This window comes from Microbacterium sp. T2.11-28 (assembly GCF_950097975.1).
GTDB lineage: Bacteria > Actinomycetota > Actinomycetes > Actinomycetales > Microbacteriaceae > Microbacterium.
On the sequence record NZ_CATNHF010000033.1, the window covers coordinates 1 to 54,953 of the forward strand.

Below are 54,953 nucleotides of genomic sequence, written 5' to 3' on the forward strand. Positions count from 1 at the left end.
AGCTGATGCCCAGGGTGCGGGGCACGGGACGCAGCGACGCGAGGTACTCCCCCGCCGCCGCCGCGACGCGCTCCGACTGCTCGCCCTCGTCGGCGAGGGCGGGCACGACGATCGCGTCGCGCAGCCCGTACTCCTCGCGCAGCCGGCGCTCGAGCGGCAGCCGGCGCGCCCGCGGGTGGGCGATCTCGATGCGGACGATCCCCGTCTCCTTCGCGTAGGCGAGGAGCCGGCCGACCTTCCAGCGGTTGATCCCCAGCAGGGCGGCGGCCTCGGCCTGGCTCTTGCCGTCCTGGTAGCACAGCTCCGCCGCGCGCACGGCGAGGGTGTCGTCGGTGCTCATCGGGTCGCCACCGTCCCGCGGCCCGCTGCCGCGTCGGCGAGGCCGGCGCTGATCCCCGCGACCAGCGAGGTCGCCTCGAGGTAGCGCTCGTAGGCGGCACGCAGCGGGGCGACGGCGTCCGCCCGGGGTTCGATGAGCGTGTACGCGGGGGCGAACCTCGCGGCCACATCGGCGACCCGCTCGCCGGTCACCGCGGCGACGCCGAGGATGCCCAGTGCGCGGGTGGTCAGGTTCTCGCCGTCGATCAGCCCGACGGGTCGTCCGAGCGTGTCCGCCGTCGTCTGCATCCACAGCCGGTTGTGGCGGATGCCGCCGGTCACGTACACGTTCGCGGTGTCGACGCCGACGGCTTCGAACGACTCGAGCACCTGCCGGGTGCCGAAAGTCACAGCCTCGACCGTCGCCCGGTAGATGTGCTCCGGGGTGGTGCCCAGCGACAAGCCGAGCATGGCGCCGCGCAGCTGCGGGTCGCGCAGCGGCGTGCGGTTGCCCATGAAGTGGTCGAGCACGAGCAGCCCGTGCGAGGCGGGCGCCACGGCCTCGGCCCGGGCGATCAGGTCGCCGATCCGGTGTCGCGTCACGCCGAGGATCCGCTCGGACAGCCACGAGAGCGCCGCGCCGGCGGAGATCTGTCCGCCCTCCACGAGCCACCGCCCTTCGGTGAGGGCGCCCGGATACGGGCCCCAGATCGTGGGCGAGAAGACGGGCGCATCGAGCTCGGCGATGAAGGCGTTGGAGGTGCCCGCGACGACCGCCACGGGCTCCCCGGGCAGTCCCGCCATCGAGACCAGCGCGAGGTGCGCGTCGATGCCGCCGGCGAACACCGCTGCGCCGCGCGCGATCCCGAGTTCCGCGGCCGCCGCCGCCGACAGCTCGCCGGCGATCGCTCCGGTGCGACGGATGTCCGCCGGCAGCTTGTCGGCGAGATCCTCGATGCCGAGGGCGGCGTACAGGTCGACCGGGAGCACCCCGACGCGGTGGTCGTAGTTCCACTTGCAGGTCGCGTTCATCCGCGAGCCGACCCACTCGCCGGTGAGCCGCAGCGTCAGGTAGTCGACGGACTCTCCGATGCGGGCGGCCCGCCGGTACACCTCGGGCTCGTGACGTGCGAGCCACATGGCCTTCGGGATGAGCCATTCGGCGCTGTCGGAGCCGCCCGAGAACGCGAGCGCCGGATGATCGATCCTCGCCGTCTCGGCGGATTCGGCGACGGCACGGCTGTCCATCCAGAGGATCGCGGGGCGGAGGGCCTCGCCGTGCTCGTCGAGCACGACGACGGAGGATGCCGTCGTCGCGACGCCGACCGCGTCGATCTCGGTGACGTCGGCATCCGCGAGCGCGCGGCGGGCCGCCTGCACGGCGGAGCGCCACCAGTCGTTCGGATTCTGCTCTGCCCAGCCGGGGCGCGGATAGCTCGTCACGTACGCCGCCGAAGCGTCGCCGAGGCGCCGCCCGGCCGCGTCGAACACGCCGGCCCGCGCACCCTCGGTGCCGATGTCGATCGCGAGGAAGAACCCCATCGTTCCCGCCTTCTCTCAGTCCTGGTTCGGCAGAAACAGTACCTTCGAGCTGAAGATGGAGCGCTCGCCCAGCTGCTTCATCGTCTCGGGCAGGGCGTCGAGACCGAGCTCGTGGGTGATCATGAACTCCCACCGGAGGCGGCCGTCCGCCAGCGCCGCCGCCGACTCGACCCACTCGCGTCCCGGGAACGGCGCGGAGAAGGAGTTCCAGCTGCCGTGGAGCGACGCCTCCCTGCGGAGGAAGTGACTGAAGGTGCCCTTGTCCAGCTCGACCGGCGAATGCGGGATGCCGATGAACACCGCTTCGCCGTGGCGGGCGGTGAGCGTCGTGGCGAGCGCGACGGTGGCGGGGACGCCCGCCGACTCGATCACGACGTCGAAGCCGAGGCCGGCGTGCGCGCGGGCCTGCTCGTCGTCGTTGGCGGTGAGGTCGGCACCGGCCTCGACGGCCATCGCGGCCTTCTCGGCGCTCACGTCGACCGCGAGCACCTCGCGGGCGCCGAGGAGTTTCGCCCACTGCACGGCGAACAGGCCGATCGGTCCCGCCCCGATGACGGCGACGCGGGAGCCTTCGGTCAGACCCGTGCGGTAGATGGCGTGGAGGGCGATGGCCGAGGGATCCATCATCGCGGCGGCTCGCGGGTCGACGCCCTCGGGCATGACGAACGCGTTGCCCGCATTGACGGAGACGTACTGCGCGTAGGCGCCGTCCTGACGACTGCCGAAGTAGCCGTAGTTCTCGCAGAGCGAGAAGTGGCCCTCGCGGCAGCTGTCGCACTCGTAGCACGGGATGAGCGGCGGCACGGTGACCAGCTGCCCCACCTCGAGTCCCGCGACCTCCGCGCCGACCTCGACGATGTGGCCGGAGAACTCATGGCCGCACACGATCGGGTGATAGTAGGCGCCCGAGAAGTTCATCCGCGGGATGTCGGAGCCGCAGACACCGCACGCGGCCACCTTCACGAGCACGTCTCCGGCGCCGATCTCCGGGACGGGGATCCGCTCGACCCGGATGTCTCCGGGGGCGTGCATCACTGCGGCGGTCATGGTGTCGGACATGGGTCTCCTCCGTGATTCCTGCGCGTCTTCCCGCGCGGTTCCCGCGAGCGACGCGGGCGGTCTCTCCGCCCGCGTCGCCCCGGGGGCGATCGTGTTGCTGGGGTCGTGCTTACTTCGCCTGCGCGAACAGGGTGCTGCCGACGAGGTCTGCGGCGTTGGCCGCGGTGACCAGCTCGGTGCCGGCGTCGATCTCGGCGTCGACAGACTCGCCCGCGGCCACGGCGAGGGCCGTCTCGGCGGCCGTCGCGCCCAGGGCGATGGGATCGTTCAGCGCGGTCGCGACGTACTGGTCGCCGTCGGCGATCGCCTGCACCGCCTCCATGAGGCCGTCGACGCCCGCGACCAGCACGTCGGTGCGCCCGTTCTCGGCGAGCACCTGCAGCGCGCCGAGAGCCATGTCGTCGTTGTGGGCGTAGACCGCGCGCACGTCGGTGTTCGACTGCAGGAGGTCCTGCATGGCCGTCACCGCGTTGGAGCGGATGTACTCGGCGTACGGGCCCTCGACGATCGTGACCGCCTCGTCGCCCTCGAAGGCGTTGTGGAAGCCCTCCGAGCGGTCCATGGCGACCGTGCCGCCGGCGTCGCCCTGGATCTCGATGATCTTGCCGCCCTCGTCGCCGAGCGCCTCCTTGAGCGCCTCGCCGACGAGCTCGCCCATGGCGACGTTGTCGCGTCCGACGTGCGCGGCGGCGCCGTCGGCGGGACGGTCGACGGTGACGACGGGGATGCCCGCGGCCTTCGCGGACGCCAGGCTCGGCGCGATGCCCTGCGGATCGACCGGGTTGATGAGAAGGACGTCCACCCCGCGGGTGATGAGGTCCTCGATGTCGTTGTTCTGCTTGGTGATGTCGCCGTTCGCGTCGACGTACTCGAGCGACGCGCCTCCCGCCTCCGCCGCCTGCTCGACGCCCTCGCCCAGTTCGACGTAGAACGGGGACTGCTGCGTGGCCTGGCTGAAGCCGACGACGATGTCGCCCGAATCGCCGGGAGCGCTGGCGTCACCGCCGGGCGTGGTGCTCACCGAGCACGCGCTCAGCGCGAGTGCGAGCGTCGCCAGTCCGGCGACGGCGATAGGTGCCTTCTTCATGGAATCTGAACCTCCTTGGTCAGTGGTGCCGGACCCGACGCTAGAGAGTCGCGGACGATGATCTCAACTTCTGAGCAGTCGTTTGCTCATATGAGCAGACAGATGCGCACGGCGTGCGCATCTGAGCATTCCGGCGGCCGACGCCCCGCGAGCGCCCGGTACGGAGCCGGCGCCGTCGCGGGGCCCGGCCGTCAGACGTCGAGCGGGAACTCGCGGCGGTCGTCCCAGGGCTCGGTCCACCCGAGACGGGTGAAGAGCGTGTCGAGCACGATGCCCGTGAAACCCCAGACGAGGTGCGCGGCGGCCCCTGCCGGCGCCGGCAGCAGGAACGCCGGGCCGCGCCACTCCCGGCCGTCGCGTCGCACGACCGTGACGCCCCGGTTCGCCGGATCCAGCAGGTCGGCCACCGGGGCGCGGAAGACGTCGGCCGACTCGGCCACGTCGACCACGCGCACGGGAGAGGGCTGACGCCACCACGCCAGGACGGGGGTGACGAGATGGCGGGAGTAGTCGAGCGGGATCTCGGCGAGCGTGCCGAGCACATCGACGCCCGCCGGGTCGAGGCCGGTCTCCTCGCGGGCCTCGCGCAGCGCAGCCGCCACGGGACCCTCGTCGCCGTCGTCGACCCGCCCGCCCGGGAACGCCACCTGTCCGGGGTGGGAGCGGAGTGTGGCCGCACGAGAGAGCAGGAGCACGTCGAGGTCTCGCGAGACGACCTCCGCCGTCGCGGCCCGGTCGCTCGGGAGGGCATCGAGCACACCGAACAGGATCAGGACCGCGGCGGCGCGGGAGCCGGGCTCCACCGGCGGGATGTCACGGGCGAAGACGGACCCTCCGGCTGCGGCGAGCGCGGCGAGCTGCGCGCGCGCACCGGCATCGGCACCGGCGTCCGCACCGGCGTCGGCTGAGCCGTGCGCAGACGACGACAGGGGTTCGGTGGTCACCCGTCCAGGCTACGCGGCACCGAGGACCCCGGCTCCGTCGCGCCGCCGCGCGGGGCGGCGTCGCGGCCTACGATCGAACGGTGACCGCTTCCTCCCTGCTTCTCGTCGCGAACGCCGCCGACGGCACCCTCAGCACCTTCCGCTTCGAGGACGGCCGCCTCGAGCGGCTGACCGTGACCGAGGGGGTGACGGGCTGCTCGACCTTCGCGATCGACCCCCGGCGCGACCTCGTCTACGCGGCCGTGAAGGGGGCCGAGCCCGGGCAGCCGGCGGGCATCCTGACCCTGGCGCTCGACCGGGCGACCGGCGAGCTCACGCCGCGCACGCGCCTCGACCTGCCCGAGGGCGGCATGAACTACCTCGCTCTCACCCGCAGCGGCACCGGACTGCTCGGCGCCTCGTACGGCGGCGGCTACGGCATCACCAGCGAGGTCGCCGACGGTGTCGTGGGGGCGCCCGTGTCCACGATCCACTACCCGAACCTGCACTCCGTGCTGCCGAGCGCCGACGGTCGTTTCGCGTACTTCGTGTCGCTGGGCGCCGACCTCGTGGCGCAGTACGCACTGGGACCCGACCTCGTCCTCACGCCCCTCGACGAGCCCACGGCCGCGGCACCGGACGGCAGCGGGCCGCGTCATCTGGTGCTGAACGAGGCGCAGGATGCGGTGTACGTCATCACCGAGTTCTCGGGTGACCTGCTCCACTACGCGCGCGACACCGGCACCGGGCTGCTCACCCTGCGCGGCGCCGCCTCCTTCGTGGATCCCACCAAGGGGCTCGGGCACAGCGTGTTCGGCGCGGACCCGCTCGCCGAGCACTACATCTGGGGCGCCGACCTCCATCCCGCCGGCGGGTACCTGTGGGCGTCGGAGCGCACCGAGAGCACCTTGGGCGCCCTCGCGGTGGCGCCCGACGGGTCGCTCACGCCCCCCGAGGCCTTCACCGTCACCGAGACCCAGCCCCGGGGGTTCGCGACGAGCCCCGACGGCGCCTACCTCGTCGCGGCGGGCGAGAAGTCGACCACGGTGTCGCTCTACGCCGTCGACGGCGCCGAGCTCACCCTTCTGCAGCGGGCCGAGACCGGGCGCGGCGCCAACTGGCTGCGCTTCGTCTGACACTTGCGCCATATCCCTCACAGGGATATCTATATATCTCAGAGATATATAGATCGGAGGCGTCGTGCCGTTTGTCATCCTCGGCCTGCTGCTGGCCGGACCGCTGTCGCTGTACGACCTGCACAAGCGGTTCACGGCGGGCATCTCGCTGTTCTACAGCGCCAGCTACGGGAGCCTGCAGCGCAGCCTGACCCAGCTGGTCGCCGACGGCGCCGTGACCGTCTCCGACGACCCCGCCAGCGCGCGGCGACGGAAGCTCCACACGATCACTCCCGCCGGCCGCGCGCAGTGGCGCGACTGGATGCTGGCCCCCCTCCCCGGCGGCGCCGACGCCGAGACGATCCTCCTGGCGAAGGTCTTCCTCCTCGGGCGCCTGGACGACCCGGCCGACCGGCGCCGGGTGCTCGCGGCCGCGCAGGAGCAGGCCGCCGCCACCCTGGCCGAGCTCGACGCGGTGCGCCGCGAGCTCGACGCGCAGTCGCCGACGCTGCCGGAGGAGCATCGCGCCGTGTTCGCCTACCAGCGCGCCGTGCTGGAGTACGGACTGCGGACCGCACGGCTCGCCGCCGACTGGATCGCCGAGCTCGACGGGAGCACGCGATGAGCGCCGCGGACGGCCCGCGGCCGCCCCGGGGCGCCGGATCCCGCCGGCCGTGGTTCCTCGCGGCCACGGCGGCGGCGACGGCCGTGACCGTCGTCTTCGCGACCGTCGGCGACGGCGTCGAGGTTCCGGGCGCCACGGGACTGCGCGCACTCGTCGTGGACGTCGGCCACACCGCGGTGTGGGCGCTCCTGGCCGGCGCCTTCGCGATCGCCGCGGCGCGCGGCCGATGGTCGCCGCCGTCGAATCGTCTCGCCCTGACCGCCGCGGTGGTCTACGCGGTGTTCCTCGTCGCGGTGTTCGTGTGGCGGTGACCCGATGGCGATGATCGCGGCGGCCGTGGCGGTCGCACTGCTGTCCGCACTGGCGGTGCTGCAGATCTGCGTCGCCGCGGGGGCCCCGTGGGGGCGGCTCGTCTGGGGCGGGGCGCACCGGGTGCTGCCGGCGCGGCTGCGGATCGGAAGTGCGGTGTCGGTCCTCCTCTACGCCGCGTTCGCGTGGCTGCTGCTCGCGCGCGCGGGCGTCCTGCCCGGCTCCGACCTGCCGCTTGTGACCGCCGCGACGTGGGTGCTGTTCGCCTACTTCACCGTCGGCATCCTGATGAACCTGGTCTCGCGGAGCGTTCCCGAGCGCCTCGCGATGACCCCCGTCTGCGTCGTGCTCGCCGCGGCGACGCTGCTCGTCGCGCTGGATTGAGCGCGGATCGAGTCAGCGCAGGAGATCGTCGAATTCGCCCAGGGGCACCCCGATGCGCTCCGCGGCGGCGCGGAGGGTGGGATCGTCGGTGATCAGGACATCGGCCTGCAGCGTCGCCACGGCGAGGTACTCGGCCTGTCGCGTGTCGTCCGCATCGAGCCGCCCGGCGATCCGCCACGCGGTCGCCCGGGAGACGCGGTCACCGAGGAGGCGGATCTTCAGGGTCGCGACGCCGTCGAGCAGGCGACGTCCCTCGGCGTCGGCGAGACGGCCGGCGCGCACGCCGCGATACAGGCTCTCCAGCGCGTCGGTGCGCAGGACCGCCGGGCCGACGAGCGTGTGCGGCGGGGACGGCACCCGGCCGCCCGAGACCAGGCGCAGCGCGGTGGCGGAATCGATGGCGAAGCGCGTCATGGCCGCAAGTCTGACATCGGGCCCCGACATCCTCGTTCCGTTTTCTTACATCCTGTAACTATGAGGTAGGGTACGCATATGCCCGATCCTCTTCTCCTCGATCGCCTCCTGCTGGTGTCCCACCTGTTCCAGCAGGACATGGCACGGGAGTACGACGGCACCCCCCTGTCCGAAGCGCGCATGGCGGTGCTGTGGACCGTGCACCACGCCGGCCCGGTCACGCAGCAGGCGATCGCCGAGAGCCTCGCCCTCACTCCCCGGACGATCAGCGCCCACGTCGACGCCCTCGAGACCTCGGGACACCTCCGGCGCACGGCGCATCCGGGCGACCGCCGCGCCCATCTGGTCGCCCTCACCCCCGACGGCGCCGCGCTCATGGAGCGCACCGTCGTCCGCCACGCCGACCTCAGCGCGCAGCTTCGCGCCGCCGTCGCGCCCGCCGACCGCGACGCCCTGGAACGCGGGCTCGACGCGGTGGCCGCCCGGCTCGCCGAGCTGATCGCCGACGAAGCGGCCGGCGCCGCGGCACGGAGCACGCGATGACGGAGGTCGACCGCACCCCCGCACCCACGATGCGACCGCCCCGCCGCGCGCGTGCGGCCTCCTGGGCACGCCGGGCGCTGCACATGGAGCGGGGGATCTATGCCGCGATCGGCCGGGCGCTCGCACGACGCCCCGCCCTGCCGCCCGGGGCGAGCGGCTTCCGCTACGACGCGCCCGTCCGGACGATCCTCGTCGTCTTCATCGTGCTGTCGGCCGTCGAGATCCCCATCATCGATCTCATCGTCCATCCCTGGCCCCCGGTGCGCATCGGTCTGCTCGTACTGGGGATCTGGGGCCTGACATGGATGGTCGGGCTCCTCTGCGCCTACCGGATGCGCCCGCACACCGTGGGACCGGGCGGCATCCGAGTGCGCGAGGGGCTGGAGATCGACATCGACCTCCCCTGGGACGTCATCGCGTCCGTCGCCCGCGCTCCCCGCACCGATCAGCCGAAGTCGCCGCGCATCGACGGCCCGGAGGGAGCCCGCGTGCTGTCGCTGCGGATGCAGGACGCCACCAGTGTCGAGATCGCGCTCGAGCAGCCGACGACAGTGCGCCTCCCCGGGCTCGCGCCGCGGGGAGGCGATCAGACCGTGTCGACGGTGCGTCTGTGGGTCGACGACACCGACGGCTTCCTGCAGGCGGTGCGCCGCCACATCCCGTGACGGCGCGGCCGCCTCGTCAGTTGAGCGCGCGCGTCGACGCGGGGATCGCGCCGTCGGCGTAGAGTTCCTTCGCGACGTCCTGCAGCGCCGTGAGGGCGACCCGCTGCGTCATCGGGCCGTAGGAGATCCGGGCCACGCCCAGGGCCTCGTACTCCGCCGCCGTCAGCGCGCCGGGCAGGCCGATGACCGACACCTTGCGCTCGCCGATGCCCTCGACGAGCTGGCGGGTGACATCGGCGTCGAGGATGCCCGGCACGAACACGACGTCGGCGCCCGCGCCGAGGTAGGCGCGGCCGCGCTCGATGGCATCGGCGATGGAGTCCGCCACCGGGCGGTCGCCCCCGCGGACGAACGCATCGGTGCGCGCGTTGAGCGCGAAGGGCACGCCCTCGGCCTCACCCGCGCGGACGATGGCCTCGACGGCGGCGACCGACTCGGCGAGCGGCTTCAGCCGGTCCTCGACGTTCGCCCCCACCGCGCCGACGCCGATGGCGCGACGGACGGTCTCGCCGGGGTCGCCGAAGCCGGCGTCGAGATCGGCGGTGACGGGAAGGTCGCCGGCGACCTCGACGATGCGGCCGACCATGTCGAGCACGAGGTCGAGCGGGATGTTCTCGCCGTCGGCGTAGCCGAAGGTCGCGGCGATGGAGTGCCCGGCGGTCGCGATGGCCCGCGTCTCGGGCAGCTCGATGATCGCCTTCGCCGAGACGACGTCCCACACGTTGACGACGCGCAGGATCTCGGGGGCGGCGTGGAGGGCGGACAGGGTCTGGGCACGCTGGCTGGTCGTGGTCATACGTCCACGCTACTCACGCCGCGCGCGCCCGGGGTCGCCGGATCCGGATCGCCGTCGATCGCCGTCCGACCTCGCGCGCGAGGCGCGACCGCGGCGCGGCAGCGGATCAGGCTGCGTTCACTCCGCGCGGCGGAACACGCTGCGCAGCACGAAGTAGACGATGACCGCCACGACGGCGACCGCGAGCAGCTTGAACGCGAAGGCGATCAGGCTGAACAGCACGTTCACCAGCACCCAGGCGATGACGACCGCGACGACGACTCCGACGATGGTCCAGACGGTCCCCTTGTTCATGGGTCCAGCGTAGGCGAGGCGGCACGATGCCGCCGCACCGCCGCCGATGCGGGTGCGCCCCGTGCGGAGCCTCCTCCCCAGCGGGGCCCGCGCAGTGGTTGTCCACAGGAAGCGCCGCTGATCGGGGATTTCGGTGCCCGGGCGTCGGAGCCTCTCGCGATGATGGAGGGATGAACAGCACCTCGACGACGGCCCGGAGCGTCGTGTCCGGCGATGCGTCCGGCGACGTGTCCGTGACGCGCATCGAGTCGCTGCTCGAAGGCCTCGCGGAAGCCGGGCGCCAGGCGGCGGCCGCGCACGCCCGGCACCTCGCACTGCTGGCCGAGGCGCTGGAGGTGGCCGACGCGCAGGCCGACGCCGGTGCGCCCGCCGCCGTGCGGGACATCCCCCTGCGCTCGCTGGCGGCGCAGATCGGGGCGACGCTGCGGGTGTCGGACCGCACGGTGCAGCGGCAGCTGTCGGAGGCATGGGCGGTCTCGACGCGGTTCGCGGCGACCCTGGGCGCCCTGGCGTCGGGTGACATCACCCGGGCGCACGTGCGGGTCATCGTCGATGCCGGGTCGCCGATCGACGACGACGAGGCCCGCGCGGCATACGAGGCCGCGGCGCTGGAGATCGCGCGGCGCGAGACACCGGGCCGGCTGCGACCGGCGGCGCGGCTGCTCGCGGGACGGTTGCACCCGATGCCTCTGGACGAACGTCATCGGGTCGCCGCGGCGGGGCGAGACGTGTGGGTGCGCGACCTCGACGACGGGATGGCGGAGATCATCGCCGTCCTCCCGACTGCGATCGCGCACGCGATCCGCGACCGGCTCGATCAGTACGCCCGGCGTCAGATCTCCCACCGGGAGGTCGTGGACGGCGAGGACGACCCGGTCGCCGGGGCGGAGCCGGTCTGCCGCGACCTCCGGGGCGTCGGCGAGGTGCGGGCGGACGTGTTCGCCGACCTGCTCCTCACCGGTCATGCCACCGCGCAGATCAGCGACGCGTCGATCCCCGAGGGCGAGGCGATCGTCGCCCGCGTGCAGGTGACGGTGCCCGTGCTCACGGTGCTCGGGGCGGACACGGCGCCCGCTGAACTGGTCGGCCACGCGCCGATCGACACCGCGACGGCGTGCCGGCTCGCGGCGGGCGCTCCGGGCTGGGACCGCGTCCTCACCCATCCCGTCACCGGGACCGTCCTCGCCGTCGATCGGTACCGCCCGAGCGACCAGCTGAAGCGGGCACTGCAGGTGAGGGATGAGCACTGCCGGTTCCCCGGCTGCCGGATGCCGACCCGCCGCTGCGACATCGACCACACCATCGCCCGGGAACACGACGGACCCACCGAGCTCGGGAATCTCGCGCACCTGTGCCGCCGGCACCACACGCTGAAGCACCACTCGGCGTGGCGGGTGAGACAGACGCCCGACGGGGTGCTGCACTGGACCACGCCCACCGGGCGCATCCATGTCGATCGGCCCGCGCAGACGCTCACGTTCACGCCCGTCGACGACGCCGAACCGCCGCCGCCGTTCTAGCCCCGACCACCGCCGCCGGCTCGCCCATCCGGGTCACCCATCCGGGTCGCCCATCCGGGTCGCCCATCCAGGTCACCCATCTGGACTCCCATCCGGGTCACCCATCCGGGTCGCCCATCCGGGTCACCCATCCGGGTCGCCCATCCGGGCTTCCATCCGGGTCCGCCCGGCGGCGGACGTACCGCAGCGCGCCAGTACGCTGGATGGTCGTGGCATCCCCTTCGCACCGCATCGGCATCGTCGTCACCGACTTCTACCCGGCGGAGGATCCCGACCACGACACCCCCCTGCTCCTCAGCGCGCTGCAGGAGCGCGGGGTGGCCGCCGCGCCGGTCGTGTGGCACGGCGACGACGACCTGACGGGCTTCGACCTCCTCGTGATCCGCTCACCGTGGGACTACCCCGAGCGCGCCGCCGACTTCGCCGCGTGGCTGGACCGCGCGGACGCGGCGACGCGCGTGCTCAACCCGCCGCCGGTCGTGCGGTGGAACCTCGACAAGCACTACCTGCGCGACCTCGCCGGCGCCGGCATCGCCGTCGTGCCGACGGAGTACGCGCGCACGGACGGCGACATCCGCCGCGCCTTGGCCGCGCACGGCACCGGGCAGGTGGTCGTGAAGCCCGCCGTCTCGGCCGGGGCGCGCGACACGGGGCTGTTCGACGCGGCCGACCCCGCAGCTCGCGCTCTCGCCCAGCGGATCGTCGCGGCCGGCGGGGTCGCCATGATCCAGCCCGAGGTCCCCGAGCTGAGCGCCGGCGCCGAGAAGGCGCTCTACGCGATCGGCGGCCACTTCACGCACGCGATCGCGAAGGGCGCCCTGCTGGCGCCCGGCGGCGGGCTCATCGGCGGCGTGTACGTCGAGCACCCCGAACCCGTCGAGGCGACCCCCGCCGAGCGCGCCTTCGCCGACGACGTGCTGCGCGCGGTGGCGGAGGTGACCGCCCACGACATGCCCCTGTACGCCCGGATCGACACGGTGGATTCCGCCGAGCACGGCCTCGTCGTGCTCGAGGTCGAGCTGGTCGAGCCGGCCCTCAACCTGCACGTCGCACCGCACGTCACCGGCGTCGTGGCGGACGCCATCGCCCGCGCCGCCGGCTGACCGCGCCGGACTCCCCCACTCAGGAAGGATCCGTCCTCCGGCGGCAGACATGCTGGAGCCGTCTTCCGTCCGCGGTCGCCGTCGCCGTCGCCAGCGGGGCTCAGTCGAGGAAGGCGGCGGGATCGAACTCCTCGATGGGGATGATCCGCACGCGCGGCAGCCGCGCGTCGAACGCGTGCGCGTCGTACTCGAGGTCGAAGAACTCGACCCCCGGGATCGACGCGAACTCGGCGCTGCGGAACTCCTGGAACCCGATGACGCCCACGCGGCGTCCCGGGCCCGCGAGAGCCGTGACGCCTTCGACGAAGTCGCGGTCGTGGCTGACGAGGACGACGTCGGCGTCGCGCTCCGCGAGAGCCACGAGGGTGCGCTGGATGGCCAGGTCGACGACCTTCGCGTCGGACGGGCCCGACAGCGGCACCGGGCGGTAGCCGAGCGCGAGCAGGGCCTGCACGAAGGACATGGGCAGGTGCTCGGTGGCGTTCAGGAAGAAGAGGCCCTTGGCCGGCTGCTCCCAGCGGTCGGCGACGAACGCGAGCAGCCGATCCCAGCGCGGCCGCTCGTCGGGCTGCGGCCGGCGACCGAGGATGGAGCCCCCGAGGGTCGCGTCGATGTTCTCGCCGTCGACGAGGACCCAGGTGTTGCGTGCGGCCACTGACTCTCCCGACGTTGGTGGGACCGGTGCTCCGTACCGTAGCAGGGCGGTCGCCGGTCAGCGCACCCGGGCCGGGGCTGCGCCGGACGCGCGCGCAGTGCCAGACAGGCGAGGGCGGCCGCCGGTCAGCGCGCCCGGGCCGGGGCTGCGCCGGACGGACCCTCAGCTGCCCGGTCGTGGCGTGCGTTGACGACGCCCAGAGCGAGGACCAGCGCGGCCGCCCCGAGCGGGAGCGCCATCGCGGCCTGGGCGGACGTCGCCTCGGCGAGCGCACCGGTCACTCCCGCCGCGATCGCCTGGGCGAGGGTGAGCGCCGATGCCAGCAGGGTCATGACCGTCGCCGATCGCCCCGCGGGACTGCGCTCGCCGGCGAGGCTGAACAGCGTCACCAGCGTCGGTCCGACGCCCAGTCCCATGAGCGAGAGCGCGACGATGACCGCGACGAGGTCGCCCGCCAGGGCATAGGCGGCCGACGCGGCGACCAGCACGGCGCCGAACGCGAGCCACCGCCAGCGCAGGGCGAAGCGCGCCGGCAGCAGCATGACGGTGAGGGCGAGTGCGGCCGACCCGATGCCCATCAGCCCGTAGAGCAGCCCCGCCGCCTCGCCGTCTCCGGTCGACTGCGCGAACGCGGTGAGCGAGGTGAGGGTGGAGCCGAAGAACAGCCCCACGCCGAACGTCGCGGCGACGAGGACGAGCACCGGACGCGACAGCACATCGCGCACCGGCGCCCGGGCCGGTGCGGTCTCGGCATCGCGGTCGGCCATGACGGCCGTCGGATGCAGGGCGAAGGCGGTGACGAACGCGAAGCTGAGCGCGGCGGCGACCGCGATCGGCGCCCAGGGGGCGAGGAAGGCGGCCAGCAGCCCCACGAGGACCGGCCCGATCACGAACGCGGTCTCGTCCGCGGCGGACTCGTAGGACATCACGCGCGAGAGCGTGCGCTCGCGGCGGTCGCCCCCGATGCGGTGACGGGCGATCGCGACCAGACGCGTGCGCGACAGCGCGGCGGCCTGCGGTGCGGTGAGACCGATGAGTGCCCCCGCGGCGAGGACCACCGGCTCGGGCATGCCGGTGAGGACGACCACCGGGAACAGCGCCAGCAGGATCCCGTTGGCGAGCCCCACCGGCACGAGCACCCGCCGCTGTCCGCGGCGGTCGACGAGATCGCCGATGACGGGCCCGGCGACGACGACGCCCACGCCCACGGCGGCGGAGGTGAGGCCCGCCAGCGCCACCGAGCCGCGCACCGAGGCGACGAGCGTGAGGACGCCCACGACCATCATCGCGAAGGGCAGCCGCGCCACGAACGCGACGGGGAAGTAGCCCCAGCCGGTGTGCGCGATGAGAGAGCGGTCGTCGGTGATCGACGTCATGCAGAGGCCTCCGGAACAGTCAGCTCGTTGTCACGTGCCGCCTTGCTCCGAAAGCAGGTAGATGCACCATGCCCAGCGCCGATCGGCGCGGACGAAACTCCAGTCTAGCGCGGGTTCCCGCCCTCGACCTGGGGAGCGCTCGTACCGTGCTCGCTCGTCGTGTTATCGTGCACGGGCGCGCGGACCCCTCGCCGCGCGCGGATCTGGGGACCTTCATGGGATCATCGCGCCTCGCGCGTCGCGGTCAGGCCGTCCTGGGCCTCGTCCTCGCGCTGCTCCTCGCGCTCCCGACCGCGGCGGCCGCCGAGCCGGCACCGGAGGAATGGACGGCATCGATCTCGGGCACGGTCGTGACCGCGGACGGCGCGCCCGTCGAAGGCGGAACGGTCGCCGTGTTCAGCCCGGGAGACGCCCCGTACGCGGGAAGGGCGAGCACAGACGTACTCGGGCGCTATCGGATCGACGGACTGCACTCGGGTGCGTACACCGTCCATTTCACCCCGCGCTGGCGCGTGGACCTGCCCCAGTGGTGGACAGGGCTCCCCGGGGGCGCCGTCGATCAGCAGGACGCCGTCGCACTGACCCTCGGGACCGGCCAGCAGGTGCAGGGCATCGACGCCGCCCTCGCGCGCGGAGGCTCGATCAGTGGCGAGATCGCGAAGAGCGACGGGACGCCGGCCGACTACCCGTGGGCCGCCGCCTACCGCCAGGTCGTCCGGGACGGGCACCTCGTGTGGTCACGCGAAGCCACGTCGACCGAGAGGCCGTACCTGCTCGACGGTCTTCCCCCCGGCGACTACGCGCTCGTGTTCGGCACGACGGACACGTCATCGAGCACGCCGTCGGTCTACGAGTTCTGGGAGGACGCCGCCACCCTGTCCGGTGCCCGCCTGCACACCGTCGTGTCGTCCGAGAGCACGCGCATCGATGCGAGGCTCTCGTCGGGCGCCACCCTCTCGGGCGTGGTCTCGTCGCCCTCGGGCGCGCACGCGTCCTCGGGCTACGTGGTGCTCGAGCGGCAGTGGCGGTCCGGTGACGAGCCGACCGACAACGAGCTCCGCAACCGCTACGGCTCGCGGGGCGACAGCGTGGACGGCGCCGGCAGATTCGAGATCACCGGCATCCCGGCAGGCACGTACCGGCTCTACGCGCGCAGCGGATCGGCGTCGGCGTGGTGGCCCGATTCGCCGTCGCCCGCGGGCGGCAGGACGATCACGGTCACGCACGGGGCGGTCATCGAGGGATACGAGGTCTCGATCGCCTCGACCATGCTCGCCGGGACGGGCACCGTCGCCGGCATGCTCCGCGCGGGCTCCGTCGTCAGCGCACTCCCGGAGAAGTGGCCGGCCGCGGCGACGCTGTCGTACCAGTGGATGGCCGACGAAGAGCCGATCGCCGGCGCGAACGATTCGAGTCTGCGGCTGAGCAACGCGCAGGCGGGTCGGCAGATCTCGGTCGCCGTCACCGCCACCCGCACCGACTACTACCCCGTCACGGCGGTGCTCCACCCGGAGGTGGACCTGCCGGTCGTCGGCGTGATCCCCGCACCGGACCCGCGCGTCAGCGGCACCCCCGTGGTCGGACGGATGCTGACGGCCATCCGCGGCAAGGACATCCCGGGGGTCTCCTACCGCTACCAGTGGCTGGCGAACGGCACGGCGATCCGGGGAGCGACCGAGAAGTACTTCCTGACGACGCCGGCACAGGCGGGCAAGCGGATCTCCGTCCGCGTGGCCTGGCAGGCGAGCGGCATGGCGACCGTGGTGAAGAAGTCGGCGACGACGACGCCGCTGCTGCGTGACCTCGTTGCCCGTGCCGTGCTGATCGAGGGGAACGCCGCCGTCGGCCACCGCCTCACCCTCCGGCGCAGCAGCTGGGGCGCCGGCGTCGCGTACACCTACCGCTGGTACGCCGACGGCGCGCCGATCCGTGGGGCGACAGGCACGACTTTCACTCCGACGAAGGCCCAGGTCGGCAAACGGATCACCGCGACGATGACGGGGCGCAAGCCCGGCTACACGACCAAGACCGTGACCGCGCCCGCCACGCGCCGCGTGCTCGCCCGCCTGCGCGTCTGAGCCGCGCGGAAGGGCGTCGCGCGCTCGCCCGGTCCCCGCGGCGTCAGCGCCTGCGGGGGCGGGATCCGATGCCCGCGAGCAGCGCGTGCAGCAGCGCAGGCACCGACAGCGCCATCACCACGGTGCCGAAGACGACGTCCTGCGCGCGCAGCGCGATGCCGCCTACCAGCAGCGCCCCGAACAGCACGGCCGACACCAGACGGCGGAGCATCCGCTCCAGCCGCGCCAGACGCCGCTCCACCGAGGGGCTCTGGACGGCCAGCCGCCCCTCTTCGAGCCGGGTCAGCACGTCGTCGAGCCGCCCCGGCAGCCGGACGAGACCGCCGGCGGTGGAGACCGTCCGGGCGGCGATGTCCCGCACGAGACCGCGGCTCTCCTCACTCAGCAGGCGCTGGGCGTAAGGCTCGACGGCGTCCCAGATGTTGAAGGACGGATCGAGGGAGCTGCACAGGCCGGAGGTCAGCGACATCGCGCGGATGATGAGGAGGAAGTCCTCGGGGAACTGGAACGGCAGCGCGCGCACCACTTCGCCGAACTCCTGCGCGAACGCGCGGAACTCCCGCGGATCGACCTCCTGCAGCTCGGCGAAGCCCATCCCGCCGAAGCGCGCGAACAGCTGCGTGAGGGCGCGCTCCAGCTCCGCGGTGTCGGCGGTGGGCAGGAGCACGCCGATCTCCTGGATGCCGGCGACGAGGCCGTGCCCGTCGCGGGCCGCGACGGCGATGACCACCCGGCGCAGTCCGCGGCGCAGCCCCTCGGGCACCTGGCCCATCATGCCGAAGTCGATGAACGTGAACCGCCAGGTGCGACCCTCCGCATCCGCGGCGTACGGGGTGACGAAGATGTTGCCGGGGTGCGGATCGGCGTGGAAGAAGCCGTCGCCGAACAGCTGGTCGAACATGACGGCGGCGAACTCCGCGGCGACCTCGGCCGGATCGATCCCCGCCGCGCGGAGCGCATCGGCGTCGTTGACCTTGATGGCGGTGACGTCGGCGAGGGTCAGCACCCGCCGGGTGGTCCGCTCCCACACGATCTCCGGCGCGCCCACACGGGCGCCCGACGCGATGTTGGCGGCGAACCGCTCGGCGTTGGCGGCCTCGTGGACGTAGTCGATCTCGTCGGTGCTCGTCGCGGCGAACTCCTCCACGAGAGCCGGCATGTCCACCCGGTCCGAGACGATCCGCACGCGGCTCAGCCAGTCGGCCACGCGGCGCAGGGCGGACAGGTCGATCGCCACGATCTCGTCGATGCCGGGGCGCTGCACCTTCACGACGACCTCGTCGAAGCCGGCCAGCGCGGCGTCCTCCGCCGCGAGGCGGGCGCGGTGCGCCTGACCGAGCGACGCGGCTGCCACGGGCGTCTCGTCGAACGCCGCGAACGCGCGTTCGAGCGGCACGCCCAGTTCGGCCTCGGCGAGCGCGCGGATGTCGGCGAACCCGACGGGCGGGACCTCGTCCTGCAGCTGCTCGAGCTCGCGGGTGACCTCGGGCGGGAGCACGTCGAGTCGCGACGAGAGGAACTGGCCGACCTTGATCATGAGCCCCCCGAGATCGACGGCGAGCGCGCGGAAGCGCCGCGCCGTCGCCTGCAGGCGGCGGGTGCGGGTGCGGTCGGCGATCGAGCGCAGGCCGACGCGCGGCAGGGCGAGCTCGTACCACCAGGTCTGCGCGATGGCGCGCGCGGCGAAGCGGAGGATGCGGCGGTAGCGGGCGCGCCCGCTCCCGCGCATACGCTCAGGCCTGGGCAAGGATCGCGTAGAGCTTGCGCCGGGCGTCGTCGATGATCTCGACGGCCTCCTGGATCTGCTCGGGCGTCCCGGTGCGTCCGACCTGCATCGCCGCCTGGGCGAGGTTCGCGCCGGCCTTGGGGAGTGCGCCGTGGCGGTGACGCCCGCTGCCGGCCTCGGCCGGGGACTCCCCCGACTCGGCGGCCGCCCACGGGCGGTCGGTGTGCTCGGACTCGGCGCGGCCCGCCTCGGTGAGCGAGTAGGTCTTGCGGCCTGCCGACTCCTCGACCTCGATCATGCCCTCGTCGGTGAGCAGCTGGAGCGTGGGGTACACCGAGCCCGGGCTCGGCTTCCACGAGCCGCCGCTGCGCTCCTCGATCTGCTGGATGATCTGGTAGCCGTGCATGGGCTGCTCGGCAAGCAGCGACAGGATCGCCGCGCGCACGTCGCCGCGGCCGACGCGCGTGCCGACCTTCTGCCCGAACGCCTGCCCGAAGCCCTGGCCGAACGTCTGCTCGAAGCCCTTCTTGAGCTCGCCGAGGGTGTCCCAGAGCTCCTGCGGCACGGCGCCGCTCAGTCCCTGGCTCCCGAATCCCTTGCTCCCGAAACCCTGGCCGCCGAAGCCCTGCGAGGGAAAGCGTCCGCCGAATGCGTCATTCATGTCGTCCTCCAACGATATATCGAGCGATACCCGACGATACATCGACCGATCGTCGCGGACCAGGCCCCGGAACGCGCTCACAGCCAACCCGAAGGATCCTCGGGACCAATCCGCGTTCCCCGCGCGTTGACCCCGATGACCTGAGAAACTGAGTCGAGCAACGAAGGAGTCACCATGACCGACGACGGCATCATCACCCGCACCCCCGGCACCGAGACGGCGGTCCTCGCCGGCGGCTGCTTCTGGGGCATGGAAGACCTCATCCGCCGCCAGCCCGGCGTGCTGACCACCCGTGTCGGCTACACCGGCGGGCAGAACGACCACGCCACCTACCGGCACCACCCCGGTCACGCCGAGGCGGTCGAGATCGTCTTCGACCCGTCGAAGACGTCGTATCGCGACATCCTGGCCTTCTTCTTCCAGATCCACGACCCCTCCACGCTGAACCGTCAGGGCAACGACATCGGCACGAGCTACCGCTCGGCCATCTTCCCGCTCTCCCCGGAGCAGGAGCACGTGGCCCGCGAGACCATCGCCGACGTCGACGCGTCGGGTCTGTGGCCGGCGCCGGCGGTCACCACGATCGAGCCCGAGGGCCCGTTCTGGGAGGCCGAGCCCGAGCACCAGGACTACCTCATCAAGCACCCGGGCGGCTACACCTGCCACTTCCCGCGCGCCGGGTGGGTGCTCCCCGCCCGCGACGCGGAGGCATCCGCGCCGACCGCATGACGGACGCATCGGGCGCCCGCCCCGCGCGCCGACTGTGGGTCTTCGCCCCCGTCGGCGCCGCGGCGGCGCTCGTCGCGCTGCTGCCGTGGCTCCTGACGGGCGGGCGGATGCCGGTGCAGAACCTGTGGTCGGAGATCCCCGCCGACGTCCCGTTCGTCCTGCTGCCCTTCCACCCGTACACCGCGATCCTCGCCGCGGCGATGCTGCTCGTGGGCGGGGCCGTCGCGGGGATCGCCGGCCGGGCGCTCGGTGCACCGCGCACCCGGTGGGCGACCCTGCTGCTCCTCGGCGGGCTCCTCCTCGTGCAGGGCGCCGCGGTCCTCCAGAGCGCGCTCACCACGCGGGCGACCCTTCCGGATCGCCGCGACGCGGACCTGTACATCACGGCGCTGACCGTCGGCACCGTGCTGGCCCTGCTCGCCGCCGCGGGCGTCCTCGTGCTCGTGGCGCGCGCGCCGCGTGCCGGCGCCGTCGTCGGGCTGTCGGTCGGCGCGGTCGCCGCCGGCACGTGGCTGGCCGCGGTGATCGTCCCCTTCGGCTCCGTGTCGCAGGAGGTGCCCGCCCTCCTGCCGCTGGTCCAGTGGGTGGCCCCCGTGCTGGCGGGTGCGGCGATCGCCTGGGCGGGCATCCGCAGCGTCGGGCGCGTCGTCGCGGCGCTCACCGCCGTCCTCGTCGTGTGGATCGGCCCCGCCGTGCTCACGGGCGTCGGCTACGCGGTCGGCAGCCGCGTGATGTGGAACGACCCCGCGGGCATGATCGACGGCGCGATCCACGTCTTCGGCCTGGCGCTGCTCACGCCCGAGCTCGCCTGGCGTCCCCTCGCCGCGTGCGTCGTCACGGCAGCGATCGGCCTCGGCATCCGCGCCGTCGTGCACCGGCGGAGCCGACGGGGCTCATCCGGCGAAGAACTCCGACGCGACGCGTGAGAGAGCGAGCAGGTCGGCGGTGCCGGCCAGCTCGCGTGCGGAGTGCATCGACAGGATCGGGATGCCGACGTCGACCGTCCGCACCCCCAGCCGCGTCGCGGTGAGCGGCCCGATCGTCGAGCCGCACGGGACCGCGTTGTTCGAGACGAACTCCTGGCTGCGCACCCCGGCCGCGGCGCACCACGCGTGCCACGCCGCTGCTCCCGCGCCGTCGGTCGCGTAGCGCTGGTTGGCGTTGATCTTGAGGATGGGGCCCGATCCGAGCACCGGCTGGACGACGGGATCGTGCTTGTCCGGATAGTTGGGGTGCACGGAGTGCCCCACGTCGCTCGACACGCACCACGACGCTGCGAGGGCGCGCAGCTGCTCCTCGCGGGTGGCGCCCAGGCCGGTGTGGACGCGCTCGAGCACGTCGGCCAGAAACGGCCCCGAAGCCCCGGAACGGGTCGCCGACCCCACCTCCTCGTGGTCGAAGACGGCGAGCACGGCGATGTGGTCGCCGTCGCCCGACGACACCTCCCCCCACCTCTCCAGGGCGACGAGGCCCGCGTGCACCGACGCCAGGTCGTCGAGGCGTCCGCTCGCGAAGAAGACGTCGTCCTTGCCGAAGACCGCCCCTCGTGCGGCGTCGGCCGTCACCACGTCGTAGCCGCGGATCCGCGCGGGATCCACGCCCGCCCCCGTCGCGAGCTCGCCCAGCAGGTCGGCTGACTCGGGTGCGCCCAGTCCCCAGACCGGCTGCGTCTGGGTCTGCTTGTGCAGAGAGAGGTGGTCGTTGGCCTCGCGGTCGAGGTGGATGGCGAGCTGCGGCAGACGCAGCAGCGGACCGGTGGCGGCCAGGACCGCCGTGCCGTCGTCGAGCACCAGGCGCCCCGCGAGACGCAGCTCGCGGTCGAGCCAGGAGTTCAGCAGCGGGCCGCCGTAGATCTCGACGCCGGCCTGCAGCCATCCTGCACGCCCAGTCGTCGGCCGCGGCTTGAGCTTGAACGCCGGGGAGTCGCTGTGCGCGCCGAAGATGCGGAAGCCGGTGTCGGCGGTCGCCGAGCCGGGGACGGCCCACGCGATCACGGCGCCGTCGCGGACGACGAGACCGCGGTCGCCGGCGCGCACCGTCCAGGACTCGAGCTCGTCCCGCGGGGCGAAGCCCGCGTCGGTCAGCCGCCGGGCCACCTCGGCGGCGGCGTGGAAGCTCGACGGCGACGCCGCGACGAAGTCGGCGAGATCGGCGGCGTGGGCGAGGGCCTCGGGGGTGGCGGGCACGGTTCTCCTCGGTGATCGGGGGCGCCTCCCAGCGTAGTCAGCCCCGCGCGCCGGATCGCCTGTCAACCCCCTCGCCCGCACCGCCCGCCGCGCGCATCCTCGGGAGTCCGCCGACGCCCGTCGGCAGTCAGAGGAGGAGCATCATGGTCACCCTGCCCAGCATGCCCGGCGAGACGCCGCCCCCGGCCCCCGGCGAGCCGTCGCCGCCGAACCCCGCCGAGCCCCTCGCGCCCCACCCGGAGGAGCCGTTCGCCCCGTCGCCGCCGGAGCCGTCGCCGATGCCCAGCGACCGCTGAGCCCAGCGGCGCAGCCATCGTCCCCGCCGCCGCCCGCGCCACCACCCACGTCGTCGCCCAGGTCGACACCCGCGTCGTCGCCCACGTACCGGCGGCGTGGGTAGGGTTGCGGCATGGCCCGCCACACCGACCCCGACGAAGCGCGCGCCGTCGAGACGCTCGGCGCCGCGGTGCGCGAGGCGCGGCGGCGCCTGGGGCTGAGCGTCCAGGCGCTGTCCGACAAGGCCGGGGTGAGCTTCGGTCTCGTGAGCCAGCTCGAGCGCGGCATGGGCAACCCGTCGCTGCAGTCGATCCATCGCCTTGCCGGCGCCCTGGGCGTCCCCGCCGGCCAGCTGCTCGACGAACCGGTCGGCGAGCTGGCCGTCGTCTCTGCCTCCCAGCGCCATGTGATGCCGCCCGCCGCCGACGTCCCCCTCTCCGCACAGGCCACGCGCGAGCTCCTGACCCCCCGGGGCGAGTCGATGCTCCAGCTCATCCGCTCGACCCTCCCGCCCGGGTTCAGCAACGAGCCGCATCCGTTCCGGCACATCGGCACCGAGACGGTGACCGTGGAACGGGGCGTGCTCATCGTCGCGCAGGGCGAGCGCCGGGTCGAGCTGCACGCCGGCGACACCGTGACCTACGGCTGCTCGGAGGCCCACTGGTGGGCGAACGGCCACGACGACGTGACCGTCGTCCTGGGCGCCGTCACTCCGTTCGAGCGCTGACCCGCTCGGCCAGATCGCGGCCGCGCAGCGCCACCAGGCGCGACAGCTCGGCCAGCGGGTCCCCGTGGTCGTCGACGCGCAGGTCGACGCTGCGGTGGCGGAGGGGATCGTCCGCACGACCCGCGCTCGGCTCGCCGCGACGCTCCGGGCGCGCCGCCGCGGCCACGAGCACCGCTGCGCTCTGCCGCCCTCGGGCGTCTCCCCCGGCGCGCTCACCGGCGAAGAGGGCCGACACGAGGACCTGCGCGAACAGCGCCGCGCTCGCGGGGTCGGCCGGGTCGATCTCCGGCATCCCGGCGAGCTCCTCGACCATCGCGGAGAGCACCTCCGGGCCGGTCAGGAAGTTCCCGGCCACCACCGCATCCGCGGCGACGATGTGGCCCGCCCAGTCCGTGATGTCCCGGCCGGAGCGGGCCGCTCCCGGTCCCGCCACGGACAGGGCGGCCACCTGGCGCAGCTCGGCCCGGTCGTCCCACGCGGGAACGGCGTCGACCGCCTCGGCCGCGCTCGCCCCGGCCGCGAGTTCGCCCAGCAGCAGGCCGCGGAGGGAGCGGTTGGTCCACGCCTGGCTGGCGACCACGCCCACGCCGGGGCGGATCGCGAGCACGGCGTTCCCGGCGGCGAGCGACCTGCTGGCGGTGGCCGCGCCGACGAGTCCGGAACGGGCGTCACGGGCCAGGACGGTGTACGTCATGCGTCTCCTCTTCGGCGGGTCCGGCTGCGCGCCTCACGTGCATGGCATCGGGACGCGGACGATTGTGAAGATTCTGTTTCGAGATGACCCTGGGCTTGTCTCGCCTCTCATGGTCGCACATACTGATCGAATCATCATCTAAATGATGACCCGAATCCAGCACGAGAGGCATCTCATGTCCCAGCGCACCGCCTTCGGAGCGACGGCCCTCGTCGCCGCTCTCGTCCTCGCCGGCTGCTCCGCCGGGGAGAGCGTCGATATCGACGGCCCCAGCGAGTCGACCGGGGGCCAGACGCTCGTGGCCGCGATCGGCGGCGAGCCCGACCAGCTCGATCCGCAGAAGACGAGCTCGTACTTCTCGTTCGAGGTGCTCGAGAACGTCTTCGACACGCTCGTCGAACCCGACGAGAACCTCGAGATGCAGCCCGCCCTCGCCGAGAGCTGGGAGGTCAGCGACGACCAGCTGACCTGGACCTTCACCCTCCGCAGCGGAGTGACCTTCCACGACGGGTCGGAGTTCACCAGCGAGGACGTGGTCTACTCCTACGAGCGCATCATCGACGAGCAGCTCTCCAACGCCTGGAAGTTCAGCTCGGTCACCGACGTGTCGGCGCCCGACGACACCACCGTGGTGATCACGGTCGCCCAGCCCACGCCCAACCTGCTGTCCAACCTCGGCGGCTTCAAGGGGATGGCGATCGTCGAGCAGGGCAACGTCGAGTCGGGCGACATCACGACCGCCCCGGTGGGCACCGGGCCCTTCTCGGTCGCGGAGTACACCGCCGGCGACCACATCACCCTCGCCGCCAACCCGGACTACTGGGGCGGCGCGCCGGAGCTCGGCGGCGTCGAGTACCGCTTCATCTCGGAGCCCGCGACCGCCCTGGCGGCCCTGAAGGCCGGCGACATCGACTGGACCGACGTCGTGCCGGCCCAGCAGGTCGGCGAGCTGGAAGGCGACGACGCGCTGACCCTCGGCGTGACCCCGTCCAGCGACTACTGGTACCTCGCCCTCAACGAGGCGAAGGAGCCGTGGAACGATGTGCGGGTGCGTCAGGCGATCGCCTACGCCATCGACCGGGACGCCATCGTGCAGGCCGTCAGCTACGGGACGGCCGCGCAGAACCAGCTCGCGATCCCGGAGCAGAGCTTCTGGTACACGCCCTACGACGAGTACTCGACCGACCTCGACCGCGCCCGGGCGCTGCTCGACGAGGCGGGGTTCACCGGTGGCACCCTCGACATGCTCGCCACGAGCGACTACCCCGAGACGGTCACGGCGGCGCAGATCATCGCCGCGAACCTCGAACCGCTCGGCATCTCGGTGGAGATCCGCCAGCCCGACTTCTCGACGTGGCTCGACGAGCAGAACAGCGGCAACTTCGACATGCTGATGATGGGATGGCTCGGCAACATCGATCCGGACGACTTCTACTACTCGCAGCATCACACCGACGGCACGAGCAACGCGCAGAAGTACTCCAACGCCGAGGTCGACGAGCTGCTCGATGCCGCCCGCGTGGAGACCGACCCGGACACCCGCAAGGATCTGTACGGTCAGGCGGCGACCATCATCGCCGACGAGGCCAGCTACATCTACCTCTACAACCCGTCGGTGATCCAGGTGTGGTCGCCCGCGGTCTCGGGATACGAGACGCGCGCCGACCGGGCGATCCGCTTCCGCGAGACCGCGCTGACCGACTGACCCTTCCGACGAGAGCAGACCACGCATGAGGATCCAGCCCGCACGCATCGCGCGGTTCCTCGGCGTGCGTCTGCTCTCGTCGGCGATCGTGCTGTTCGGCGTGCTGGTGGTCGTGTTCGCGCTCATCCAGCTCGTCCCCGGCGATCCCGTCCGCCTCGCCCTGGGCACCCGCTACACCCCCGAGGCCTACGAGGCGCTGCGGGCGGCCTCGGGCCTGGACCGGCCGCTGTGGGAGCAGTTCCTCGGCTACCTCGGGAGCGCCGTGACCGGCGACCTGGGAGTGAGCTTCCGCAACGGCCAGCCGGTGACGACCACGCTGTTCGAGCGACTGCCCGCCACCGTGTCGCTGGCCGTGGTCGGCCTGGTCATCGCGCTCGTCATCGCGATCCCCGCCGGCATCTGGTCCGCCCTCCGCGAGGGACGTGCGAGCGACCTCATCGTGAGGCTCACCAGCCAGTTCGGCGTCTCGATCCCGGACTTCTGGCTCGGGATGCTGCTCATCTCGCTGTTCTCCGTGACCCTCGGGTGGCTGCCCGCCAGCGGCTACGCGCCCCTCGCGGAGGACCCGGCACGATGGCTCCGGCAGGTGACGCTGCCGGCGCTGACGGTGGGACTGGTCGCGGGTGCGATCATGACGCGCTACATCCGCGCGGCCGTCATCGACGTGGCCTCCTCGGGCTACGTGCGCACGGCGGTGTCCAAGGGACTCCCGCCGCGCGTGGTCACGTTCCGCCACATCGTGCGCGGGGCTCTCGTGCCCGTCCTCACGATCGCCGGGATCCAGCTCGCGACGATCCTCGGCGGCGTCGTCGTCGTGGAGGTCGTCTTCGCGTGGCCGGGCCTGGGTCGTCTCGTGTACGAGGCGGTGGCCGCGCGCGACTACCCCCTCATCCAGGGCGCCGTCCTGCTGGTCGCCGTCATGTTCATCGTCGTGAACCTCGTCGTCGACGCGCTCTACGCCGTCGCCGATCCGAGGATCCGGGTCTCGTGAGGTGCCCATGACCGTGGATCAGACCCCCGTCCCCGTCGCCGCGGATCCCCCGCGCGGACGGATGTCGACGTGGCGGCTGCTGCTGTCCAACCCGATCTCCGTCGTCAGCGGCTCCGTCCTGGTGCTCATCGTCGCCGCCTCGATCCTCGCGCCCTGGATCGCGCCGTACGGCATCAACGAGATCGACGTCGCCGGCGCCCTCGCGCCGCCGAGCGCGGCGCACTGGTTCGGAACCGACGAGCTCGGACGGGACGTGCTCTCCCGCGTGCTCGTCGCCGGATCGACGTCGCTGTCGATCGCGGCGGTCGCCGTCCTGTTCGCCCTCGTTGTCGGCGTCTCGGTCGGTGCGGTGGCCGGCTACCGCGGCGGGTGGGTGGATGCGGCGCTGATGCGCGTCGTCGACGTGATGTTCGCGTTCCCCGTGCTGCTGCTGGCCCTCGCGATCGTGGCGATCTTCCAGCCCGGCCAGGTGACGACCATGATCGCCATCGGAGTCGTCTACACGCCGATCTTCGCGCGTGTCGCCCGCGCGAGCGCCCTCTCGGTGCGCACCTCGCCCTTCGTGCAGGTGTCGCAGACGATGGGGACCCCGGCCGGCTGGATCCTGTTCCGCCACGTGCTGCCGAACATCTCCGGCCCACTCGTGGTGCAGACCTCGCTGTCGCTCGCGTTCGCGATCCTGTCCGAGGCGGCGCTGTCCTTCCTGGGGCTCGGCATCCAGCCTCCCGCGCCCTCGTGGGGCGGCATGCTGTTCACGGCTCAGGGCTTCCTCACGCAGGCGTGGTGGATGAGCGTCTTCCCCGGAGCGGCGATCTTCGTCACGGCGCTCGCGTTCAACCTGGTGGGCGACGGCCTGCGCGACATCCTCGATCCGCGTCAGCGCACCCTGATCGAGGCGAGGAGGATCCGATGACGCTGCTGACGGTGCGCGACCTGCGGGTCGCCGTCGGGCCCCGGGAGATCGTCCACGGCGTCGACCTCGCCGTGGAGCGCGAGCAGACGCTCGGCATCGTGGGCGAGTCGGGGTCGGGCAAGACCCTGACCGTGCTCGCCGCGACGGGACTGCTCGACGTCCCCGGCGCGCGGGTCTCGGGAGCGAGCCTCCTCGGTCCCGGTGCACGCGACGAGGGCGCCGCGGCGCTGGACCTGGTGACGGCGTCCGCGGCGCAGCTGCGCCGCGTGCACGGGAGCCGCGTCGGCTTCGTCTTCCAGGACCCGTCGACCTCGCTGAACCCGTACCTCACGGTCGGGCGGCAGATCACCGAATCCCTCGAGACCCATCGCCGGCTCGGGCGGCACGCGGCACGCCTGCGCGCCATCGAGCTGCTCGAGGCGGTCGGGCTCCCCGATCCGGGCGAGCGCGTGGACGCGTACCCGCACCAGTTCTCCGGCGGCCAGCGTCAGCGGGCGATGATCGCGATCGCGCTGTCCTGCGACCCGGATCTGCTCGTCGCGGACGAGCCGACGACCGCGCTGGACGTCACGACGCAGGCGCAGATCCTGTCGCTCGTGCGCGACCTCCAGCGCGAGCGCGGCACCGCCGTCGTGTGGATCAGCCACGACCTCGGCGTCATCGGGCAGGTGGCCGACGACGTGCTCGTGCTGCGCGACGGGCGCGCCGTCGAGCAGGGACCCATCGGCGCACTCTACGCCGCACCCGCCCACGCCTACACCCGGGAGCTCCTCGAGGCACGTCCCCGGATCGTGGCGGGAGCGGGACCCCGCCCCCGGCCCGACGCGCCGCCGCTGCTCGCCGTCGAGGGCCTGGACGTGCGGTTCACGATCGGCACCCCGACCGGCCGGCGCACCGTCCACGCCGTCGACGACGTGTCCTTCACCGTCCGGCGGGGCACCACCCTGGCGCTGGTCGGCGAGTCGGGTTCGGGCAAGTCCACGATCGCCAACGCGCTCACCGGTCTCGTCCCCCCGCACCGCGGCGCTGCGACCCTCGGCGGGTCGGACCTGCTGCGGGCGCGGCGGCGCGACCGGCGCCGGATCGCGATGGTGTTCCAGGACCCGTTCGCCTCGCTCGATCCGCGCCGCAGCGTGGGCGACGCCATCGCGGAGCCGCTGCGCGTCCATCGTCTGGGCGGCACGGGTGCCGCGGCCCGGGCGCGGCGCGTGGCCGAGCTCCTGGACCTGGTCGACCTTCCGGAGGCGTTCGCCGGGCGCTTCCCGCACGAGCTGTCCGGCGGGCAGCGGCAGCGCGTGTCGATCGCCCGTGCTCTCGCGCTCGAACCGGAGCTGATCATCCTCGACGAGGCGACGGCCTCCCTGGACGTGTCCGTGCAGGCGCGCGTGCTGGGGCTGCTGCGCCGGCTGCAGGACGAGCAGCACCTCACCTACCTCTTCATCGCCCACGACCTGGCCATCGTCCAGCAGATGAGCCACGACGTCGTCGTGCTCCAGAACGGCCGCGTCGTCGAGGCCGCGCCGGCCGCGGAGCTGTTCGCGTCGCCCCGCGATCCGTACACCGTCCGGCTGCTGGAGGCCGTGCCGCCCGAGCTTCCGCGCGCGGCGCGCTGAGCCGGCCGGCCGGACTCAGCCGGCGAGGGTGCGCAGCGCCTCGTCGATCGGCACGTCGCCGCTGTTGAAGGTGACGGTCCGGCGCGAGGTCGCAGGCTCGGCGATGGCTGCGGCGATCACGGCGGCGACGTCGGCGCGGGCGACCGAGGCGGGCTCGGCGGCCCGCACGTCGATGCGGCCGGTCGGCGGGTCGAGGGTCAGCGCGGAGGGCGCGAGGATCGTCCAGTCCAGCGAGCTCGCGCGCAGGTGCGCGTCGGCCGCCGTCTTGGCCTCGGCGTAGGCGAAGAAGGGATCGTCCGGCGAGACGCCGTGGCCTTCGCCGGCCCCGAAGTAGGAGACCATCACGTACCGGCCCACCCCGACGGCGGCCGCCGCGTCGATCGAGCGGATGGCGGCGTCGCGGTCCACGGCGTACGTGCGCGCGGGATCGCCCCCGCCCGCGCCCGCCGACCACACGACCGCGTCGTTGCCGCTCACGAGGTTGGCGAGCTGATCCGTGTCGAGCGACTCGACGTCGGCGACCAGCGCCGTCGCGCCGGTGCTGGCGACATCCACCTCGTGCTCCGGATTGCGGATCACCGCGGTGACGTCGTGGCCCGCAGCCACGAGGAGCGGCTCGAGGAGCAGCGCCACCTTCCCGTGTCCGCCGATGAGCAGGATTCTCGCCATGGTGGTTCCTTCCGTCGTGTCGAGCCTACGTCGCGCGCGTTCCGGCCGGGCGGCTCGCACCGGCGGGAGGGTCACCACCCCATCGAACCCGGGACCCCTTTGAACGGCCCGGCGACCCACGACGTGACCCAGCCGCCGTAGAACCCGCCCGGCTGGGGCTCCACGGTCTCACCGTCGACGGTGCACCGGTCCATGCCGCCGGCGTACACCGCCACGCGGCCGACAAGGTCGCCGTAGCCTCCGCTCGGGTCGGGGTACCCCCAGGCGGCGCGCTCGCGCACCTGGTCGCCCCCGACGACGTCGAAGTACGCCGCCTGCCCCTTGAACTCGCACCAGGACGACCCCGCGGCCGGCCTCAGCGCCCCGGGGGCGAACGCGCTCTCGGGCAGGTAGTACACCGGCGGGTGACTCGTCTCGAGCACCCGCACGACGTCGGTCGTGTCGACGATGACGACGCCGCCCAGCTCGATGGTCACCCGCGAGGAGATCCGCTCCGCGCGCGGCGGCCTCGGGTAGTCCCACACGGACTCCTGGTCGTCGCGGACGGGATCGGGAACGGGGCGTCGCATGTCCTTCACTGTACGTCGGCGCAGCGCCCCCAGGGCCGGGATGACGGGGGGCCGGGATGCCGGGGGATGCAGGGGCGGGATGACACGGGCCGGAGCCCGCAGGGTCCGATTCCCGCGGATCCCCTGCCGCGGTCGCCCTCACGCCTCGGAGGCGAACGCCCGGAGCACCTCCGCACCGGCGCGGGCGAACACCGGGATCCGCTCGATCGGCGTCTCCACGCGCACCCGGCGCGCGCCGTCGTGCGTCGCGCCGGACCAGACGTCCACCCACGAGCCCTCGGGCAGCCAGACCTCGACCGACGTCGCCCCCGGCTCCAGCACCGGGGCCACCAGCAGATCGGCGCCGAGCATCCACTGCGCCCCGGTGTCCCACGCCTGCGGATCGTCGAAGAAGAGGGGCCGCATGAGGGGTCGGTCCGTGGCGATCGTCTCGCGTGCGGCGGCTTCGAGGTACGGGACGAGCCGCTCCCGGAGGTGGGTGAACGACCGGACGAGCGGCAGCACCCGCTCGTCGCCGGTGCGCTCGGCGATGTTCCACGGCGTCCGGTCGCGCGAGGGCGTGCGGTGGTGGTTGAACTCCGAGTGGTACTGCATGATCGGCACGAAGGTCGAGGCCTGGAAGGCCCGGATGTAGAGCTCGGCGTCCGGGATCTCCCCCGAGAAGCCCGCGATGTCCCATCCCCAGTAGACGATCCCGCTCGCGGCGGCCGACAGGCCCGCGTTCATCGACCACGCGAAGGCCTCCCACGTGGAGTTCTCATCGCCCGCCCAGAACGCGCCGTGCGCCTGCGAGCCGGTGAATCCCGCGCGACTGAAGGTGACCGGCGCCTTGCCCGCCGAACGCAGCAGCCGGCCGTACGCGTCGGCGTACGCGACCGGGAAGGTGTTGTTCTTCTCGTCGCCGCCGCGCCCGTCGAGATACACGAGCTCGGCACCCCACGCGTGCTCCCCGCCGTCGGTCTTGAAGCCGTCGACGCCGATCTCCTCGACGAGGTAGCGGCGCTTCTCGGTCCACCAGTCGGCGGCCCGCGCATCGGTGAGGTCCGGCATGAGCGACAGCGGGAACCACCAGCCCCGGTTGCGGTACGGCCGGAGCGCGCCGCGGGCGTCGGGCTCCCGGATGAGCACGTCCTCGGCGATCGCGGCGCGCGCGTCGGCCGACAGCTGTCCGGACGGATGCGGACGCATCTTCAGCAGCGGGATCTGCCACAGGTGCAGCCGGATGTCCCGTCGGTGCAGCTCGTCGGCCATCCCCTTCGGGTCGGGCCAGGCCCCCTCGGCGGGGAAGGTGAAGTCGCCGAGCCGGTGCGGGGCGCCGTCGTGCGACACCTCGTACCGGGCGTCCCGGAAGGCGGTGAAGGTGGACTCGTCGCTCCACGCCTCGATCACGACCGATCCGACGGGGATGTCGTGGGCTGCGTGCAGGTCCATCTGACGCATCACCTCGGCCTGCGTGTTCCACTCGTTGCCGCTGGCCCACAGCCGGAAGACCCAGCCCGGAAGCTCCTCGGCGCGGCCGACGCGGTCGAGGAACGCCCCGAGCACCTCGGTGGGGGTGCCGTCGAACAGGCGCAGGTCCAGGACGCCGTCCGGGCCCGCCTCGGCCTCCACCTCGATCCGGTCCGCGTGGGTGCGGCCGAGGTCGAACCACACGCGCCGCGTGGTGTCCACGTGGAAGCCCCATCCTTCGCCGCCCACGACGTGGGCGAACGGCATGGGGAGGTAGGTCTTGCGCTCCGCGCCCTGGCTCTTGTACTGCTCGAACACCACCGAGTCGAGCACGGCTCCCGTGTGATCGAGCGTGTCGAAGCGCTCCCCGAACCCGGTGACGTGCTCGCCGGGTGCGAGGGGCAGCGCGAAGCGCACCCGCCACGCGCGCTCCCCGTCGTGGAGACGCTGCACCGATCCGGCCAGCGCGCGGGCGCGACCGTGCTCGATGAGCGCCTCCGGCGCGTCCTCCCAGGTCGCGGCACGGAAGGCGAACGTCCTCGACCGCTCGGTGCGCCCCTGACCGGACACCGCGGTGAACCGGTAGCGATAGGTGCCGCCGGAGCGCAGCACCGGCGTGGTCGCCTGCCAGCCGCCGACCGCGCGCGCACGCCGGCTCTGCGCCGAGGCGAGGTGGCCACCGTCGGTGAGACGGCCCCGCGAGGTGGTCGCGACGGGCTCGAGTGTCAGCTCGACGCTCTCGCCGGCGCCTCCGGCGTCGGGGAGCCATTCGAGGACGCAGGTCACCGCGGTGACGGCGCCGTCGGCCCGCACCCCGAGGGTGGCCGTCCGGCCCGCCTCGGGCACCACCGGGTGGCGCTGCTCGGTGTCGACGGAGTACGGATGGCCGGAGCCGGCGGGACGGTGGCGGATCATCGGGGGTCCTTCAGCGAGTCGGGGGTGAAGCGGCCCAGAGCCAGGCCCAGGCGCAGGAGCATCGCGTGGCTCCACAGCAGCGGGGTCGCCGCGGTGCCCCAGCGGTCGATCCACTCCTGGCGCATGCCCGGGGCGATGAGGTGGTCGGCGACCTGCTCGGGCAGGTCGAGGTCGGGGGTCGCGGTCGAGGCGGCCCAGTCGAAGAGGGCCTCGGCGGCGGCGCGGTCGCCGGCGGCGAGGTGGGCCAGACCGAGGAAGCAGCTCAGGAGCGGCCACTGGCCGCCGCCGAAGAAGGTGTCGCCCAGGAAGCGGTGGACGCCTCCGTCGACGTTCAGGTGCGCGTCGAGCACCGCGATCGTCCGCGCGCCGAGCACGGAGCGGGCCTCGACGAAGCCGAGCGGGGCGACGGCGGCCGCCAGGCTCCCGTCGACGGCGGTGCTCCCGAGCCATTTGCGGAGGTGGCCGTCGAGCACTCCCTCGGCGGCGACGAGGGAGCGGATGCCGTCGACGGCCGCCGCCGCACGCTCCGCGCGCCCGGGGTCGAGCAGGGGCGCGACGGCCTCCAGCCCGGCTCCGACGCAGGCGAGGGTGGACACGTGCACGTGGGTCGCGTGCTCCTCCCACCAGTCGTAGCAGGGGCGCTCCCACGAGGCGACGAGGTAGTCGACCGTCAGCTCGACGGCGGCGCGCCAGCGATGCACGTCACCGCCGTGCCGATCAAGGTGGGCGACGAGCGCCCAGAGCCAGGTGCCGTAGCCGTCCAGCTGGAAGTCCCACCACTCGTCGGACCCGTCGCCCCCGTCGAAGGTGAAGCGGGCGGGCAGCATCCGCTCGGCGGCCGGCGGACGGCCCGCAGCCGACTCGGCGACGATCCAGCGGATGAGGTCGGCCCGATCCTCGAGGACGCGGGCGCACCAGTCGAAGAAGCGCTCGGCCGAGGCCGCCTCGCCCGCCGCCGAGGCGGCGTCGGCGATGAACGCGCCGTCGCGGAACCAGCAGTAGCCGCGATAGGCCGAGAACGTCGGACTCGCCGGGTAGGCCCCCTCGGGAGTCTGCAGCGCGGTGATGAGCCGGATGCTGTGGGCGGCGAGCGCGGCCGTCGGAGCGGCGGTACGGGTGTCGGGCACGGGGTTCCTCTGTCTCGAGAAGGCGGGCGGGACCGCGGGGCGGCGAGGGCGTGCGGCGGGCGGGAGACACCCCCCCCCCCCCACCCCCGGGCGACCGCAACCGGCCGACGACCTCGGTCGCCAGGGCGGGGATCGCGTCGGCGACCGTGGCGCGACCGGCCGCGATCTCGCCGAGCGCGTTGCCCACGGCGTCCTGGATCTGGGTCGCGTTGGCGCCCAGCTGCGGCGCGTCGGCGACGTGCTCGAGGGAGTCGAACACGGCGATCCGGTTGGCCGGCGGCGTCTGCTCCAGGTAGGGCGCGAGGAGAGACTCGTCGCTGATCGCGGGAAGCTCCCACCCGGCGTTCAGGCGCACGTCGACCATCTCCTGCGAGCTGGTCAGGAACTGCGCCCACTTCTGCGCAGCCTCCTGGTGCTCCGCGGACTGCGACACGACGACAGCGTTGGAGAACGTGGCGCTCGCCTTCTGCGCGTCACCCGGCTCGACGGCGATGTCCCACTCGAACGGCAGGTCGCCGACGAGGCTGATCATCCAGATGCCCGTGTGCCACATGGCGAGCTTCCCGTCCTTGAACAGGTTGGTGTCGAAGTCGGGCGTGCCCGCACCGTCGGCGGCGGTCGGCATGACCGTGCCCGACTTGCCGGTGAGCCACTCGGCGGCGGCCTTGCCGGCGTCGGAGTCGAAGCCCGCCGACCCGTCGTCTCCGAGGAAGCTGCCGCCGGCCTGCTGCACGGCCTTGTAGTACTCGTAGTACGAGATCGGCTGGTAGTCGCCCCAGACGCCGGCCCCGGCATCGGTGAGCTTCTCGGCGGCCGCCTTCTCGTCGGCCCACGTCCAGTCGGAGGTGGGGTAGTCCACGCCCGCCGCGTCGAACAGCTCCTTGTTGTAGAACAGCACGACGTTGGAGAACGACGACGGGAGGCCGTACTGGGTCCCGTCGACGGCGTAGGTGTCGAGCACTCCCTGGCGGTAGAGCGACGTGTCGACGGCGTCGAGCGGCGCCAGCACGCCCGAGGCCTGGATGTTGGCGAAGGCGCCCGCGTCGACGTCGAACACGTCGGCCTGGGTGCCGGCGGCGAGGTCGGTCTGCAGCTGCGTGAAGTAGTTGGCGTAGTCGGTCGTCGTGACGTCGACGGTGATGCCGGGGTTGGCATCCTCGAAGGCGTCGACGATCGTCTGGAGGTTCTCCTCGTTGCCGCCGTTGGAGATGAAGTTGGCGTAGGTGATGGTGACGTCCTCGTCGGTGGCGGCCGGGTCCGGCGATGCCGACGAGGAGCACCCCGCGAGGGCGAGGACCGCCGCCGCGGCGACGACGCCGACGACGGGCTTGCGGATGCTGTTCATGATGGGTGCGATCTCCTTTGATTCGGGTGGTGCAGGTGGTGCAGTGGTGACGGGCTACTTCAGTCCGGCACCGGCGACGCCCTGGACGATGTACTTCTGGGCGAAGACGTAGAGGGCGAACATCGGGATGATGCTGATCACCGAGCCGGCCATGAGCACGTCCCACTGCGTGGAGTACTGGCCCTGGAGGCTCGTGAGGGCGACCGGGAGGGTCTGCATCAGCGGCTCGCGGAGGATGATCAGCGGCCACAGGAAGCTGTTCCACGTGTTGAGGAACGCGAAGACGGCGAGGGTCGCCAGGGCGGGGCGGATGAGCGGCAGGATGATCTGCACGAAGATCCGGAGGTGTCCTGCCCCGTCGAGGGTCGCCGCCTGGTCGAGGTCGTAGGGCACGCTCGCGATCGCCTGGCGCAGCAGGAACACCCCGAAGGCGGTCGCGATCGTCGGCAGGATCGCCCCGGCGTAGGTGTTGATGAGGCCGAGCGCCTTCATCTCGGCGAACAGCGGGACGATGAGCACCTGGAACGGGATCATCATCGTCGCGAGGTACAGCACGAACAGGGCCCCGCGGCCGGGGAACGGCATCCGCGCGAACACGTAGGCGGCCATCGCGCTGGTCAGCAGCTGCAGGAGCGTGCTCGCCACGGCGATCAGCAGCGAGTTGGCGATCACGCGACCGAACGGCACGCGCGAGAACAGCTCGACGTACGGCGAGAGCGACGGGTCGTCGGGGATGAGCTGCGGCGTCGTCGTGAGGGTGGCCCCGGGGGTGATCGAGGTGACGACCGTCCACACGAACGGGAACACCATCACGAGGGCGCCGACGATGAGGACGGCGTACAGCGCGAGGCGCGGGAGCGGCCTAGTCATAGTTCACCCACCGCTTCTGCCCGGAGAACTGCACGAGGGTGACGATCATGATCACGAAGAAGAGCAGCCACGACAGCGCCGAGGCCATGCCCGCCTGGCCGTAGCGGAAGGTCAGGTCGTAGACCTGCTGCACGACCACCTGGCTCGAGTTGTTCGGCCCGCCCCCGGTCATCACGTACACCTGGTCGAACACCTGGAAGCCGTTGATGAGCGAGAGCACGATCACGAAGAAGGTCGACGGCGACAGCATCGGCAGGGTCACGCTCACCAGACGCCGCCACCAGCCGGCGCCGTCGAGCTGGGCGGCCTCGTACAGGTCGGGGTTGATCGACTGGAGCCCGGCGAGCAGGATCACCATGACGAAGCCGAGGTCCTTCCAGGCCGAGGCGAGGATGATCGACGGCATCGACCACGCCGGGTCGGCCCACCAGCCGGGGCCTTCGATCCCGAACCAGGCGAGCACGTTGTTGACGACGCCGTTGCTCGGGCTGAGGAGCCACCGCCAGACGAGGGCGACGACGACCCAGCTGGTGATCACCGGCAGGAAGTACATGCCGCGCAGCGCCGCCCGGCCCTTCAGCCGCGCGTTGAGCGCGAGGGCGAGCGCCAGGCCGCCCACGTAGACGATCGGCAGGTAGCCGACGATGTACATGACGGTGTGCAGGAAGGCGTCGCGGGTCGCGGGGTCGGTGAGCAGGTGCGCGTAGTTGTCGAGTCCCACCCACTGCATCGGGCCGATGAGGTTCCAGGAGTGCAGGCTCGTCCACGCCGCGCTGATCATCGGGCCGATCACGAAGGCCAGGAGCGGGATGAGGCTCGGCAGGAGGAACGCCGCGACCGTCAGCGCGTACCGCACGCGGCGGCGGCCGGGCATGCCCCGCCGTCTCGCGGGCGAGGACGCGGGCGGCGAGGCGAGCGCCGCCCGGGCGGGAGCGGTCGTGGTCATGGCCGGTGCTCCATCGCCGCCACCAGGCGCTCGCGCACGAGCCGGCCCTGGTCGCCGGCGACGCCCTGCGCGTCGAACGGGGTCGCCAGCACCAGAGCGGCGGCACCCTGCGCCCAGCGGTCGTCGTCCCAGCGCTCCACCTCGACCGTCACGCCGCGCTTGCCCGGCACGAGCGCGCTGCGGAGGGCGGCGTCGAACGCGTCCTGCCAGTGGCTCCACGCCTGCACCCCCTCGCCGAGGAGCACGACGACCTCCGGATCGAGGAGATTGACCGCTCCCGCCATCGCGCGGCCCAGCTGGTGGCCCGCGTGGGCGAAGATCTCGCGCGCCTCGGCATTGCCGGCGTCCGCGAGCGAGCGCAGCTCGTCGACGCCCTCGTCGGGGTCGATGAGCCGGATCGAGCGCGCGTCGTTCACCAGGGCGCCCTGACCGATGATCGCCTCCAGGCAGCCGCGGTTGCCGCACTGGCAGAGCGGCCCGTCCTCGCGCACCGGGACGTGTCCGAAGTCGCCCGCTCCGCCCGAGCGACCGCGCACGATCACCCCGTCGGCGATGAGTCCGGCGCCCACGCCGTTGCCGACGGTGACCACGAGCACGTTCCGGAACCGGCGCCCCTGGCCGAACAGCTGCTCGGCGGCGCTCAGCGCGTTGACGTTGTTCTCCACGACGACCGGGAGGTGCAGCGCGCGGCGCAGCTGCTCGCCGAGGGGAACCTGCACCCAGCCCAGCTGGGTCGAGTCAACGACGCCGATCCCCTGCTGGGCCACGGTTCCGGGAAGGCCGACGCCGATCCCCAGCACCCGCGCGGATCCGCTCTGCTCGATGAAGCGGCGGACGGTGTCGATGAGGTGGGAGGCGGCCAGCGGCGAGACCGCGTCGAACGGCTGCACGTCGGCGCGGCGCACCACGCCGTCGATGCCGACCTCGACGAAGGCCACGTGGTCGGGGGCGACCTTCACGCCGATCGCCGCGAGGTCGTGCGAGACGAGGCCGAGGAGGCGCGCGGGGCGCCCGCCGCTGCTGGCGGCCTCCTGCTCCTCGATCAGCCCGTCGGCCAGGAGATCGCGGGTGAGCTGGGTGACGAGGGCGGGAGAGACCTCCAGCGCCCGGGCCAGGTCGGCGCGGGAGGCGCTGCCGTGCGCTCCCAGGTGCGCCAGGATCGCGGTGCGATTGACGTCGGTCTGGCTTCGCGCTGCCGCCACGGTGAACTCCTTTGTTTACAACTGAATAAACAGTAGAAGTAAGTCCGGGACGACGTCAATACTCGGTTTCGGCTGGAGGGCCGAGGAGACTCCGGCGGGCGTCGGCGGGTGGGGGCCGAGCTCAGCGCAGGCCGGCGACGGGCACGCCGAGCCAGCTGCCGAGATCGAGGATCTCCGCACGGACCATCTCGGTCTCCTCGTCGTCCCACGGCACGAGCTCGTGGACGGCGTTCACCACGAGGGTCTCCCGCTTCTTGTCGAGCTGGGCGTCGAGCTGCCCGATGAAGCGGTCGCCGACGAGGATCGGGTGGGCGAAGTAGCCGAACTTACGCTGCGCCGCCGGCTTGAACTGCTCGAGGATGTAGTCGAACTCGAACAGCTCGCGCAGCCGCGGGCGATCGAACAGGAACCTGTCGTAGGGGTTCAGGATGGCGACACGGCCGCCGGGGTCCTCGTCGAGCGCCGCCAGCGCGGCGGGATCGACCCGCCACGTCCAGGAGCTCCCCTCGACCCGCGCGGGCTCCCCCGCCGTCCCCACCGGCGTCCAGGGCGACTTCTGCTTCGCGAGGCCCGCCGCCTGCAGCCGCCGCGCCTCGAGCACGCGCTCGGCCTCCTCGTAGTCGAGCACCGGCAGATCAGCCGGGTACACGCGCTCGCCGATGTCCCACACCCGCTGACGGCCCTCGCGTCCGACGATCCCCACCTCGCCGAGATAGGAGAGCAGGTCGAGCATCCGCGGCACCTGGTTGGAGCCGTACCAGCCGGCCTCGTCCTTGTGGGCCACCTGGCTGGTGTCGGAGATCTGGGACGCCGGCATCGGCCCCTCGGCGCGCAGGCGCGCCAGCACGTCGGCGCGGAACGCGGCGTTGGCGGCCATCCACGCGCTCGCCTGCGCCCGGAACACGCGCCCCCGCATCCGGGCGACCATCGCCGGCATGAGGCTCGCGGCGTGGAAGTGGCCGTCGAACTCGAACAGCAGCCGGTCCTGCTCGACCGCCTTGCGCAGCTGACCCGGCTCGTACGACCAGCCGATGCGACTCCACGGCACCGTCTGCTCGGCGGGTGCGATCGTCGCCGTCGGGTCGATCTTGATCGAGCCGAGCTGCTCGGCGACCTCCACCACGTCGCCGGGTCGCTGCGCGTCGAGCAGCTGCGCGCGCACGACCAGGCGGCGGGCGTCGTCTCGGGAGAGCTCGTGCATGTCACGACAGTAGCGAGGAGCGCCGACCTCGGATCGACGACACTCGTTGCCGCCTCGCCGAGAGGTGATGGCACTCGTTGCCGCCTCGCCGAGAGGTGATGGCACTCGTTGCCGCCTCGCTGCCCGGGAGCCGACGACGACTGCCCACTGTTCACGTGGTCCACGCTCGCATCGGGCCGAGGGCGACGAGCACCGCCGACGCCGGCCGGAGTCCGCGCGAGAGGGCGGTGCCCGTGTGACAGGCCTCGCCGCATCCGTCCGGCTCGCCCCAGGGGTTCCGGGGGTACGGCTGCCCACCCCCCGGGTGCGCCGCGCGTCCCCGCCTCCCCGCGCCCGGGTGGCGCTACCGTCGGGTCATGACCGTCCGCAAGCCCGCGCAGACCCGGCGCGCCCGTGCCGCGCGGCGGCGCGCGAAGCGGGTGGCGGCCTCGGGGAGCGACCTGACGGATGCCGAGTGGTTCGCCATCCTCGACGCGTGGGCGCGCTGCGCCTACTGCGGCGCCGACGGCGTGGCCCTGCAGCGGGACTGCGTGCTCCCGATCTCGCGCGGCGGCCGGTACACGCTCGAGAACGTCGTCCCCGCCTGCCGCTCCTGCAACGCCAGCAAGAGCAACGAGGAGGTCACCGTGTGGATGCGGCGCCGCCGGCTGGACGAGCCCGCCTTCCTGGTCGCCTGGTACGGGATCGTCGCCGGGCTGCGGACTCCTCCCCGGGCATCGGCCGACGAGGAAGCCGGCGCTAGCGTGATCCCGTGAGCACCACGCCCCGCTGCCCTTCCTGCCGACGCTTCCTGACGCTCGACACCCTGCGCTGCCCCACGTGCCGCACCGACGTCGGCTACCAGGTGATCGACCGCGCCTTCCACCCCCTCCGCGACGACCGCGTCGTCATCGACGGGGTCACCTGGTACGCGTGCTCGCAGCGCGAGTGGGGATGCAACTGGCTCGTGCGCGAGGACGCGCCCGCCGGGCGCTGCATCTCGTGCCGCCTGACGCGCACCCGTCCGCCGTCCGACGACACGATCGCGCTCGAGAAGCTCGCCACCACCGAGGAGGCCAAGCGCCGCCTCCTCCTCCAGCTCGCCGATCTGGGGCTGCCGATCGTGCCGTGGGACGTCGAGCCCGGCGGGCTCGGCTTCGACCTGCTCTCCAGCCGTTCCGACGGACGCCGCGTGATCATCGGCCACGCCGGCGGGATCATCACGATCGACCTCGCCGAGAGTCTCGACGACGTCCGCGAAGCGCTCCGCGTGCGCCTCGGCGAGCCGTACCGCACGATGCTCGGCCACCTGCGCCACGAAGTCGGGCACTACTTCCAGAACGTGCTCATCACCGACGAGGCGACGTGGGCGCGGTGCCGCGCGCTGTTCGGCGACGAGCGCGAGAGCTATCGCGACGCGATCTCGCGCCACTACGCCACCGGAGCGCCCGAGGGGTGGCGCGACTCCTACATCTCCGAGTACGCGACGATGCACGCCTGGGAGGACTTCGCCGAGACCTTCGCCCACTATCTGCACATCTGCGGCACGCTGCAGACCGCCGCGGCCATCGGCATCCACCTCGACGCCGCGGCCACCGACCTCCGCGACGTCGACGTGGTGCCGCGCGAGTCGTACCGCGACGAATCCGTCGGGCGTCTCCTCAGCGACTGGGACTGGATGTCGCAGGCGTTCAACCGGATCAACCGCTCGATGGGACTGGGGGACCTGTACCCGTTCACCATCTCGGCCCCCGTGCAGGACAAGCTGGCCTTCGTGCACGAGCTGATCACCCGCGCGCCGCTGACCACGGCGCAGCAGGTCGCGCTGGCGCTGCCGGATCCCTCGGACGAGCGGAGCTGATCCGGGCGCCCGGGCCGCCCGCGCCGATCAGACGTCGGGCCGGCCGTAGGCCTCGAGCCAGCGCAGCCACACCTCACTGACGGTGGGGTAGGGCGGGACCGCGTGCCACAGGCGCGCGATCGGCACCTCGCCGACGATCGCGACGGTCGCCGCGTGCAGGAGCTCCGCGACGTCGGGGCCGACGAAGGTCGCCCCCACGAGCACGCCGCGCTCCTCGTCGACGACCGCGCGGGCGGTCCCCTCGTATCCCCGCGCGTAGGTGCTCGCCCCGGCGACCCAGGACAGGTCGTAGTCGAGCACGCGCACCGCGATCCCCTCGGCACGCGCCTGCGCCTCGGTGAGGCCCACCGCGGCCGCCTCCGGCTCGGTGAACACGACCTGCGGCACGGCGCGGTGGTCGGCGGTGGCGGCGTGCGCGCCCCACTCGCCGTCGTCGACCGCACCGCCGGTCGCGCGCGCCGCGATGACGTCGCCCGCCGCGCGCGCCTGGTACTTGCCCTGGTGGGTGAGCAGCACGCGGTGGTTCACGTCGCCGACGGCGTACAGCCAGTCCGAGCCGCGGACGCGCAGCGTGTCGTCGACCTCGAGCCAGCCACCGGGCTCGAGGCCGACGGCCTCCAGCCCGATGTCCTGCGTGCGGGGCACGCGGCCGGTCGCGACCAGTCCCTCGGCGGCGCGGACGGCCGACCCGTCGGCCAGGGTCACGACGACCGTGCCGTCGGGCTCCCGGTCGACCCGAGCGATCTCGGCGCCGATGCGCACGTCGACACCGGACGCGCGCAGCCCGCCGGCGACGCGCTCCCCGACGAAGGGCTCCATGCCGCGCAGGAGGGCGGACCGCGCGAGCACGGTCACCTGCGTGCCGAAGGAGGCATAGGCGGTGGCCATCTCGCATGCGACGACCCCGCCGCCGAGCACGACGAGCGACGCCGGCACCTCGCGGGCGCCGGTGGCCTCGCGGCTCGTCCACAGCTGCGCGTCGGCGAGGCCGGGCACGTCCGGGAGCAGAGAAGCCGATCCGGTGCACACCGCGACCGCGTGACGGGCGCGCAGCACCCGGTCGCCGACGGCGACCTGCCGCTCGCCGACGATGCGCCCGTGGCCGCGGACGAGGTCGATGCCGGCGCCGTCGAGCCACGACACCTGGCCACTGTCGTCCCACTCGTGCACGATCTCGTCGCGCCGGCGGAGCACGGCCGCCACGTCGACGCCGCCGGTGACGGCCTCCGCCGCGCCGGGCGCGTCGCGCGCGGCCCGGAGCGCCGCGCCCGCGCGCAGCAGCGCCTTGGACGGCATGCACGCCCAGTACGAGCACTCGCCGCCGACGAGCTCGCTCTCGACGATCACGGCGCGCAGCCCGCGCTGCACCGCACGGTCGGCCACATTCTCGCCGACGGGGCCGGCTCCGATCACGATGAGGTCGTAGTCGTCCATGGTCCACGCATACCGGAAGTGTGACGCTCTATGCCAGCCCCTTCGACGATGTCGGAGGAGTGTGATTGGGTGAGGGGCACGCGATCCGGAGGCGACATGTCGATAGAGTTCCGCGCCGTCACGAAGCGATTCCCCGACGGCACCACAGCCGTCGACGACTTCAGCCTGCTCATCCCGGCGCACAAGACGACGGTGTTCGTCGGCTCCTCGGGATGCGGCAAGACCACGCTGCTGCGCATGATCAACCGGCTGATCGAGCCGACCGAGGGCGACATCACGATCGACGGCGAGAGCATCCGCGGCCGCGACCCCGTGCAGCTGCGCCGGGGCATCGGCTACGTGCTGCAGAACTCGGGCCTGCTCCCCCACTTCACGGTCGCCGACAACGTCGCGACGGTGCCGGTGCTCACCGGCACGCCGCGCAAGCAGGCGCGCCAGCGCGCCCTGGAGCTCCTCGACATCGTCGGCCTCGACCGGCGCCTCGCCGACCGCTATCCGCGGCAGCTCTCCGGCGGCCAGCAGCAGCGCGTGGGCGTCGCGCGCGGGCTCGCGGCCGACCCCAACATCCTCCTCATGGACGAGCCGTTCGGCGCCGTCGACCCGATCGTCCGCAAGGAGCTGCAGGCCGAGACCCGCCGGCTCCAGCGCGACCTCGACAAGACCGTCGTGTTCGTCACGCACGACATCGACGAGGCGTTCCTGCTCGGAGACCAGGTCGTCATCCTCGAGAAGGGCGCCAAGATCGCGCAGATCGGCACCCCCGACGAGATCATCGAGAACCCGGCGAGCGACTTCGTCGCCGAGTTCGTCGGGGTCGATCGCGGCACGCGGGCGCTGCGCGCCAAGCAGACACCGCGGGGCACCGTCCTCGTCGACGACGCGGGCCGCACCCAGGGCGTGCTCGTGTCCGGCGAGCCGGCCCCGTCCGCTCCCGGGGACCGCGCGTGAACTGGGTCCTCGACAACCTCGACCTCATCTGGGGACTGACGCTCGAGCATCTGCGCCAGAGCATCATCCCGATCGTGCTCTCGTTCGTCATCGCCCTGCCGATCGGCTGGGCCGCCTGGCGCTACACCCCGTTCCGCGGAGCGGCGCTCACGACGATCGGCCTCCTCTACACGATCCCCTCGCTCGGCCTCTTCGGTCTGCTGGGGGCCTTCGGCATCCCGTTCCTGTCCGAGGTCAACCTGATCATCGCCCTCACCGTCTACGGCGTGGCCATCATGACCCGCTCGGTCGCCGACGGCCTCGACTCCATCGACCCGGCCGTCCGCGCGTCGGCCGTGGCGGTCGGGTACGGACCGTGGCGGCGGTTCTGGGCCGTCGACTTCCCGCTGTCGGGCCCCGTTCTGCTGGCGGGCCTGCGGGTCACGGCGACCTCGACGATCTCGCTGGCCACCGTCGGCATCCTCATCGGCGTCCAGAACCTCGGCTACCTGTTCACGAACGGCTACCAGCGGCGGATCGTCGAAGAGGTGCTCTCGGGCGTCGTGGCCGTCGTCGTGATCGCGCTCGTGATCGACCTCGCCCTCGTCCTGCTCGGCCGGGTGCTGATGCCGTGGCTGCCGCGGCGCCGTGAGAGCCGCGCCGTGACGCGCCGGGTGCTGGCGGAGGCGACGGCGTGAATCTGTTCTTCGACGCGTTCGCGTGGATCTTCTCTCCCGACCGGCTGAGCGGGTCGTCGGTGCCGCTGCCCCTGGCCATCTGGCAGCACCTGGCCTTCACCTTCGGATCCGTCGCGATCGCCGCGCTCATCGCCATCCCGCTCGGATGGCTCATCGGCCACACAGGCCGCGGCCGCGAGATCGCCGTCGCCGTGTCGGGGGCGGCGCGCGCGCTGCCGTCGCTGGGTCTGCTGCTGCTCCTCATCCTCATCATCGGCGTCGTCCACAAGACCGAGGCGGCCGTCATCTCGTTCGTGCTGCTGGCGATCCCGTCGATCCTCGCGGGCGCGTACGCCAGCTTCGAGGCCATCGACCGGGCCGTGATCGACGCCGGGCGCGCGGTCGGCATGACACCCTGGCAGGTGCTCTGGAAGATCGAGGTGCCCCTCGGCCTGCCGCTGCTGATCGGCGGCCTGCGCTCGGCGACCCTTCAGGTCGTCGCGACGGTCACGATCGCCGCCTACGCAGGGCTCGGCGGCCTCGGCTTCTACTTCCTGCAGGGCATCCAGCTCAACCGCTTCGACCAGGTCCTCGGCGCCTCGCTCATCGTGGTCGCCCTCGCCCTCTTCCTCGACGGACTGTTCGCCCTGCTGCAGCGTCTCGTCGTCCCGCGCGGCGTCGCCGGTCGCGCGAGCGCCGAAGGCCGCACCCCGTCTCTCAGGCCCCACAAGACGGCTGACGCGACCGGCTCCACCGTCTGATCCGCACCACTTCCCGTCCCGCACCGCACACACCGCACATCACGAAAGGTCTGCACCATGACCCGCATCCGCACCCGCCTCACCGCGACCCTCGGGCTCGCGACCGTCGCTGCGCTGGCTCTCGCCGGCTGCGCCACCTCCGACCCGCTCGGCGGCGACAGCTCGAGCGCCCCGCCGGCCTCCGGCGACACCTCGACCATCGTCGTCGGCTCCCAGGCGTACTACTCGAACGAGATCATCGCCGAGATCTACGCCCAGGCGCTCGAGAACGCCGGCTTCACGGTGGAGCGCAAGTTCCAGCTCGGCCAGCGCGACATCTACATCCCGTCGCTCGAGGACGGCAGCGTGCAGCTCATCCCCGAGTACACCGGCAACCTGCTGCAGTTCTTCGACGAGGCCACCACGGCCACCGCGTCGGAGGACGTGTACGCCGCCCTCGCCGACGCCCTGCCCGACGGTCTGACCGTGCTCGACCAGTCGTCGGCGACCGACCAGGACTCGTACAACGTCACGGCCGAGTTCGCCGCCGAGAACGACCTCACCGAGATCGGCGATCTCGCCGGCATCGCGAACCTCACCCTCGGTGGGGCTCCGGAGCTCGAGGAGCGTCCGTACGGCCCGAAGGGTCTGAAGTCGGTCTACGGCGTCGACGTCGCCTTCTCGGCCACGGCCGACACCACCGTCGACGAGCTCGTCGCCGGCAACATCCAGGTCGCGAACGTCTACAGCGCCGACCCGCGCATCCAGACCAACGACCTCGTCACCCTGGCTGACCCCGAGGGCCTGTTCCTCGCGTCGAACGTGGTGCCGCTGGTGAGCGAGTCGATCGCGGAGGAGATCGCCGACGTGATCAACCCGATCAGCGCCGCTCTCACGCCCGAGGGCCTCGTGGCGCTGAACGTCGAGTCGACCGAGGACAAGCGCTCCTCCGCCGACATCGCGACCGACTGGCTGGCGGCCAACGGTCTCGACTGACACCCGTCACGCGAACGCCCCCGGGATCCGTTCCCGGGGGCGTTCGCCGTTGCGCTGCGGTGCGCCGCCGCGGCCGGGGCCCGTCGCCGCGGAGGGGACCCGGTCGTTGAGCGAGGAGCGCAGCGACGAGACGAAACGCACCCGTCCACAACTCCGGAAGGTCGCCCCCGGAACGCGGTCGACCGGCACGTGACAGGCCGCTGGGCGGGAATGTTCCGGAGTTGCGAACCGAGGACCGGGCCGGGGCGAGACCCGGGGACGGACCCGGGGAGGGCGCCCGGTCGTTGAGCGAGGAGCGCAGCGACGAGTCGAAACGCACCCGTCCACAACTCCGGAAGATCACCCCCGGAACGCGGTCGACAGGCGCGTAACAGCCCGCTGGGCGGGAATGTTCCGGAGTTGCGAACCCAGGACCAGGCCGGGAGGGACCCGGGGAGGGCGCCCGGTCGTTGAGCGAGGAGCGCAGCGACGAGACGAAACGCACCCGTCCACAACTCCGGAAGATCGCCCCCCAACCGCGGTCGACCGGCCTCTCACAGCCCGCTGGCCGCGAATGCTCCGGATTTGCGAACCCAGGACCGGGCCGGAACGGACCCGCGGACGCACCCGGTCGTTGAGCGAGGAGCGCAGCGACGAGACGAAACGCACCCGCTCCCGGACCGGACGCGGCGAGACGTCTCGTCGCGCAACGACCGCGGGCGGGTCAGAACGCGCGCAGCGTCGCGTGAAGGCCGCCCTCGACGTGATCGCGGCGGAGGATGCCGCGGCGGCGCAGCACCGGCACGAGCTCGTCGAGCGTGCGGTGGATCGTCACCGGGTGCAGGTCGCCCCACAGCAGGACGCCGTCGTTGCCCCACTCGCCGAGCTCCTCGACGAGTTCGGCGAACTCCTCCGCGGTGCCGACGAATCCCGAGCGATCCGAGATCCGGCCCAGCCGCGCCAGCGATGCCAGGTGCGCACGGAGCGGGGTCGTCGCGACATCGCGGTCGCCGGTGAGGCGCCGGATGCTGCCCTGCGACACATGCTCGCCGAAGATCGACGGATCGAGCGGAGCGTCGAGGTCGAGCCCGGTGAGATCGGTCTCGAGGTCGCTCGACTGGCGCTGCGCGATGAGGGTCAGCGCCCGGTCGTCGGGGTTCGCGGCGGCGGCGACCAGGCGGTCGGCCTCTTCCGCGCTCGACACGATGGTCGGCTGGATCGCGAACATGATGGTGATGTCCTCGGGGCGCCGCCCGCGCTCGACGGCGGCGGCGTGGATGCGCGCGCGGTACTCCCGCACGCTCTTCTCGGTGAGCGGCGCGAGCGCCAGCTGGATGTCGGAGTTCGCCCCGGCGAACGCGAGTCCGCGCCCGGAACCGCCCGGGGAGGCGATCACCGGCTCGCCGTGCTCGAAGGGCACGGCGTTGAGCGGCCCGTCGAAGGCGAAGTACTCGCCGCGGTGGCGGACGGCATCCAGCTTGGTCCCGTCGGCGTAGACGCCCGAGACGGGATCGGCCACGAGCGCGCCGTCTCCCCAGCTGCGCCACAGCGCACGGATGCCGGCGAGCCACTCCTCGGCGCGGTCGTACGCGGCGTCGTGCCCGAGCTGCGGAGCGTCGCTGAAGTGGCGGGCGCTTCCCGTGTCGGTGACGACGTTCAGCCCGAGCCGGTGGCCGCTCAGGTGCTGCAGGGTCGAGAACTGACGGGCGGCCGTGTACGGCAGGGTGGCGGCGGGGTTGACGGTCGGGATGACCCCCAGGTGGGTCGTCGCCTGGAACAGGTAGGGCGCGAGCAGCAGCGGGTCGAGCTTGGGCCCGCCGAAGGCGTGCCGCACGCGCGTGTCGATCGTCGCGGGTGAGCCGAGCGACGGCGCGTCCTCGATGAGGACGAAGTCGAACCCCGCCTGCTCCAGCTCCCGCGCCGACTGCTGGTAGAGCTCGGGCGAGGTCCAGCGCCAGTCCCAGTCGAGGTAGGGGTGGCCCCACCCGTGCGGCCCGAAGCCCCGCGCCAGGAACCAGCCGAAGTGCTGGGGGACGCTCACGCCGGCACCTGCCACGCCACCGAAGCCGGGATCACCGGCGCCGCCCCGGCGGCCAGTGCCCGGTCGAGGTCCTCGAGGAGGTCGTCGACGTCCTCGATGCCGATGGACACCCGCAGGGTCCCGGGATGCACGCCCAGGGCCCGGCGCTCCTGCTCGGTCAGCTGCACGTGGCTCGTCGACGCCGGGTGCAGCACGAGCGAGCGCACGTCGCCGAGGTGCGTCATGTGCGTGAACACGTCGAGGGACTCGACGAGGCGGCGGGCGTCGCCGGCGCCGCCCGCGACGGTGAAGGTGAACACCGAGCCGAAGCCGTCCGGCAGCAGCTCGGCCGCGAGGGCGTGGTCGGGATGCCCGGGCAGGCCCGCGTAGTCGACCGAGGCGACGGCGGGGTGCGCGGCGAGCCAGCGTGCCACGGCGAGCGCGTTGGCGGACTGCCGCTCCACCCGCAGGCTGAGGGTCTCGATCCCCTGGCCGATGAGGAAGGCGTTGAGGGGCGACGGGGTGGGGCCCAGTCGCGGACTCACGCTCTCCCGCGCATACGCGATCCGGGCGTCGCCGCCGACGCGGTCGGCGATGCTCGGCGCTCCGTTCCGGCCGGGGGCGACCAGGTGCGGGAACTTCTCACCCGAGACCGCGGGATCGAACCGGCCGCTGTCGATGATCGCACCGCCGATGACGGCACCCTGCCCGGAGAGGAACTTGCTCGCGGAGTGGACGACGACATCGGCGCCGTGCTCGATGGGGCGCAGCAGATAGGGCGTCGCGAACGTGTTGTCGACGACGAGGGGGATGCCGTGGGATCGGGCGACCGCCGAGACGGCGGCGATGTCGAGGATGCGGTTGGCGGCGTTGGAGATCGACTCGGCGAACAGGGCCTTCGTGGTCGGACGGATCGCCGCCTCCCAGGCCGCGGGGTCGCCGATGTCGTCCACGAAGTCGGCGTCGATCCCGAACCGGGAGAGGTTGTCGAGGATGAGCCCGCGGGAGCCCTCGTAGATGTGGTTCGAGACGACGATGTGGTCGCCGGCGGCGGCGAGGCTCAGCAGTGCCACGGAGGTCGCCGCCTGGCCGCTGGCCAGCAGCAGCGCCTGCGAGCCGCCCTCCAGCGCGGCCAGTGCACCCTCGACCGCCTCGACGGTGGGGTTGCCGATCCGGGTGTAGGCGTAGCCCTCGCCCGACCCGAAGTGGGCGGCCGCGTCGCCGTACTCGTCGAAGCTGAATCCGGCGGTCAGGTAGATCGGCGTCGCGCGCGGGGACGATCCGCCGACACGGCCGCGCTCGTGCACCTGCCGCGTCGTGAATCCCTTGCCTGCCATGGCCGTCCCTTCCTCGCCGACTGCCATCTTGCGACGGGGAGGCGCGCGGCACCTACTCGCGGTGTCGCCGTGTTACGGCGGGCAGGCGCGGGGGCGGCTCACGCGCCGGCGGCCGACGCGGCATCCCACCGGTCGAGCGCCCGCTGCGCGAGGAAGGTCACCCACTTCGACGGCTCCCCCGGCGGCACGTCGTGCGTGATCCAGGTCTCGCCGCCGAACAGCCAGCCCTGCAGCCACCGGCCGTCCTCGCCCCGCGCGGCCCGCAGCCGCTCGACGGCCTCGCTCGCGCGCGGGTCGGGCGGCGTGCCGTCGTGCAGCGCGGCCTCGGTGACGTGGTCGACGGCCTTGAGCAGGGTGAACGGCGCCCGGTAGGGATGGACGATGAGGTCGGCCCACGGACCGACCCGCTCGCCCGTGGACAGCCGGTACCGGAGCCGCCGGGTGAGCAGGTACTCCTCGCCGCTGTGCCGGGCCTCTCGGACGCTCGTGTCGCCGGTGAGCTTCTCGTAGGCGAGGAGGCCGCGCACGGCGTTGATGGTCGAGTGGAACGACGAATGGACCGACCCCTCGACCCACTCGCAGTCCCAGCCCCCGTCCGAGACGATGTGCGCCGGGAACCACGCCGCGAGCTGCGACATGTCCTCGCCGAGCCAGGCGCCGTTGGCGAGCGTCATCGCGTTGATGCACACGTCGACCTCGCCGTCCCAGTAAGGGAGGTCGTCGTACTCCCAGCGGCTGTTGCGGCGGAGCTTCTCGCCCGTGCCGGCGAGCACCGCCGGGTCGAGCCCCCATTCGCGCAGGCTCGTCAGGGTCCAGGTGGTGGCGGTGTAGGGCTGCTCGTCCTGTGGAGGCTGCTCGGTCATCTCCGCCGGGAAGAACGCGCCGCCGGCCCACTGGCCGTCGGCGTCCTGATGCGACAGCAGGGCGGCACCGTCGCCCTCGACCGCGATGCGGGCACGGGTCTGCTGCCACACCTCCTCGGGCTCGCCGAGCAGGTCGCGCTGCACCTGCCAGCGCAGCGTGGGGTCGGAATCCAGCAGCCAGTCCGTCACGTCGCGGTCCACCATGAGCACAAACTACGCCGCCGGTCCGACATCGCGGCGTCCGCGACGCCGGAGATCCGCGGCGGAAGGCCGGACGTCAGCCGCGGAAGTCGTCGGGGTCGACGTCGTCGAGGAAGCGCTGGAACTCCTCGACCTCCTGCTCCTCGCTGCCCTCGACGATCGTGCCGGGCACCCCCGCCTCCTCGAGCACGTCGTCCGCGACGAACACCGGCGCGCCGGTCCGCGACGCGAGCGCCACCGCATCGGAGGGCCGCGCGTCGACGACGTGCACCCCCGAGGGGGCGCGCAGAGTCACCTCGGCGTAGAACGTGCCCTCCTCGATGCGGGTGATGTCCACCCGTTCGACGGCCGCGTCGGCGGCGTCCAGCAGCGAGCGCATGAGATCGTGGGCGAGCGGGCGGGGCGCCTGGGCCCCCTCCACCGCGATGAGGATGGAGGTCGCCTCCTGCGCGCCGATCCAGATCGGCAGGACCCGGCCGTCGCCGTCGGCGTCGTCCTGCGGCGTCAGCAGGATGACGTGCTGTCCCGCTCCGTCGAGGGCCACCCCCGCCACGCGCACCTGGACCATCCGCGGCCTCCGATCGCTCCCCGCCATCGTAGGCAGACGGGCGCCGCGCCGTCAGCCCCGGGAACGGCCGGCAGTGGCCGCTGCTCAGCCGCGGGCGAGCTCCGCCAGTGCCGCGCCGCTCAGCCGCTGCGTCGTCCACTCGTCCTGCGGCTCCGCTCCGATCGAGCGGTAGAACGCGATCGACGGCGCGTTCCAGTCGAGCACCGTCCACTCGAAGCGGCTGTAGTCGCGGGCGACGCAGACGGCGGCGAGCGCCCGCATGAGCGCCTTCCCGTAGCCGCTGCCGCGCCGGGCCTCGTCGACGTAGAGGTCCTCGAGCCAGATCCCGTGACGACCGGTCCACGTCGAGTACGTCACGAACCAGATCGCGATCCCCACGATCTCGCCCTGACGCTCGACGACGTGCGCGAAGACGCGCGGCTCGGCGCCGAACAGGCTCGCGGCGAGCGCCTCCGCGGTGTTCTCGACGGCATCCGGCTCGCGCTCGTACACCGCCAGGGCGTGGATGAGGGCGAGGATGCCGTCCTCGTCGCCCGGCCGCGCCGCGCGGAGGACGGCGCCGTCGGGGAGGATCGTCGAGCTGTCCGGTGAGGTCACGATCGCGAGCGTACCCGGCGGCAGGGCGGGCGACGCAACCGGGTGCACGCGATCCCGGGCGGACATGACCCGGGTGCACGTGATCCGGGGTGGACGTAACCTGGGGTGCATGGGAGGCACGCTCGGGTTCGACGAGGTGTGGCGGCCGTCTGCGGCCGAGGCGCACGCCGTGTGGGATGCGGAGAAGATCATCCCCGCCCCCGCGCCCATCCCCGGGGACGGACCGGGCGTCATCACCGATGGCCGCATCGTCATCGAGACGGGTCTGAGACCCGCGCGGGACTGAGCGCTCAGCCGCGGGCGAGCACCTCGCCGTGCGGCATGAGCAGCCAGCCGTCCTCGCTCGCCGCCCACTCCCGCCAGGCCTCGCTGATGCGCTCCAGTGCCGCCCGGTCGGCGATGCCCAGCCGCAGCACGTTGTCGGCGAAGGACGAGTGGAGCGCCCGGTCGGCCCACGCCCCGCCCCACCACGCGCGCGCCTCTGCGGATTCGAAGAGCCAGATCGACGCGGACGAGCGCACCTCGGCGAAGCCCGCCGCGCGGGCCCACGCCTTCAGCTGGCGTCCCGCCGCCGGGTCGCCGCTCGTGCCGCGGTGCGCGGCGAGGTACACCTCGCGCCACTCGTCCAGGCCCGGCACCCGCGGCCACCAGATCGTGCCCTCGTAGTCCACGTCGCGCACCGCCACGACGCCCCCGGGCGCCACGACCCGGCGGAACTCCCGCAGCGCGTCGACGGGGCGCGTGAGGTGCTGCAGCACCTGATGCGCGTGCACGACGTCCCACGCGCCGTCCTCCGACGACAGGGCGTACGCGTCGTCGACGGCGTAGGACAGGTTCTCGATGCCGAGGGCCACGCGATCGGCCTCGGCGTGGGCGACGACGTCGGCCGACGCGTCGATGGCGCGCACCCGACCGGGCGCGACGATCGCCGCCAGATCGGTGCTGATCGTGCCGGGCCCGGCGCCCACGTCGAGCACCGTCATCCCCGGCCGAAGCTCCGGCAGGAGGTAGGCGGCGGAGTTGCCCGCGGTGCGCTGGCGATGTACGCGCAGCACGCTCTCGTGGTGCCCGTGGGTGTAGTCGTCGGCCATGCCCCCATCATGGCCGACGACGCGCACGCCTCAGCGCCGTGTGACGATCTCGCGCCTCACTGGTCGACGGGCGTCCACTCCGACACGGCGTCGAGGTCGGCGACCTCTTCGGCCGTGAGGTCGATCCGTGCACCGTCGAGCAGGTCCGCCACCTGCTCGACCTTCGACGCCGAGGCGATCGGCGCGGCGACGGCGGGCTTGGCGCGCAGCCACGCGAGGGCGGTCGCGGCGATGGAGACGTCGTGGGCCCGGCCGATCCGCTCGAGGACCTCGATGATCTGCAGTCCCTGCGGCGTCGCGTAGGCAGCGGCGGCGCCGGCGCGCGGCGAGGTGGCTCCCTCGGCGTCGGTCGACCGGTACTTGCCGGTGAGGAAGCCCTTGGCGAGCGCGAAGTACGGGATGAGGCTGAGGCCGAGCTCCTGCGCCGCCGGGACGATGTCGCTCTCGATCTCGCGGTGGACCAGGTTGTAGTGGGGCTGGACGGCGACCGGCTCGGCGACCCCCAGCTCGCGGGCGATGCGCACCCATTCGCGGATGCGGTCGGCCGAGTAGTTCGAGACCGCGGTGTAGCGCACGAGTCCGTCGGTCACGAGCTGCCCGAAGGCGGCGACGGTCTCCTCCAGGGGCGTGTCGGCGTCGTCGAAGTGCGCCCAGTACAGGTCGATGGTGTCGACGCCGAGGCGACCGAGCGACGCCTCCGCGGCCGCGCGGACGTTCGCCGCCGACAGTCCGCGGAAGTCCGGGTGCTGGCTCACCTTCGTGGCGACGGTGACGTCCTCGCCCGCGCGCAGGCCGCGCGCGGCCAGCCACTCCCCGATGATCGTCTCGCTCTCGCCGCCGCGGTGGCCGTCGACCCACGCGCTGTACGAGTCGGCCGTGTCGACGAAGTCGCCGCCACCCGCGCGGAAGGCGTCGAGCACCGCGAACGAGGTGTCGCGATCCGCGGTCCATCCGAACACGTTGCCGCCGAGGGCGAGGGGGAAGACGTCCAGGTCACTGTTTCCGATGCGAGTCATGCTCGGGACAATACGCGGAGCCGCTCCGCTATTCCGCCCCCGCCGTCATCCGGCGACGCCGGCTCCGCACGGCGGCACTCGATGCATTCGCCGGAATAGACCCCGTCGGCGTATCGTTGCCGACGTCATGCGCAGCTTCGGAACACTCTCCTTCGGCCACTACGGTCCGCTCGGCGGCGGGCGCGAACTCACCGCCGGCGACTCGATGAAGCAGGCGATCGACCTCGCGCAGGGCATGGACGACCTCGGCGTCAACGGCATCTCCTTCCGCGTGCACCACTTCGCCCGGCAGCAGGCCTCGCCCATGCCGCTCCTGGCCGCCATCGCCGCGACCACCGAGCGCATCGAGATGGGCACCGGTGTGATCGACATGCGCTACGAGAACCCGCTCTACCTGGCCGAGGAGGCCGCCGCGGTCGACCTGATCTCCGACGGGCGCCTTGCGCTCGGCATCAGCCGCGGCTCACCCGAGACGGTCGTCCGCGGCTACGAGGCGTTCGGCTACACCGGGTCGGAAGACCCGCGGGGCGCCGACATGGCGCGTGAGAAGTTCGACTTGTTCCTGCGCGCGATCGACGGCGAGCCGCTCGCCGAGCGCGATGCGAACAGCCCGTTCGGCGGCGGCACCGGACGCCAGCGCATCGAACCGCACTCCGAGGGGCTGCGCTCCCGCATCTGGTGGGGCGCCGGCACCCGCGAGACCGCCGAGTGGGCGGGCCGCATCGGCGTGAACCTCATGTCGTCGACCCTCGTCACCGAGGCCGACGGGCGCCCGTTCGACCTTCTCCAGGCCGAGCAGCTCGACCTGTTCCGCGCCGCGTGGAAGGAGGCCGGGCACCCCGGCACGCCGCGCACTTCGGTGAGCCGCTCCATCTTCCCCATCACCACGGCGCAGGACGAGCTGTACTTCGGCCACTCCTCGGAGAGCGACGGCATCGGCTACATCGACGGGTTCCGGTCGACGTTCGGCAAGACGTACGCCGCCGCGCCGGACATCCTCGTCGAGCAGCTGAAGCAGGATGCGGCGGTGATGTCGGCCGACACCCTCATGCTGACGATCCCCTCGCAGCTGGGCGTCGAGTTCAACCTGCACATCGTCGAGTCCTTCGCCCGGGACGTCGCGCCGGCTCTCGGCTGGGTGAGCACCCGCGCCTGACGCCGCTGTCGGCGACCGGCACTCCCCCGGTCGTTGAGCGAGCGCAGCGAGACGAAACGCCCCACCCCGCCACCCACCCGGTCGTTGAGCGAGCGCAGCGAGACGAAACGCCCCACCCCACCGGCGGCGGTCAGGCGGGGCGCAGCACCCCGTCGTGGATCTCCAGCACCCGATCGGCGCGCGCCAGGACC

The 54,953-nt window shown here is 72.7% G+C and carries 56 protein-coding genes and 1 pseudogene (1 of these 57 running past the window's edge); 25 read left to right on the forward strand and 32 right to left on the reverse strand.

The features are described from left to right. The 5 genes from QQZ13_RS15935 to QQZ13_RS15955 all read right to left on the reverse strand — a co-directional run. The coding region (locus tag QQZ13_RS15935; protein ID WP_284530545.1) for a sugar-binding domain-containing protein at window positions 1–340 on the reverse strand (340 nt) is incomplete at its 3' end. After that, window positions 337–1,860, reverse strand: a complete 1,524-nt coding sequence (locus tag QQZ13_RS15940; protein ID WP_284530546.1) for an FGGY-family carbohydrate kinase — start codon at window positions 1,858–1,860, stop codon at window positions 337–339. The genes QQZ13_RS15935 and QQZ13_RS15940, both read right to left, overlap by 4 nt. 15 nt (window positions 1,861–1,875) lie before the next feature. Continuing rightward, on the reverse strand, window positions 1,876–2,919 hold the full coding sequence (locus QQZ13_RS15945) for a galactitol-1-phosphate 5-dehydrogenase (RefSeq protein WP_284530547.1): 1,044 nt from the start codon (window positions 2,917–2,919) through the stop codon (window positions 1,876–1,878). Window positions 2,920–3,028: 109 nt separating this feature from the next. Next, window positions 3,029–4,006, reverse strand: a complete 978-nt coding sequence (locus tag QQZ13_RS15950; RefSeq protein ID WP_284530549.1) for a substrate-binding domain-containing protein — start codon at window positions 4,004–4,006, stop codon at window positions 3,029–3,031. A gap of 191 nt (window positions 4,007–4,197) precedes the next feature. Continuing rightward, window positions 4,198–4,818: a CoA pyrophosphatase gene (locus tag QQZ13_RS15955; protein ID WP_284530659.1), complete on the reverse strand. Its 621-nt coding sequence runs from the start codon at window positions 4,816–4,818 to the stop codon at window positions 4,198–4,200. A 212-nt stretch (window positions 4,819–5,030) separates the two neighbouring features. Between QQZ13_RS15955 and QQZ13_RS15960 the strand changes: the two genes are divergently transcribed. The 4 genes from QQZ13_RS15960 to QQZ13_RS15975 all read left to right on the forward strand — a co-directional run bounded on the left by QQZ13_RS15960 (window position 5,031) and on the right by QQZ13_RS15975 (window position 7,362). After that, the gene (locus QQZ13_RS15960) at window positions 5,031–6,065 is read left to right on the forward strand and encodes a beta-propeller fold lactonase family protein (RefSeq protein WP_284530550.1); all 1,035 of its coding nucleotides are present in this window, start codon (window positions 5,031–5,033) and stop codon (window positions 6,063–6,065) included. Window positions 6,066–6,129: 64 nt separating this feature from the next. Continuing rightward, window positions 6,130–6,669 carry a PadR family transcriptional regulator gene (locus QQZ13_RS15965; RefSeq protein ID WP_284530552.1) on the forward strand — a complete coding sequence of 180 codons (540 nt, stop codon included), beginning with the start codon at window positions 6,130–6,132 and terminating at the stop codon, window positions 6,667–6,669. Then, window positions 6,666–6,980, forward strand: a complete 315-nt coding sequence (locus tag QQZ13_RS15970) for a hypothetical protein (RefSeq protein ID WP_284530553.1) — start codon at window positions 6,666–6,668, stop codon at window positions 6,978–6,980. The genes QQZ13_RS15965 and QQZ13_RS15970 overlap by 4 nt, the downstream gene beginning before the upstream one ends. A 4-nt stretch (window positions 6,981–6,984) precedes the next feature. Beyond that, entirely contained in the window at window positions 6,985–7,362 is a 378-nt protein-coding gene (locus QQZ13_RS15975; RefSeq protein WP_284530557.1) for a hypothetical protein, read from the forward strand. Between the two features lie 12 nt (window positions 7,363–7,374). Here the strand turns inward: QQZ13_RS15975 and QQZ13_RS15980 are convergent, their stop codons facing one another. Continuing rightward, window positions 7,375–7,776 (reverse strand): hypothetical protein, encoded by a 402-nt coding sequence (locus tag QQZ13_RS15980; RefSeq protein ID WP_284530558.1) that lies wholly within the window; start codon window positions 7,774–7,776, stop codon window positions 7,375–7,377. A gap of 78 nt (window positions 7,777–7,854) precedes the next feature. Here QQZ13_RS15980 and QQZ13_RS15985 point away from each other — a divergent pair, with 78 nt between their 5' ends. Then, window positions 7,855–8,319, forward strand: a complete 465-nt coding sequence (locus QQZ13_RS15985) for a MarR family winged helix-turn-helix transcriptional regulator (protein WP_284530559.1) — start codon at window positions 7,855–7,857, stop codon at window positions 8,317–8,319. Next, entirely contained in the window at window positions 8,316–8,984 is a 669-nt protein-coding gene (locus QQZ13_RS15990) for a hypothetical protein (RefSeq protein ID WP_284530562.1), read from the forward strand. The genes QQZ13_RS15985 and QQZ13_RS15990 overlap by 4 nt, the downstream gene beginning before the upstream one ends. A gap of 16 nt (window positions 8,985–9,000) precedes the next feature. Here the strand turns inward: QQZ13_RS15990 and QQZ13_RS15995 are convergent, their stop codons facing one another. Further along, window positions 9,001–9,780, reverse strand: coding sequence for an isocitrate lyase/phosphoenolpyruvate mutase family protein (locus QQZ13_RS15995; protein ID WP_284530563.1), 780 nt, complete (start codon window positions 9,778–9,780; stop codon window positions 9,001–9,003). A gap of 117 nt (window positions 9,781–9,897) precedes the next feature. Further along, window positions 9,898–10,074 (reverse strand): hypothetical protein, encoded by a 177-nt coding sequence (locus QQZ13_RS16000; RefSeq protein ID WP_284530564.1) that lies wholly within the window; start codon window positions 10,072–10,074, stop codon window positions 9,898–9,900. 170 nt (window positions 10,075–10,244) lie between these two features. On the opposite strand from QQZ13_RS16000, the gene QQZ13_RS16005 reads away from it, so the two are divergent. Both QQZ13_RS16005 and QQZ13_RS16010 read left to right on the forward strand, forming a co-directional pair. Further along, window positions 10,245–11,594 (forward strand): HNH endonuclease signature motif containing protein, encoded by a 1,350-nt coding sequence (locus QQZ13_RS16005; RefSeq protein ID WP_284530565.1) that lies wholly within the window; start codon window positions 10,245–10,247, stop codon window positions 11,592–11,594. A 203-nt stretch (window positions 11,595–11,797) separates the two neighbouring features. Next, complete coding sequence (locus tag QQZ13_RS16010) at window positions 11,798–12,697, forward strand: RimK family alpha-L-glutamate ligase (RefSeq protein ID WP_284530566.1); 900 nt, start codon at window positions 11,798–11,800, stop codon at window positions 12,695–12,697. 100 nt (window positions 12,698–12,797) lie between these two features. On the opposite strand, the gene QQZ13_RS16015 is transcribed toward QQZ13_RS16010, so the two are convergent. Beyond that, complete coding sequence (locus QQZ13_RS16015) at window positions 12,798–13,352, reverse strand: NYN domain-containing protein (RefSeq protein WP_284530567.1); 555 nt, start codon at window positions 13,350–13,352, stop codon at window positions 12,798–12,800. A 125-nt stretch (window positions 13,353–13,477) separates the two neighbouring features. After that, on the reverse strand, window positions 13,478–14,728 hold the full coding sequence (locus tag QQZ13_RS16020) for an MFS transporter (RefSeq protein ID WP_284530568.1): 1,251 nt from the start codon (window positions 14,726–14,728) through the stop codon (window positions 13,478–13,480). 215 nt (window positions 14,729–14,943) lie between these two features. On the opposite strand from QQZ13_RS16020, the gene QQZ13_RS16025 reads away from it, so the two are divergent. Continuing rightward, window positions 14,944–16,806 (forward strand): carboxypeptidase regulatory-like domain-containing protein, encoded by a 1,863-nt coding sequence (locus QQZ13_RS16025; RefSeq protein ID WP_284530569.1) that lies wholly within the window; start codon window positions 14,944–14,946, stop codon window positions 16,804–16,806. Window positions 16,807–16,849: 43 nt separating this feature from the next. Here QQZ13_RS16025 and QQZ13_RS16030 read toward each other — a convergent pair whose 3' ends face one another. Continuing rightward, window positions 16,850–18,535 (reverse strand): AarF/ABC1/UbiB kinase family protein, encoded by a 1,686-nt coding sequence (locus tag QQZ13_RS16030; protein WP_284530570.1) that lies wholly within the window; start codon window positions 18,533–18,535, stop codon window positions 16,850–16,852. Window positions 18,536–18,539: 4 nt separating this feature from the next. Further along, entirely contained in the window at window positions 18,540–19,193 is a 654-nt protein-coding gene (locus QQZ13_RS16035; protein WP_284530572.1) for a PadR family transcriptional regulator, read from the reverse strand. 174 nt (window positions 19,194–19,367) lie between these two features. Here QQZ13_RS16035 and msrA point away from each other — a divergent pair, with 174 nt between their 5' ends. Further along, the gene (gene msrA, locus QQZ13_RS16040; protein WP_284530574.1) at window positions 19,368–19,922 is read left to right on the forward strand and encodes a peptide-methionine (S)-S-oxide reductase MsrA; all 555 of its coding nucleotides are present in this window, start codon (window positions 19,368–19,370) and stop codon (window positions 19,920–19,922) included. Next, window positions 19,919–20,848: a hypothetical protein gene (locus tag QQZ13_RS16045; protein ID WP_284530577.1), complete on the forward strand. Its 930-nt coding sequence runs from the start codon at window positions 19,919–19,921 to the stop codon at window positions 20,846–20,848. Before msrA ends, QQZ13_RS16045 begins: the two co-directional genes overlap by 4 nt. On the opposite strand, the gene QQZ13_RS16050 is transcribed toward QQZ13_RS16045, so the two are convergent. Further along, entirely contained in the window at window positions 20,816–22,108 is a 1,293-nt protein-coding gene (locus tag QQZ13_RS16050; protein WP_284530579.1) for a M18 family aminopeptidase, read from the reverse strand. The genes QQZ13_RS16045 and QQZ13_RS16050 overlap by 33 nt on opposite strands. 143 nt (window positions 22,109–22,251) lie before the next feature. On the opposite strand from QQZ13_RS16050, the gene QQZ13_RS16055 reads away from it, so the two are divergent. Beyond that, window positions 22,252–22,404, forward strand: a complete 153-nt coding sequence (locus tag QQZ13_RS16055; RefSeq protein WP_284530581.1) for a hypothetical protein — start codon at window positions 22,252–22,254, stop codon at window positions 22,402–22,404. Between the two features lie 113 nt (window positions 22,405–22,517). Then, complete coding sequence (locus QQZ13_RS16060) at window positions 22,518–23,111, forward strand: helix-turn-helix domain-containing protein (RefSeq protein WP_284530584.1); 594 nt, start codon at window positions 22,518–22,520, stop codon at window positions 23,109–23,111. On the opposite strand, the gene QQZ13_RS16065 is transcribed toward QQZ13_RS16060, so the two are convergent. Beyond that, the gene (locus tag QQZ13_RS16065) at window positions 23,092–23,805 is read right to left on the reverse strand and encodes a DUF1028 domain-containing protein (RefSeq protein ID WP_284530586.1); all 714 of its coding nucleotides are present in this window, start codon (window positions 23,803–23,805) and stop codon (window positions 23,092–23,094) included. The genes QQZ13_RS16060 and QQZ13_RS16065 overlap by 20 nt on opposite strands. A gap of 175 nt (window positions 23,806–23,980) precedes the next feature. Between QQZ13_RS16065 and QQZ13_RS16070 the strand changes: the two genes are divergently transcribed. The 4 genes from QQZ13_RS16070 to QQZ13_RS16085 are packed head-to-tail and all read left to right on the forward strand — an operon-like array spanning window position 23,981 to window position 29,027. Then, the gene (locus QQZ13_RS16070; RefSeq protein ID WP_284530587.1) at window positions 23,981–25,510 is read left to right on the forward strand and encodes an ABC transporter substrate-binding protein; all 1,530 of its coding nucleotides are present in this window, start codon (window positions 23,981–23,983) and stop codon (window positions 25,508–25,510) included. A 25-nt stretch (window positions 25,511–25,535) separates the two neighbouring features. Beyond that, window positions 25,536–26,501, forward strand: coding sequence for an ABC transporter permease (locus QQZ13_RS16075; protein WP_284530589.1), 966 nt, complete (start codon window positions 25,536–25,538; stop codon window positions 26,499–26,501). A 7-nt stretch (window positions 26,502–26,508) separates the two neighbouring features. Next, window positions 26,509–27,414, forward strand: coding sequence for an ABC transporter permease (locus QQZ13_RS16080; RefSeq protein WP_284530591.1), 906 nt, complete (start codon window positions 26,509–26,511; stop codon window positions 27,412–27,414). Further along, window positions 27,411–29,027 (forward strand): ABC transporter ATP-binding protein, encoded by a 1,617-nt coding sequence (locus QQZ13_RS16085; RefSeq protein WP_284530592.1) that lies wholly within the window; start codon window positions 27,411–27,413, stop codon window positions 29,025–29,027. The genes QQZ13_RS16080 and QQZ13_RS16085 overlap by 4 nt, the downstream gene beginning before the upstream one ends. Window positions 29,028–29,042: 15 nt before the next feature. Here the strand turns inward: QQZ13_RS16085 and QQZ13_RS16090 are convergent, their stop codons facing one another. The 9 genes and pseudogenes from QQZ13_RS16090 to QQZ13_RS16130 form a co-directional block, all read right to left on the reverse strand. Then, complete coding sequence (locus QQZ13_RS16090; RefSeq protein ID WP_284530593.1) at window positions 29,043–29,696, reverse strand: SDR family oxidoreductase; 654 nt, start codon at window positions 29,694–29,696, stop codon at window positions 29,043–29,045. Window positions 29,697–29,767: 71 nt separating this feature from the next. Next, complete coding sequence (locus QQZ13_RS16095; RefSeq protein WP_284530595.1) at window positions 29,768–30,265, reverse strand: DUF427 domain-containing protein; 498 nt, start codon at window positions 30,263–30,265, stop codon at window positions 29,768–29,770. Between the two features lie 138 nt (window positions 30,266–30,403). Continuing rightward, entirely contained in the window at window positions 30,404–32,629 is a 2,226-nt protein-coding gene (locus tag QQZ13_RS16100) for a TIM-barrel domain-containing protein (protein WP_284530597.1), read from the reverse strand. Then, window positions 32,626–33,840, reverse strand: a complete 1,215-nt coding sequence (locus QQZ13_RS16105; RefSeq protein WP_342395276.1) for a glycoside hydrolase family 15 protein — start codon at window positions 33,838–33,840, stop codon at window positions 32,626–32,628. Before QQZ13_RS16105 ends, QQZ13_RS16100 begins: the two co-directional genes overlap by 4 nt. A gap of 286 nt (window positions 33,841–34,126) precedes the next feature. Further along, a pseudogene (locus tag QQZ13_RS16110) lies at window positions 34,127–35,101 on the reverse strand (sugar ABC transporter substrate-binding protein); the annotation flags it as partial. Window positions 35,102–35,155: 54 nt separating this feature from the next. Further along, window positions 35,156–35,971, reverse strand: coding sequence for a carbohydrate ABC transporter permease (locus tag QQZ13_RS16115; protein WP_284530601.1), 816 nt, complete (start codon window positions 35,969–35,971; stop codon window positions 35,156–35,158). Further along, window positions 35,964–36,917 carry a carbohydrate ABC transporter permease gene (locus QQZ13_RS16120; protein WP_284530603.1) on the reverse strand — a complete coding sequence of 318 codons (954 nt, stop codon included), beginning with the start codon at window positions 36,915–36,917 and terminating at the stop codon, window positions 35,964–35,966. Before QQZ13_RS16120 ends, QQZ13_RS16115 begins: the two co-directional genes overlap by 8 nt. Then, window positions 36,914–38,119, reverse strand: coding sequence for an ROK family transcriptional regulator (locus tag QQZ13_RS16125; protein ID WP_284530604.1), 1,206 nt, complete (start codon window positions 38,117–38,119; stop codon window positions 36,914–36,916). Before QQZ13_RS16125 ends, QQZ13_RS16120 begins: the two co-directional genes overlap by 4 nt. A 121-nt stretch (window positions 38,120–38,240) precedes the next feature. Continuing rightward, a complete protein-coding gene (locus QQZ13_RS16130) occupies window positions 38,241–39,320 on the reverse strand; it encodes a crosslink repair DNA glycosylase YcaQ family protein (RefSeq protein ID WP_284530607.1) in 1,080 nt (359 codons plus the stop codon). Between the two features lie 356 nt (window positions 39,321–39,676). Here QQZ13_RS16130 and QQZ13_RS16135 point away from each other — a divergent pair, with 356 nt between their 5' ends. Further along, entirely contained in the window at window positions 39,677–40,075 is a 399-nt protein-coding gene (locus tag QQZ13_RS16135) for an HNH endonuclease (RefSeq protein WP_284530609.1), read from the forward strand. Further along, window positions 40,072–41,160 (forward strand): putative zinc-binding metallopeptidase, encoded by a 1,089-nt coding sequence (locus QQZ13_RS16140; RefSeq protein WP_284530611.1) that lies wholly within the window; start codon window positions 40,072–40,074, stop codon window positions 41,158–41,160. The genes QQZ13_RS16135 and QQZ13_RS16140 overlap by 4 nt, the downstream gene beginning before the upstream one ends. A gap of 27 nt (window positions 41,161–41,187) precedes the next feature. On the opposite strand, the gene QQZ13_RS16145 is transcribed toward QQZ13_RS16140, so the two are convergent. Continuing rightward, window positions 41,188–42,594, reverse strand: a complete 1,407-nt coding sequence (locus QQZ13_RS16145; RefSeq protein WP_284530612.1) for an NAD(P)/FAD-dependent oxidoreductase — start codon at window positions 42,592–42,594, stop codon at window positions 41,188–41,190. 96 nt (window positions 42,595–42,690) lie between these two features. On the opposite strand from QQZ13_RS16145, the gene QQZ13_RS16150 reads away from it, so the two are divergent. Genes QQZ13_RS16150 through QQZ13_RS16165 form a run of 4 tightly spaced genes read left to right on the forward strand, consistent with a single transcriptional unit; the run spans window position 42,691 to window position 45,934 of the window. Beyond that, window positions 42,691–43,542: an ABC transporter ATP-binding protein gene (locus QQZ13_RS16150; protein WP_284530613.1), complete on the forward strand. Its 852-nt coding sequence runs from the start codon at window positions 42,691–42,693 to the stop codon at window positions 43,540–43,542. After that, entirely contained in the window at window positions 43,539–44,219 is a 681-nt protein-coding gene (locus QQZ13_RS16155) for an ABC transporter permease (RefSeq protein WP_284530616.1), read from the forward strand. Before QQZ13_RS16150 ends, QQZ13_RS16155 begins: the two co-directional genes overlap by 4 nt. After that, window positions 44,216–44,959: an ABC transporter permease gene (locus QQZ13_RS16160; RefSeq protein WP_284530618.1), complete on the forward strand. Its 744-nt coding sequence runs from the start codon at window positions 44,216–44,218 to the stop codon at window positions 44,957–44,959. Before QQZ13_RS16155 ends, QQZ13_RS16160 begins: the two co-directional genes overlap by 4 nt. 57 nt (window positions 44,960–45,016) lie before the next feature. Beyond that, window positions 45,017–45,934: an ABC transporter substrate-binding protein gene (locus QQZ13_RS16165; RefSeq protein ID WP_284530620.1), complete on the forward strand. Its 918-nt coding sequence runs from the start codon at window positions 45,017–45,019 to the stop codon at window positions 45,932–45,934. A 703-nt stretch (window positions 45,935–46,637) separates the two neighbouring features. Here the strand turns inward: QQZ13_RS16165 and QQZ13_RS16170 are convergent. The 5 genes from QQZ13_RS16170 to QQZ13_RS16190 all read right to left on the reverse strand — a co-directional run bounded on the left by QQZ13_RS16170 (window position 46,638) and on the right by QQZ13_RS16190 (window position 51,499). Beyond that, window positions 46,638–47,954 (reverse strand): LLM class flavin-dependent oxidoreductase, encoded by a 1,317-nt coding sequence (locus QQZ13_RS16170; RefSeq protein ID WP_284530622.1) that lies wholly within the window; start codon window positions 47,952–47,954, stop codon window positions 46,638–46,640. After that, window positions 47,951–49,270 carry an O-acetylhomoserine aminocarboxypropyltransferase/cysteine synthase family protein gene (locus QQZ13_RS16175; RefSeq protein ID WP_284530623.1) on the reverse strand — a complete coding sequence of 440 codons (1,320 nt, stop codon included), beginning with the start codon at window positions 49,268–49,270 and terminating at the stop codon, window positions 47,951–47,953. Before QQZ13_RS16175 ends, QQZ13_RS16170 begins: the two co-directional genes overlap by 4 nt. Window positions 49,271–49,368: 98 nt before the next feature. Further along, entirely contained in the window at window positions 49,369–50,337 is a 969-nt protein-coding gene (locus QQZ13_RS16180; RefSeq protein ID WP_284530624.1) for a squalene cyclase, read from the reverse strand. 73 nt (window positions 50,338–50,410) lie between these two features. Then, window positions 50,411–50,902 (reverse strand): bifunctional nuclease family protein, encoded by a 492-nt coding sequence (locus QQZ13_RS16185; protein WP_284530625.1) that lies wholly within the window; start codon window positions 50,900–50,902, stop codon window positions 50,411–50,413. Window positions 50,903–50,986: 84 nt separating this feature from the next. Beyond that, window positions 50,987–51,499 carry a GNAT family N-acetyltransferase gene (locus QQZ13_RS16190; RefSeq protein ID WP_284530626.1) on the reverse strand — a complete coding sequence of 171 codons (513 nt, stop codon included), beginning with the start codon at window positions 51,497–51,499 and terminating at the stop codon, window positions 50,987–50,989. Window positions 51,500–51,608: 109 nt separating this feature from the next. On the opposite strand from QQZ13_RS16190, the gene QQZ13_RS16195 reads away from it, so the two are divergent. Then, complete coding sequence (locus tag QQZ13_RS16195) at window positions 51,609–51,785, forward strand: hypothetical protein (protein WP_284530627.1); 177 nt, start codon at window positions 51,609–51,611, stop codon at window positions 51,783–51,785. Window positions 51,786–51,789: 4 nt separating this feature from the next. On the opposite strand, the gene QQZ13_RS16200 is transcribed toward QQZ13_RS16195, so the two are convergent. Both QQZ13_RS16200 and QQZ13_RS16205 read right to left on the reverse strand, forming a co-directional pair. Next, a complete protein-coding gene (locus tag QQZ13_RS16200) occupies window positions 51,790–52,590 on the reverse strand; it encodes a bifunctional 2-polyprenyl-6-hydroxyphenol methylase/3-demethylubiquinol 3-O-methyltransferase UbiG (protein WP_284530629.1) in 801 nt (266 codons plus the stop codon). A 56-nt stretch (window positions 52,591–52,646) separates the two neighbouring features. Then, window positions 52,647–53,606 (reverse strand): aldo/keto reductase, encoded by a 960-nt coding sequence (locus QQZ13_RS16205; RefSeq protein WP_284530631.1) that lies wholly within the window; start codon window positions 53,604–53,606, stop codon window positions 52,647–52,649. 127 nt (window positions 53,607–53,733) lie between these two features. On the opposite strand from QQZ13_RS16205, the gene QQZ13_RS16210 reads away from it, so the two are divergent. Next, on the forward strand, window positions 53,734–54,762 hold the full coding sequence (locus QQZ13_RS16210; RefSeq protein ID WP_284530633.1) for an LLM class flavin-dependent oxidoreductase: 1,029 nt from the start codon (window positions 53,734–53,736) through the stop codon (window positions 54,760–54,762). 130 nt (window positions 54,763–54,892) lie between these two features. On the opposite strand, the gene QQZ13_RS16215 is transcribed toward QQZ13_RS16210, so the two are convergent. Then, on the reverse strand, window positions 54,893–54,953 hold the end of the coding sequence (locus QQZ13_RS16215; RefSeq protein WP_284530634.1) for an ABC transporter ATP-binding protein. 620 nt of this gene lie beyond the right edge of the window; only the last 61 of its 681 coding nucleotides appear in the window; the start codon falls outside the window, past its right edge; the stop codon is at window positions 54,893–54,895.

Coding starts and splice junctions, on each gene's coding strand:
- QQZ13_RS15940 (WP_284530546.1), bottom strand. CDS start 1,860: ATGGGGTTCTTCCTCGCGATCGACATCGGCACCGAGGGTGCGCGGGCC.
- QQZ13_RS15945 (WP_284530547.1), bottom strand. CDS start 2,919: ATGTCCGACACCATGACCGCCGCAGTGATGCACGCCCCCGGAGACATC.
- QQZ13_RS15950 (WP_284530549.1), bottom strand. CDS start 4,006: ATGAAGAAGGCACCTATCGCCGTCGCCGGACTGGCGACGCTCGCACTC.
- QQZ13_RS15970 (WP_284530553.1), top strand. CDS start 6,666: ATGAGCGCCGCGGACGGCCCGCGGCCGCCCCGGGGCGCCGGATCCCGC.
- QQZ13_RS15975 (WP_284530557.1), top strand. CDS start 6,985: ATGGCGATGATCGCGGCGGCCGTGGCGGTCGCACTGCTGTCCGCACTG.
- QQZ13_RS15980 (WP_284530558.1), bottom strand. CDS start 7,776: ATGACGCGCTTCGCCATCGATTCCGCCACCGCGCTGCGCCTGGTCTCG.
- QQZ13_RS15985 (WP_284530559.1), top strand. CDS start 7,855: ATGCCCGATCCTCTTCTCCTCGATCGCCTCCTGCTGGTGTCCCACCTG.
- QQZ13_RS15990 (WP_284530562.1), top strand. CDS start 8,316: ATGACGGAGGTCGACCGCACCCCCGCACCCACGATGCGACCGCCCCGC.
- QQZ13_RS15995 (WP_284530563.1), bottom strand. CDS start 9,780: ATGACCACGACCAGCCAGCGTGCCCAGACCCTGTCCGCCCTCCACGCC.
- QQZ13_RS16000 (WP_284530564.1), bottom strand. CDS start 10,074: ATGAACAAGGGGACCGTCTGGACCATCGTCGGAGTCGTCGTCGCGGTC.
- QQZ13_RS16005 (WP_284530565.1), top strand. CDS start 10,245: ATGAACAGCACCTCGACGACGGCCCGGAGCGTCGTGTCCGGCGATGCG.
- QQZ13_RS16010 (WP_284530566.1), top strand. CDS start 11,798: ATGGTCGTGGCATCCCCTTCGCACCGCATCGGCATCGTCGTCACCGAC.
- QQZ13_RS16020 (WP_284530568.1), bottom strand. CDS start 14,728: ATGACGTCGATCACCGACGACCGCTCTCTCATCGCGCACACCGGCTGG.
- QQZ13_RS16025 (WP_284530569.1), top strand. CDS start 14,944: ATGGGATCATCGCGCCTCGCGCGTCGCGGTCAGGCCGTCCTGGGCCTC.
- QQZ13_RS16030 (WP_284530570.1), bottom strand. CDS start 18,535: ATGCGCGGGAGCGGGCGCGCCCGCTACCGCCGCATCCTCCGCTTCGCC.
- QQZ13_RS16035 (WP_284530572.1), bottom strand. CDS start 19,193: ATGAATGACGCATTCGGCGGACGCTTTCCCTCGCAGGGCTTCGGCGGC.
- msrA (WP_284530574.1), top strand. CDS start 19,368: ATGACCGACGACGGCATCATCACCCGCACCCCCGGCACCGAGACGGCG.
- QQZ13_RS16045 (WP_284530577.1), top strand. CDS start 19,919: ATGACGGACGCATCGGGCGCCCGCCCCGCGCGCCGACTGTGGGTCTTC.
- QQZ13_RS16055 (WP_284530581.1), top strand. CDS start 22,252: ATGGTCACCCTGCCCAGCATGCCCGGCGAGACGCCGCCCCCGGCCCCC.
- QQZ13_RS16060 (WP_284530584.1), top strand. CDS start 22,518: ATGGCCCGCCACACCGACCCCGACGAAGCGCGCGCCGTCGAGACGCTC.
- QQZ13_RS16065 (WP_284530586.1), bottom strand. CDS start 23,805: ATGACGTACACCGTCCTGGCCCGTGACGCCCGTTCCGGACTCGTCGGC.
- QQZ13_RS16070 (WP_284530587.1), top strand. CDS start 23,981: ATGTCCCAGCGCACCGCCTTCGGAGCGACGGCCCTCGTCGCCGCTCTC.
- QQZ13_RS16075 (WP_284530589.1), top strand. CDS start 25,536: ATGAGGATCCAGCCCGCACGCATCGCGCGGTTCCTCGGCGTGCGTCTG.
- QQZ13_RS16080 (WP_284530591.1), top strand. CDS start 26,509: ATGACCGTGGATCAGACCCCCGTCCCCGTCGCCGCGGATCCCCCGCGC.
- QQZ13_RS16085 (WP_284530592.1), top strand. CDS start 27,411: ATGACGCTGCTGACGGTGCGCGACCTGCGGGTCGCCGTCGGGCCCCGG.
- QQZ13_RS16090 (WP_284530593.1), bottom strand. CDS start 29,696: ATGGCGAGAATCCTGCTCATCGGCGGACACGGGAAGGTGGCGCTGCTC.
- QQZ13_RS16095 (WP_284530595.1), bottom strand. CDS start 30,265: ATGCGACGCCCCGTTCCCGATCCCGTCCGCGACGACCAGGAGTCCGTG.
- QQZ13_RS16100 (WP_284530597.1), bottom strand. CDS start 32,629: ATGATCCGCCACCGTCCCGCCGGCTCCGGCCATCCGTACTCCGTCGAC.
- QQZ13_RS16115 (WP_284530601.1), bottom strand. CDS start 35,971: ATGACTAGGCCGCTCCCGCGCCTCGCGCTGTACGCCGTCCTCATCGTC.
- QQZ13_RS16120 (WP_284530603.1), bottom strand. CDS start 36,917: ATGACCACGACCGCTCCCGCCCGGGCGGCGCTCGCCTCGCCGCCCGCG.
- QQZ13_RS16130 (WP_284530607.1), bottom strand. CDS start 39,320: ATGCACGAGCTCTCCCGAGACGACGCCCGCCGCCTGGTCGTGCGCGCG.
- QQZ13_RS16135 (WP_284530609.1), top strand. CDS start 39,677: ATGACCGTCCGCAAGCCCGCGCAGACCCGGCGCGCCCGTGCCGCGCGG.
- QQZ13_RS16145 (WP_284530612.1), bottom strand. CDS start 42,594: ATGGACGACTACGACCTCATCGTGATCGGAGCCGGCCCCGTCGGCGAG.
- QQZ13_RS16150 (WP_284530613.1), top strand. CDS start 42,691: ATGTCGATAGAGTTCCGCGCCGTCACGAAGCGATTCCCCGACGGCACC.
- QQZ13_RS16165 (WP_284530620.1), top strand. CDS start 45,017: ATGACCCGCATCCGCACCCGCCTCACCGCGACCCTCGGGCTCGCGACC.
- QQZ13_RS16175 (WP_284530623.1), bottom strand. CDS start 49,270: ATGGCAGGCAAGGGATTCACGACGCGGCAGGTGCACGAGCGCGGCCGT.
- QQZ13_RS16180 (WP_284530624.1), bottom strand. CDS start 50,337: ATGGTGGACCGCGACGTGACGGACTGGCTGCTGGATTCCGACCCCACG.
- QQZ13_RS16185 (WP_284530625.1), bottom strand. CDS start 50,902: ATGGTCCAGGTGCGCGTGGCGGGGGTGGCCCTCGACGGAGCGGGACAG.
- QQZ13_RS16195 (WP_284530627.1), top strand. CDS start 51,609: ATGGGAGGCACGCTCGGGTTCGACGAGGTGTGGCGGCCGTCTGCGGCC.
- QQZ13_RS16200 (WP_284530629.1), bottom strand. CDS start 52,590: ATGGCCGACGACTACACCCACGGGCACCACGAGAGCGTGCTGCGCGTA.
- QQZ13_RS16205 (WP_284530631.1), bottom strand. CDS start 53,606: ATGACTCGCATCGGAAACAGTGACCTGGACGTCTTCCCCCTCGCCCTC.
- QQZ13_RS16210 (WP_284530633.1), top strand. CDS start 53,734: ATGCGCAGCTTCGGAACACTCTCCTTCGGCCACTACGGTCCGCTCGGC.